Annotated in this window: 37 protein-coding genes and 1 pseudogene; 20 read left to right on the top strand and 18 right to left on the bottom strand. The window is 27.8% G+C overall.

Annotation, left to right across the window (positions count from 1 at the left end; genetic code table 11):
* Both KJQ99_RS01045 and KJQ99_RS01040 read left to right on the top strand, forming a co-directional pair.
* A partial coding sequence (locus KJQ99_RS01045) for a BspA family leucine-rich repeat surface protein (protein ID WP_214149748.1) occupies positions 1–956 on the top strand: 956 nt, incomplete at its 5' end.
* Positions 957–967: 11 nt separating this feature from the next.
* Positions 968–2,821 (top strand): BspA family leucine-rich repeat surface protein, encoded by a 1,854-nt coding sequence (locus KJQ99_RS01040; RefSeq protein ID WP_214149747.1) that lies wholly within the window; start codon positions 968–970, stop codon positions 2,819–2,821.
* Positions 2,822–2,987: 166 nt separating this feature from the next.
* Here KJQ99_RS01040 and KJQ99_RS01035 read toward each other — a convergent pair whose 3' ends face one another.
* The 4 genes from KJQ99_RS01035 to selA are packed head-to-tail and all read right to left on the bottom strand — an operon-like array spanning position 2,988 to position 5,115.
* Positions 2,988–3,179 (bottom strand): type II toxin-antitoxin system HicA family toxin, encoded by a 192-nt coding sequence (locus KJQ99_RS01035; RefSeq protein WP_214149746.1) that lies wholly within the window; start codon positions 3,177–3,179, stop codon positions 2,988–2,990.
* Entirely contained in the window at positions 3,172–3,387 is a 216-nt protein-coding gene (locus KJQ99_RS01030) for a type II toxin-antitoxin system HicB family antitoxin (RefSeq protein ID WP_214149745.1), read from the bottom strand. Before KJQ99_RS01030 ends, KJQ99_RS01035 begins: the two co-directional genes overlap by 8 nt.
* A 1-nt stretch (position 3,388) precedes the next feature.
* Positions 3,389–3,826 carry a thioredoxin-dependent thiol peroxidase gene (gene bcp, locus KJQ99_RS01025; protein WP_214120049.1) on the bottom strand — a complete coding sequence of 146 codons (438 nt, stop codon included), beginning with the start codon at positions 3,824–3,826 and terminating at the stop codon, positions 3,389–3,391.
* Between the two features lie 2 nt (positions 3,827–3,828).
* Positions 3,829–5,115 (bottom strand): L-seryl-tRNA(Sec) selenium transferase, encoded by a 1,287-nt coding sequence (gene selA / locus KJQ99_RS01020; RefSeq protein ID WP_214120050.1) that lies wholly within the window; start codon positions 5,113–5,115, stop codon positions 3,829–3,831.
* Positions 5,116–5,163: 48 nt separating this feature from the next.
* Between selA and KJQ99_RS01015 the strand changes: the two genes are divergently transcribed.
* Genes KJQ99_RS01015 through KJQ99_RS01005 form a run of 3 tightly spaced genes read left to right on the top strand, consistent with a single transcriptional unit; the run spans position 5,164 to position 7,924 of the window.
* Positions 5,164–6,774: a 4Fe-4S binding protein gene (locus tag KJQ99_RS01015; RefSeq protein WP_214149744.1), complete on the top strand. Its 1,611-nt coding sequence runs from the start codon at positions 5,164–5,166 to the stop codon at positions 6,772–6,774.
* Position 6,775: 1 nt separating this feature from the next.
* The gene (locus tag KJQ99_RS01010) at positions 6,776–7,459 is read left to right on the top strand and encodes a hypothetical protein (protein ID WP_214116703.1); all 684 of its coding nucleotides are present in this window, start codon (positions 6,776–6,778) and stop codon (positions 7,457–7,459) included.
* An 18-nt stretch (positions 7,460–7,477) separates the two neighbouring features.
* Complete coding sequence (locus KJQ99_RS01005) at positions 7,478–7,924, top strand: low molecular weight protein-tyrosine-phosphatase (RefSeq protein WP_214120053.1); 447 nt, start codon at positions 7,478–7,480, stop codon at positions 7,922–7,924.
* A gap of 14 nt (positions 7,925–7,938) precedes the next feature.
* On the opposite strand, the gene KJQ99_RS01000 is transcribed toward KJQ99_RS01005, so the two are convergent.
* The 3 genes from KJQ99_RS01000 to trpS are packed head-to-tail and all read right to left on the bottom strand — an operon-like array spanning position 7,939 to position 12,425.
* Positions 7,939–10,191: a tetratricopeptide repeat protein gene (locus KJQ99_RS01000; RefSeq protein WP_214120054.1), complete on the bottom strand. Its 2,253-nt coding sequence runs from the start codon at positions 10,189–10,191 to the stop codon at positions 7,939–7,941.
* 8 nt (positions 10,192–10,199) lie between these two features.
* The gene (gene serS, locus KJQ99_RS00995) at positions 10,200–11,447 is read right to left on the bottom strand and encodes a serine--tRNA ligase (RefSeq protein ID WP_214149743.1); all 1,248 of its coding nucleotides are present in this window, start codon (positions 11,445–11,447) and stop codon (positions 10,200–10,202) included.
* Between the two features lie 9 nt (positions 11,448–11,456).
* Complete coding sequence (trpS, locus tag KJQ99_RS00990; RefSeq protein ID WP_214149742.1) at positions 11,457–12,425, bottom strand: tryptophan--tRNA ligase; 969 nt, start codon at positions 12,423–12,425, stop codon at positions 11,457–11,459.
* 75 nt (positions 12,426–12,500) lie between these two features.
* On the opposite strand from trpS, the gene KJQ99_RS00985 reads away from it, so the two are divergent.
* The 15 genes and pseudogenes from KJQ99_RS00985 to KJQ99_RS00915 all read left to right on the top strand — a co-directional run bounded on the left by KJQ99_RS00985 (position 12,501) and on the right by KJQ99_RS00915 (position 32,175).
* A complete protein-coding gene (locus KJQ99_RS00985; protein ID WP_214116693.1) occupies positions 12,501–13,430 on the top strand; it encodes an NAD(P)-binding domain-containing protein in 930 nt (309 codons plus the stop codon).
* A 2-nt stretch (positions 13,431–13,432) separates the two neighbouring features.
* A complete protein-coding gene (locus KJQ99_RS00980; RefSeq protein ID WP_214116691.1) occupies positions 13,433–15,571 on the top strand; it encodes a coiled-coil domain-containing protein in 2,139 nt (712 codons plus the stop codon).
* Positions 15,568–16,251 carry a tRNA1(Val) (adenine(37)-N6)-methyltransferase gene (locus KJQ99_RS00975; protein WP_214149741.1) on the top strand — a complete coding sequence of 228 codons (684 nt, stop codon included), beginning with the start codon at positions 15,568–15,570 and terminating at the stop codon, positions 16,249–16,251. The genes KJQ99_RS00980 and KJQ99_RS00975 overlap by 4 nt, the downstream gene beginning before the upstream one ends.
* The gene (locus KJQ99_RS00970) at positions 16,238–16,603 is read left to right on the top strand and encodes a YkgJ family cysteine cluster protein (RefSeq protein ID WP_214149740.1); all 366 of its coding nucleotides are present in this window, start codon (positions 16,238–16,240) and stop codon (positions 16,601–16,603) included. The genes KJQ99_RS00975 and KJQ99_RS00970 overlap by 14 nt, the downstream gene beginning before the upstream one ends.
* Entirely contained in the window at positions 16,585–17,967 is a 1,383-nt protein-coding gene (locus KJQ99_RS00965; RefSeq protein ID WP_214149739.1) for a tetratricopeptide repeat protein, read from the top strand. The genes KJQ99_RS00970 and KJQ99_RS00965 overlap by 19 nt, the downstream gene beginning before the upstream one ends.
* A complete protein-coding gene (locus KJQ99_RS00960; RefSeq protein ID WP_214116683.1) occupies positions 17,955–18,425 on the top strand; it encodes a hypothetical protein in 471 nt (156 codons plus the stop codon). The genes KJQ99_RS00965 and KJQ99_RS00960 overlap by 13 nt, the downstream gene beginning before the upstream one ends.
* Positions 18,397–18,867, top strand: coding sequence for an HIT family protein (locus KJQ99_RS00955; RefSeq protein ID WP_214116681.1), 471 nt, complete (start codon positions 18,397–18,399; stop codon positions 18,865–18,867). The genes KJQ99_RS00960 and KJQ99_RS00955 overlap by 29 nt, the downstream gene beginning before the upstream one ends.
* Entirely contained in the window at positions 18,854–19,834 is a 981-nt protein-coding gene (gene mnmH, locus KJQ99_RS00950; RefSeq protein ID WP_214149738.1) for a tRNA 2-selenouridine(34) synthase MnmH, read from the top strand. Before KJQ99_RS00955 ends, mnmH begins: the two co-directional genes overlap by 14 nt.
* A 22-nt stretch (positions 19,835–19,856) precedes the next feature.
* Entirely contained in the window at positions 19,857–21,128 is a 1,272-nt protein-coding gene (locus tag KJQ99_RS00945; RefSeq protein WP_214149737.1) for a DUF262 domain-containing protein, read from the top strand.
* Positions 21,129–21,132: 4 nt separating this feature from the next.
* Entirely contained in the window at positions 21,133–23,148 is a 2,016-nt protein-coding gene (locus KJQ99_RS00940) for a DUF262 domain-containing protein (protein WP_214149736.1), read from the top strand.
* A 103-nt stretch (positions 23,149–23,251) separates the two neighbouring features.
* Complete coding sequence (locus KJQ99_RS00935; protein WP_214149735.1) at positions 23,252–24,430, top strand: BspA family leucine-rich repeat surface protein; 1,179 nt, start codon at positions 23,252–23,254, stop codon at positions 24,428–24,430.
* 45 nt (positions 24,431–24,475) lie between these two features.
* On the top strand, positions 24,476–25,099 hold the full coding sequence (locus tag KJQ99_RS00930; RefSeq protein ID WP_214149734.1) for a hypothetical protein: 624 nt from the start codon (positions 24,476–24,478) through the stop codon (positions 25,097–25,099).
* A gap of 248 nt (positions 25,100–25,347) precedes the next feature.
* Positions 25,348–28,713: pseudogene (gene dnaE, locus KJQ99_RS00925) on the top strand (DNA polymerase III subunit alpha); the annotation flags it as partial.
* Between the two features lie 1,313 nt (positions 28,714–30,026).
* The gene (locus KJQ99_RS00920; RefSeq protein WP_214149733.1) at positions 30,027–30,794 is read left to right on the top strand and encodes a tetratricopeptide repeat protein; all 768 of its coding nucleotides are present in this window, start codon (positions 30,027–30,029) and stop codon (positions 30,792–30,794) included.
* 412 nt (positions 30,795–31,206) lie between these two features.
* Complete coding sequence (locus KJQ99_RS00915; RefSeq protein WP_214149732.1) at positions 31,207–32,175, top strand: NADP-dependent oxidoreductase; 969 nt, start codon at positions 31,207–31,209, stop codon at positions 32,173–32,175.
* Between the two features lie 67 nt (positions 32,176–32,242).
* On the opposite strand, the gene KJQ99_RS00910 is transcribed toward KJQ99_RS00915, so the two are convergent.
* The 11 genes from KJQ99_RS00910 to KJQ99_RS00860 form a co-directional block, all read right to left on the bottom strand.
* Positions 32,243–32,455, bottom strand: coding sequence for a hypothetical protein (locus KJQ99_RS00910; RefSeq protein ID WP_214116664.1), 213 nt, complete (start codon positions 32,453–32,455; stop codon positions 32,243–32,245).
* Positions 32,445–33,467, bottom strand: coding sequence for a DHH family phosphoesterase (locus KJQ99_RS00905; RefSeq protein WP_214149731.1), 1,023 nt, complete (start codon positions 33,465–33,467; stop codon positions 32,445–32,447). Before KJQ99_RS00905 ends, KJQ99_RS00910 begins: the two co-directional genes overlap by 11 nt.
* Positions 33,468–33,478: 11 nt before the next feature.
* Positions 33,479–35,656 carry a flagellar biosynthesis protein FlhA gene (flhA, locus tag KJQ99_RS00900; RefSeq protein ID WP_214116660.1) on the bottom strand — a complete coding sequence of 726 codons (2,178 nt, stop codon included), beginning with the start codon at positions 35,654–35,656 and terminating at the stop codon, positions 33,479–33,481.
* The gene (locus tag KJQ99_RS00895) at positions 35,656–36,054 is read right to left on the bottom strand and encodes an Rrf2 family transcriptional regulator (protein WP_214116657.1); all 399 of its coding nucleotides are present in this window, start codon (positions 36,052–36,054) and stop codon (positions 35,656–35,658) included. Before KJQ99_RS00895 ends, flhA begins: the two co-directional genes overlap by 1 nt.
* 158 nt (positions 36,055–36,212) lie before the next feature.
* Positions 36,213–39,377 carry a carbamoyl-phosphate synthase large subunit gene (gene carB / locus KJQ99_RS00890; protein ID WP_214116655.1) on the bottom strand — a complete coding sequence of 1,055 codons (3,165 nt, stop codon included), beginning with the start codon at positions 39,375–39,377 and terminating at the stop codon, positions 36,213–36,215.
* Between the two features lies 1 nt (position 39,378).
* Entirely contained in the window at positions 39,379–40,641 is a 1,263-nt protein-coding gene (locus tag KJQ99_RS00885) for a dihydroorotase (RefSeq protein WP_214149730.1), read from the bottom strand.
* Between the two features lies 1 nt (position 40,642).
* Positions 40,643–41,518 (bottom strand): aspartate carbamoyltransferase catalytic subunit, encoded by an 876-nt coding sequence (locus KJQ99_RS00880; protein ID WP_214120028.1) that lies wholly within the window; start codon positions 41,516–41,518, stop codon positions 40,643–40,645.
* Positions 41,519–41,695: 177 nt separating this feature from the next.
* On the bottom strand, positions 41,696–43,774 hold the full coding sequence (locus KJQ99_RS00875) for an RNA degradosome polyphosphate kinase (protein WP_214149729.1): 2,079 nt from the start codon (positions 43,772–43,774) through the stop codon (positions 41,696–41,698).
* Positions 43,775–43,783: 9 nt separating this feature from the next.
* Complete coding sequence (mnmA, locus tag KJQ99_RS00870; RefSeq protein ID WP_214149728.1) at positions 43,784–44,788, bottom strand: tRNA 2-thiouridine(34) synthase MnmA; 1,005 nt, start codon at positions 44,786–44,788, stop codon at positions 43,784–43,786.
* Complete coding sequence (mqnF, locus tag KJQ99_RS00865) at positions 44,785–45,966, bottom strand: aminofutalosine deaminase family hydrolase (protein WP_214149727.1); 1,182 nt, start codon at positions 45,964–45,966, stop codon at positions 44,785–44,787. Before mqnF ends, mnmA begins: the two co-directional genes overlap by 4 nt.
* A 131-nt stretch (positions 45,967–46,097) precedes the next feature.
* On the bottom strand, positions 46,098–46,760 hold the full coding sequence (locus KJQ99_RS00860; protein WP_214116644.1) for a Type 1 glutamine amidotransferase-like domain-containing protein: 663 nt from the start codon (positions 46,758–46,760) through the stop codon (positions 46,098–46,100).
* Positions 46,761–46,855 lie beyond the last annotated feature (95 nt).

The raw sequence follows: 46,855 nt of genomic DNA, 5'->3' as shown, positions 1-46,855 counted from the left end.
CACTATATTTTGATACTTCTAGCGTTACTAATATGAAAGAAATGTTTAAAAACTGCAAAGCATTTAATAAAAGCTTAAACCTAAACACAAGCAATGTTACTAATATGAAAGCTATGTTTAGTGGGTGCAATGCCTTTAATAGCGATATTAATTTTAATACGCATTGTGTTGTTGATATGTCAATGATGTTTGATAATTGCACTAATTTTAATAAAGTTCTTAACTTTAACACTATTAATGTTAAAAATATGAATGCTATGTTTTATAACTGCATTAATTTCAATCAAAGCCTTAATTTTGATACCAAAAACACTCTTAATATGAGCGAAATGTTTGCAGAATGTAAAAATTTCAATAGTTCATTAGATTTAAATACTGCTAATGTTAATAATATGAGTTATATGTTTTATAACTGCATTAATTTTAATCAAAGCCTTAACTTTAATACCGAGAATGTTTTTAAAATGAATGCTATGTTTTATAATTGTGTAAATTTTAATCAAAGCCTTGACTTTAATACCGAGAATGTTTTTGATATGAGTGAAATGCTTTATAACTGCATTAATTTTAATCAAGAAATCAATCTCAATAGCAAAAAAACGCACAATATGAGCTCAATGTTTTATAATTGTATTAATCTAAATAAGCCAATTAATCTTAAAACTTCAAATGTTATCAATATGAATAGAATGTTTTGTAATTGCTCTAATTTTAATCAAGAACTCACATTTGATACAAAGCTAGTAAAGGATATGTTTTATATGTTTAAAGACTGCGTTAGTCTTAATAAAACTTTTCATTTTAATTTAAATAAAATAGAAAAATTCAACGATAAAAATACTATGAAAATTAATTTAAAAACCTATATAAAAAATATGATTTTAAAAAATTGCCCTGCAATTATTGAAATTCCTAATTCAAATTCCACGAATTTAAATCAATCAAATCACAAATAAAAGGAGAATAAATGTCAAAAACAAATGAATTAAAATACAAGCCTAAAAATAAAAAAGAATTAAAGGCTTTAGTAAGTGATGAGAGTATAAATCTAGCTGATATTGATACGAGTTTGATAACTAATATGAGTGAGCTTTTTAAAGATAGTGAGCGAAAAGACTTTAGTGGCATAAATACTTGGGACACTTCTAGGGTAAAAAATATGTGCAGTATGTTTGAAAATTGTAAAAACTTCAATCAAGCTTTAGATTTTGATACTAGAAATGTAACTAATATGAGTTGGATGTTTCAATGGTGTGATAAATTTAATAAACCTTTAAATTTTAATACTAGTAAAGTAACTGATATGAGTGGGATGTTTGATAGATGTAAGAATTTTAATCAGCCTTTAGATTTTGATACTAGCAATGTAACTGATATGAGTTGGATGTTTTCTGGATGTGATAATTTTAATCAACCTTTAGATTTTGATACTAATAATGTAACTAATATGAGTGGGATGTTTTTTAGTTGTAAGAATTTTAATCAGCCTTTAGATTTTGATACTAGAAATGTAACTGATATGAGTGGGATGTTTTCTGGATGTAAGAATTTTAATCAAGCTTTAAACTTTGATACTAGAAATGTAACTGATATGAGTGGGATGTTTTCTAGATGTGATAATTTTAATCAACCTTTAAATTTTGATACTAGTAATGTAACTAATATGAGTGGGATGTTTTCTGGATGTGATAATTTTAATCAACCTTTAAATTTTGATACTAGTAATGTAACTAATATGAGTTGGATGTTTTATGAATGTAAGAATTTTAACCAAGCTTTAAACTTTGATACTAGAAATGTAACTAGTATAAGAGAGATGTTTTCTTTTTGCGAGAATTTTAATCAAACTTTAGATTTTGATACTAGAAATGTAACTGATATGAGTAGAATGTTTACTGGATGTGATAATTTTAATCAAGCTTTAAACTTTGATACTAGTAATGTAACTGATATGAGTTGGATGTTTAAATGGTGTGAGAAATTTAATAAACCTTTAAATTTTGATACTAGTAATGTAACTAATATGAGTGAAATGTTTTATAAATGTAAGAATTTTAACCAAGCTTTAGATTTTGATACTAGTAATGTAACTGATATGAGTTGGATGTTTTATGGTTGTGATAATTTTAATCAGCCTTTAGATTTTGATACTAGAAATGTAACTGATATGGGTTGGATGTTTAAATGGTGTGAGAAATTTAATAAACCTTTAAATTTTGATACTAGAAATGTAACTAATATGAGTTGGATGTTTGCTTGTTGTGATAATTTTAATCAGCCTTTAGATTTTGATACTAGTAATGTAACTAATATGCACCGAATGTTTTTTAATTGTATAAATTTTAATCAAGCTTTAAACTTTGATACTAGTAATGTAACTGATATGAGTGCGATGTTTTGTGGGTGTGAAAGTTTTAATCAAGCAATCAATTTTAACATTTCAAAAGCTAATATTTATGGGCTTATATTTAGATGTTATGCATATAAACAAGAAATTAATTTTGCTAACGATACACTAATAAAAAGCGTTTATAAACCTAAAACAAAAGAAGAATTAAAAGCCTTAGTAGATAATGAGAGTATAAATTTAGGAGAAATTGATACGAGTTTAATAACCGATATGAGTAGATTATTTTATAAATCAAAAAGAAAAAACTTTCAAGGAATAAACACTTGGAATATTACTAATGTAAAGGATATGAGCTATATGTTTTATAAATGTAAAGGCACTTATAAGATTAATTTTGCTATCTTTAGCGATGTTAATACCAAATATATGTTTGATCATAGCAACCTTGATGATTACATTATTAGGAATTAAATTCCTAATAAATCCTTATTAAGCCTTGCAGCAAAACCTGTTGCTTTGTGGTTTTTATACTCTATTCTTTAAAACTTCTTTTAAAATATTTGCTAAGCATTGTTATTTTAAAATCCCACTAATTAAACAAAATCTAATTTAATAATTTCATCTAAAGTATTAAAAATCATTTTATAAGCTCTAAAACTTGCTTTATTATTTTTGGGTGTAAGGTTTTGCCGCTATGAAAAGGTAAAACCATTCTTAAATTATCTTTATAATATATCTTATGGCTACCTTTTTGTCTATCAAAAATAAAGCCGTTTTCTAAAAGCAATTTTTCACATTCTTTAGCAGTAAGCACTGGTAATTCAGGCATATTTGCCAACTTGCAAAGGAACTATAGAAACAAAAGCATTTAAAAGCTTTAATCTCTCATCATCACTTAAGCTCTCTAAATATAATTCGCTTGCTTCTTTTATGTTTTCTAACGCTTCTTCGTAAGTATCGCCTTGCGAAACGCAGCCTTTTAGAGCAGGAACATAAGCATAATAACCATTCTCATCTTTTTCTATGATTGCATTCATTTTATTCTCCTAATAAATCCTTATTAAGTCTTGCGGCAAAACCTGTTGCTTTGTGATTTTTGTATTCTTTAATGATTTCGCCGTTTTCATCTAGGATAAAGCACGAACGAATAAGCCCTTCGTATTCTTTACCATAATTTTTCTTAATCCCCCAAGCACCAAATAGCTTAGCCACTTCTTTAAATTCATCGCTTAATAAAATCTGATTTAAGCCATATTCAGCTTTAAATTTCGCTAGTTTTTCACACTTATCAGGACTAATTCCAATCAGCACATATCCTGCATTAAGCAATTTATCAAAACTCTCACTTAATTCACAATTTTGCTTGGTACAACCTGGAGTGTAAGCTTTTGGATAGAAAAACACTATCACCTTTTTACCGCGAAAATCACTCAGATTAATCGCTACTTCATCTTGATTTAATAAAGTAAATTCCATATTTAATCCTTTAAAACTTCTTTTATAATATTTGCTAAGCATTCTAATTGATTAGGTAAAACGCTCCTTAAATCAATTATTATGCTATCTTTATCATAATTAGCCACTACGCCTTTATTTAAAAGTTCGTTTATCTTGCATTTATTAGCCTTAATTTTTAAAGCATAGCCACTTAGTAATTTTTCAGGCATTGAGCCACCCCCTACTAGGCTTTTGCTCTCTATGATTTCGCCAAAATTTATTAGCTCTTGCAAGGTTTTTGCTTTGTTTAAAACTTGAGATTTTGTATCATTTAATAAAGCTAAGCTTGGTAGATTTGCATAGTCTTTATTTAAATAATTTTTAACAGCTTTTGTAAGTATTAATAAGCTAGTTTTATTTAGCCTAAACATTCTTAAAAGCTGATTTTTGCGTAATTTTTCAATTAGTTCTTTTTTACCTAAAATAATTCCTGCTTGAGTGCTAGAAAACAATTTATCCCCACTAAATGAAACCAAGCTAATACCTTTAGATATTAGGCTTTTTACACTAGGTTCATCTTTTAAACTATCATTTATTAAATCCACATAGCCACTACCTAAATCATAATAAAATATTTTTTCATTTTTACAAGCTAAATCATTTAGGCTAATCGCATCTACTTCTTGGCTAAATCCACCGATATAAAAGTTTGATTTATGAGTTTTTAAAATCATTTTTGCATTGTTTAATTCAGCTTCATAATCGCTCATCTTAGTCTTGTTAGTAGTTCCTACTTCAATAAGCCTTGCTCCACTTTCACGCATCACATCGCTTACTCTAAATCCACCACCAATTTCTACTAGCTCGGCTCTACTTGTAATTACACCTTCGTTTTTGCCTAAAGTATTTAATACTAAAAACACAGCAGCAGCGTTATTATTTACCACAAGTGCATCTTCGCAACCAAAAAGCATTTTTAAATAAAATATGAGATTTTCATCTCTTTTACCCCTTGCATTGCTTTCTAAATCAAATTCTAAATTAATATTATTAGTATGAAAAGCCTTTAATTCATCATAATCACTCTCGCTCATTAAAGCACGACCAAGATTTGTATGAAGCACCACACCAGTAGCATTTATCAATGCTCTTGGCTCTTTTAATAGCCTTTTATTAATTCTTTCATTAAGCTCTTTGAGTATCATCTCGTAACTTTGCTCTTTATTAGTAGCTCTTAGTTCATTTATTAATTCTTTAGCCAAAAAGCTAACTAAAAAACTGGGTTTATCATTAAAGGCATTAATTAATTTTGATATTTGTGGTAGCATTTTAAAATCCTTAAATATTTTTTAAAATACTAGCAAGGAAAGGTAAAAATGAAAGAATTTGCATATTTAAAAAAGGCTGATTTTATAGATGATTTAGGCAAAAATATAGCCGTTATAAATAGCCCTACTAATGAGAAATTTCTAATAGCAAATGATAAGGCTTTAAATGCTTTAATCTATGCTCCTGAAATTGATTTTTATATAAAAAACTCAAGTGCTTTTAATAATGAAAAATTAGAAAAATTATATGAAGCAAGAGCTATTAATTATGATTATTCAAGTGAGATTAATTTATATGCGAATATTGATAAAAGAATTTGCATATTATTTGATGATAAAGATTTAAAAAATAAATTAATAGATAATGGTTATAAGGCTGTTTGTGTTAGTGAATTTGAGTTTGTTTATGGTGGGATTGGCTCACTTGTAGTAGTTACTAAAGAAGGCGAATTAGATTGTGATTTAGCTATTTCACAAACAAAACTAAACAATCACGCAGTATTAATAAATCATGAAAATATATTGCAAGATTTAAATTCTTTAACGGGTAAAATTAGCTTTACAAGAAAGATTGAGTTTAATTCAAGTTTATGCCAATTAGATGGGCGTAGGAGTGAGCATTGTGGTTGGTGCATTGAGGCCTGTCCTAGCGTGGCTTTAAGCACTGATGATAAAAAAATCATAATAAGCGAAATTGATTGTATTAATTGCGCAAAATGCGTAAGCGTATGTCCTACTAATGCACTTGAGTTTTGTGAGTTTAATAAAGATTGCATAAAAGAAATTAGCAAAATCTATGAAAACGAGCAAATAATAATAACTCAAAATTATGATAATGATTTTAATATAAAGCATTTTTTACCATTTAATATACCTTTTGATTTATTAGATGAATTAATACTTTTACATTTAATAAACACAAGTGGTAAAAGCATTGCAATAGTTGGAGATATTAGCGAATTTTTAGCCGAAAAAATCAACTTAGTAAATGATATTTGCAAGGCAATCACAGGAAAAATAGCCATATATGTAAATGCAAATTTAGATGAAATTCCAAATGAATTGATAAAAGAATTTAAATCAAGCGAAAGTAATTTTAGATTGAATAAAAGAGAGCTTTTTGGCTTAAAAATCTCTTCTATGTTAAATAATTTAGATAAAGGCGTAATCACTGCTAAAAATTATGCAAAAATTAGCATAAATGAAAGCACTTGCACCCTTTGTGCTTCTTGTGCTGGGGCTTGTAATACGAACGCAATTTTAGCTGATAGTAAAGAAAATGCTATTAAATTTAACGCATCATTATGCACAAGTTGTGGATATTGCATAAATTCTTGTGCTGAAAAAGATACTATTTTTATACAAAATGATATTTTAGAACTAAATCCGATTAGCTTTACTCATAAAACTTTAGCTAAAGATGAATTATTTGCTTGTATTGAGTGTGGTAAAGAATTTGCTACTAAAAAATCAATTGATAAAATAGCTGGTATTTTAGGGGCTGCTTTTAGCTCTGATGTTACGAAAAAATACTCGCTTTATTGCTGTGCTGATTGTAAGGCTAAGATAATGATGCTAAAACAAGCTCAAGTTTTTGATGATACAAATAGTTTTTTTGCACCACTTGAAGAAAAATTAAATAAATTTTTGAAAGGTTAAAATGAACGAAGAATTAAATATAACTAGGTCATATTTTTACGAATTTTGTGCTAGAGCAATTAGCTTTATGAATAATGATGATTTTAATACTTTAAGAGAACAAGCTAAGTTTTTTTATGATAATTTAGATGATTTAAAAGATGATTTTAAAGTAATTTTAGATACTGATTATGCAGCTTATAAAGATGAGCAAAATGCTGTTTTTTATGATTTTTCTTATGTAAATGTGCCTACTGATGCTAGTTTTTATGATGAAGGGCGTGATAATGGCAAAATGAGAATAATTGCAACAGGAATTTTAAAAAGAGCTAATTTAATCAAAAACGCAAATCTTAGCGATAATGAAGATAGTATGAATTTTTTATTTTATCTAGGTAGTGTTTTATGCAAAAATAATGATGAATTATGTCAGGAACTATTTTCAAGAATTATTAATGAAGTTGTAGATGAGTTTTGTGAAAAACTACAAACTCATAAAAACTCAAAAATATTTACTCATATTGCAAATATCATATCTTATTTAATACAAATTGAAAGGGCATTTTATAGTGTAAATGCACCTGCTAAAAAAGAATCGGTTGCAGATAAAGCATTGCAAAGAATACCTTATGAACCAAGACTTCCAACCGAGTTTTCAAAAATCAATATGAGTGAGCTAACTAGCTTTAAAGAAAATATAGAATAAGTTTTATAAAGGAATAAAATGAAGATAATGTTTGTATGTTTAGGCAATATTTGTCGCTCTCCTATGGCTGAGTTTATTATGAAAGACTTATGCAAAAATAAAGAATTTAAAATAACAAGTTCAGGAACAGCAGGTTATCACGATGGAGAAGATATGCATATAGGCACAAAAAAACTTTTAAAAAATAAAAATATTGAATGCGATAATTTCGTATCAAAAAAACTCACAAAAAAATTATGCCAAGAATATGATTTAATCCTTACTATGGACGAGAGTAATTATAAAGATGTTTTAAATAATTTTTATGAGTTTAAAGACAAAGTAAAACCAATATGTTCTTATTGTGATTTAGGATATAAAAATGTGCCTGACCCTTGGTATACAAATAATTTTGATGAAGTTTATATGATTTTAAATAATGCTTGCAAAAACATTTTAAAAGAAATTGAAAATAATAAGATTTAGCTAAAAACTAAATCTTATCTAAATATTTGAAATGTAAAAAACTCTGATTTATATTCATCATTCATTTTTTCATATTGTGATATAGCTGATTCATAATTTTTTGCTTCGTGATAAAGTAAAGCTAAAGCCAATCTTGATTCAAGATTGCTTGGGTTTTTTACACGAGATAGCTCAAGTAAAGCTATAGCTGAATTATTATGCCCTGCTCCAATAGCTGCAACACTAGCTAAAAATAAAATATCAGAATCTTCAATATGATAATCATCAATCAAACTATTATAAATTGCAAAACTCTCTTCAAATTCATTAGCATAAATATCTATATAAGCAAGTGCTTTTAAAGCTCCTATGTCTTCATTAGTTTTTAAATATTGCTTTAATTTTTCTCTTTCTTGTTGTAAAAGACCTGAAATCTGCATTAATTTTACATAGTTATACCCTACTATTTTAGCACCACCAAATAATGAGCGATAATCTAATTTTTTGTTAAGAAAATACATTTGAACATCTTTAGCATAGGCTTTTACATCTTTTTTATTGTTTTTTAAAGAAAAATATAAAATATTTGCAATTATGTCATTATCACTTAAGTCTATTAAAACTTTTGATTTATCTATCATCTTGTCATAATCATTTTGCATATAAAATCCAAGAATTTCTAAACTAATATTACTAATATTATTTGTATTAGTTTGGTTCAAAAAACCTTGCATATTTACATAATCTTTTTTCTTAATTGAAAGCAATGCTAAATAATAATTTCTATCTTTTTCATCTTCAACATAATTTAAATTATATTGTAAATCTTGCTCTAATTTCGTAGTATCATCATATAACAAATCCGAACAAAATAAAGCATAAATTCCTGCTCTTAAATCCTTAGGGTCTAAATGATAACTAGCTAAAAAGTGCTTTTTTGCTAAATCATATTTGCCTAAGAGTGCATATGCTAAACCTAAATCATATTGCAAAATACTATGCTGTGGATAAAGCTTTACTAATTCTTCTAATAACTCACTAGCACTCTTTATATCATAACTAAAAGCATAATTTAAAGCTTTTGTAATTTGTATATTTATCTTTGATAAAGTTTGACTATTTTTAAGATAATTTGAGCTTTTATCTAAATCATCTAAGTAAATATTAACATTTGCCTTATTTATCATCTTAGTCGCACTTGTCGCATCAAATACTTTAAAAGGCGAAAAATAAAATATCAAATCATATTTTTGTTGCTTTGAATCTATAAAGGTTTTTTCATAAGTATGTTGAGCGTAATTTATATCAAATATCCTATCATCTATGGTTGTTTTGACATTATAACTTGACTTAAGCCACTCTAAATCATTTTTCTCTAATTCTTTTAAAAACCTTGAAGCTTCTTGATATTCTGCTAATTTTATATCAACTAAAGCTAAAGCTAATTTTGTCTCTTTTGGTTTTATTCTTTTTTCAAGTGCATTTTTTAAATAAAATCTTGCTTTGTTATATTCAGCATTTCTTGCATAAAGTAATCCTAAAGATAAATTTTTATCATAAGAATCTTGTAAATTAATCTCTCTTATAGAATCAGAACTTTTATTAAATGAGCTTAATATTTTTGCTCTTAAATATCTTGCGTCGTTTTGATAAAGTGGATGGATTTGTTTATTTAATGCTTGTAAAGCTTCAGGATAAAATCCTTTATAAAAATTCACTAAACCCAAGTAATAATAATAAAGGCTTGAGTTTTTTTCGTTACTTAAATAAGAATATGCTAAATCTATATAATATTTAAATTCTTTATCTTTTTGTAATTTTAAAGCACAAACAGCAGCATTTAAAGCAGCCACCGTGTTATTTTCATTATTTTCTAAAGCCTTTTGAAAACTCTCTAAAGCTCCTTTATAGTTTGCTTGTTTCATTCTTGAAACTCCTAAATTATAATGCGAAAAACTCTCATTATATTTAGCTATATTTTCATATATTTTTAAAGCTTCACTTTTGTTTCCACTCTCATATAAAGCATTGGCTTTTGCCACCATTAAATCTAATTTTTGGCTTTTAAATTGTTGAATGCTTATTTTTGGTTCTATTAGCTCATTTTGCTCAACTTTAATTTCTTTTGACTTATCTTGAGTAAAAATTAAAAAAAGCAAAACTACCAATAAAATAATAATAAGTAAAGAAAGTCCAGCGATTAAAATTATACTTTTTTTGCTGAACTTACTTTGTTTTACTGGAAGAGTATTTCCTTCTTCAATAACAATTACTTGTTCTTCTGCCATACTTTATCTTACATATATTTTTGTAATACTTCAGGTATTGCTATTGTGCCATCTTCTCTTTGATAATTTTCCATAATAGCTACTAAAGTCCTACCTACTGCAAGGCTTGAACCATTTAGTGTATGAGCTAATTTGTTTTTACCATTTTCATCTTTATATCTTATTTTTGCGCGTCTTGCTTGAAAATCATAGCAATTACTAACAGAGCTAATTTCACGATATTTATTTTGTGCTGGTAGCCACACTTCTAAATCAACGGTTTTTCCTGCACTAAAGCCCAAATCCCCACTACAAAGCATTAAATGTCTATGAGCTAAACCTAAGCTTGTTAATAAATCACTTGCACAACTAAGCATATCTTCAAATACTTTATCGCTATCTTCTTGAGTGCTAATGCTTACAAGTTCAACTTTTCCGAATTGGTGTTGGCGGATAATTCCTTTTGTATCACGCCCTGCACTTCCTGCTTCTTTTCTAAAACAAGGTGAATAGCAAGTCATTTTAATAGGCAATTCATTTAAAGCTATAATTTCATCATTATATAGATTTGTTACACTAACTTCACTTGTAGGGATTAAATACAATTCTTCGCCATCAATTTTGAATAAATCATCTTTAAATTTAGGTAATTGTCCTGTGCCAAACATAGTATTAGCATTTACAATATAAGGAGTATTTACAAACTCAAATCCTCTTGAGCGGTTAAAATCTATCATATAATTATATAATGCTCTTTCAAGTCTTGCACCTTCACCGCGTAAAGCTACAAAACGACTTTTAGCAACTTTTACACCACGCTCAAAATCAAGCCAACCAAGTGCCACACCTAAATCATGATGGTCTTTTGGAGTGAAATTAAATGTTGGTGGAGTTAATACCTTTTTAATCTCTACATTTTCTTCTTCATCATTTCCAATAGGCACACAATCAGCTATTAAATTTGGAATACAAGCTGCAATTTCATTTAATTTAGCTTCACTTATGCTTACTTTTTCGTTTAATTCAGCTATTTTTTTCTTATTTTCATCTAAAGACTTTTTAAGCTCACTTATATCTTCTCCTGATTTTGCTTTAAGTCCCATTTCTTTTGAGAATTTGTTTTGAAAACTTTGAGCGTTTTCTAATTCTATTTTTAACGCTTTTGTATCATTGTAGCTATCTAATAAACTTTTTAAAACTCCATCATCTACTTTTTTTGCTTTTAATTTTTGATTAAAAACTTCATAATTTTCTTCAATTTTTCTTAAATCTATCATAATTTCTCCTTATAAACTTAAAGCTTTATAAACTTGTTGCATTTTATTTTGCGCTAATATACTAGCTTTTTTTGCACCATCGTTTAATATATCAGCAATTTCTTTACCTTGCAATAATCTTTCATACTCACTTCTAGCCTTGTCAAAATACTCCCAAATAACATCACATAAATACAATTTAAAATGCCCGTATCCTTCTCCACCTTTTTCATACCTTGAACGAAGACTTGCTAAATCATTTTCATCTAAAAATAATTCAGCAATTTTATATATATTACAATTTTTCCAATCCTTAGGCTCTTCAATAGGAGTGCTATCGCTTACTATTTTATTTACTTGTTTTTTAAGTTGTTTATAACTTGTGAAAATATCAATAGTATTGCCATAACTTTTACTCATTTTAGCACCATCTGTGCCTACTATTGTTTGAGTATTTTCATCAACTAATGCTTCAGGGATAGTAAATACATTTCCAAATTCATTATTAAATTTAATTGCAATATCTCTTGTGATTTCTAGGTGTTGAATTTGGTCTTTTCCAACAGGAACTAATGGTGCATCAAACAATAAAATATCAGCCGCCATTAAAACAGGATATGAAAATAAGCCGTGATTTGCACTAAGACCTTTTGCTATTTTATCCTTGTATGAATGTGCTCTTTCAAGTAATCCCATAGGAGTAAATTGCGATAGTATCCAATAAAGTTCTAAGACTTCTTTAACATCACTTTGTAAATAAAATATACTTTTATTTGGATTTAATCCTAAAGCTAAAAATGCAGCTGCTGCTTTGTTAATATTATCTTTAAAATTACTAGCTGTTTTTTTATCCTTTAAAATACTTGTCATAGCGTGATAATTTGCAATAAACATTATCATTTCATTATCATTTTGTCTTTTCATCATTGGAGCTATTGCTCCAAAATAATTGCCTATATGCAAATCCCCACTTGGCTGAAGTCCTGTAAAAATTCTCATTTGTTCTCCATATCTTTACTTGTAATTTAAAATTTATGCTTAATATAGAGCAAAAAAATTAATAAAGGAGCTTAAATGCTATATGATTTAGTAGTAATAGGTGCAGGTCCAGCGGGAATTGCAAGTGCTTATGAAGCACATAAAAATGGTTTAAAAAATGTTTTATTAATAGAAAAAGCAGCAGAGAATTGTCAAACTTTTAGAACTTATTATAAAGATGGAAAAAGAGTTGATAAAGTTTATAATAAAATTGATATTCCAAACTTAGGAAATATACCTTTTGAAGATGGAACAAAAGAAAGCTCATTAGAATTATTTACAAGCCTTTGCGATGGTTCTTTTGAAGTAATGTTTTCAAATGAAGTTGAGAAAATCAAGCAAGTTGATGGAAATTTAGTTGTATATTCAAGTAAAGGCGAATTTAAAACAAAAAATGCAGTAATTTCAATAGGTAGAATGGGAAAACCAAATAAACCAAGTTATAAACTACCTTCAAAATTGAGTAAAGTTATCAATTTTAACGCAAACGACGCTAAAGAAAATGAAAAAATCTTAGTAGTTGGTGGTGGTAATAGTGCTGTTGAATACGCTGTTGATTTAAGCAAAAAAGCAAATGTTACATTATGCTATAGAAGAGCTGAATTTAGTAGAATTAATGAAATAAATCATAAAAATGTATATGAAGCAAAACTTACTTTAAAATTAGCAACTGATATTAGCGAAGTAAATGAAGTAGATAACAAACCTGAAGTTACTTATACTAATGGTGAAAAAGAGATTTTTGATAGGATAATTTATGGAATTGGCGGCTCTACTCCAGTTGATTTTCTAACAAATAGTGGAATAGAAATTGATGATAAAGGCGTTCCTACTTTTGATACTAATATGCAAAGTAATGTTAAAAATATTTTCGTAGCAGGAGATATTGCTAGTAAAAATGGAGAAAGCATAATAACGGCTTTAAATCACGCTAAAAAAATTGCTGATTATATTATTAAGGGTTAAGCTTGGCTAAGAAGAATTTAACACTATATAGCTTAGGTGCTTGTGCTGTTATTTTAGGTGGAATTTATTTTGTAATTCCATCTAAAGACACAAAAACAAACCAAACACCAATAAAACCACAAGTAAAAATAGAGCAAAAACAACAAACAAAACAAGTGCAATTGCCAAAACTTGAAGAACAAAACTATAAGATATTAAATGATAGAATTGTAAAGCTTACAAAGCAAATAGAAAGCTTAAAAAATAGCAATACCAAAGCCAATGAAATAGAAAATCTATATCAAGAAATTGAAAAATTAAAAATACAAAACGAACAATTAGAAACTAAGAATAATGAATTAGTTCATCGTTTAAATAACGAAAGTTTATTAGTAAATGAAAATAGCAAAAACTCATATCAGCAAATGATAGATAAGCTAAATGAAGATTTAGCAAATTATAAAAGCGAAAACGATAGTTTAAAATTAAGCTTAAATGATAAAGAAAACGCTGTTAAAAATCTAAATTCTTTACTAGGAACTCTTAGTAATCAAAAACAAATGGACGAATTTGAACACGATAATTTAGCAAGAAAATTGCAAGATGAATTAGATAAAGCAAATGCAAAAATCATAGCAAATCAAAAAAATTATACAGATGTGGTTAAAGAAAATGATATTTTAAAACAAAGAGTAAAAAATCTAGGGAATTTAGAAAGTGTAAATGCTGAATTAAGTAAAGTAAATAATGAACTTAACTTAAAAAATCTTGAATTAAGTAAAGAAATAAAAGCAGCAAGCAAGCTAAATGATGAATTAAAAAGCAATAATAATTCTGATTTTGTAAAGCTTAATTTGGATAATAAAAATCTCCAAGCAAAATTAGATGATGCTAAAACTTCAATATTAAAATTAAATCAAGTTAAAAATGATTTAGAACAAAAATTAGATAATTTAAAAAATATTGAAAAACAAAGAGATGAATTAAAAAATGAAGTTTTTCAGGCAAAACTAGAACTTGAAAAATCTAAAAACGAACAAACTAAAGTGATTAAGGATTTAAGTGATAAAAGCCAAAATTCACTTGATAATCTTACAAAAGAGCTAAATAAAGTTAATGAATCTAATGCTAAGTTACAAGATAAAAATACAAAAAATGAAATAGCATTAAAAGATATGCAACTAAAAAATAAAGAACTAGAATTAGACTCAAAGAAAAAAGAAAAAGATTTAAGTGAAACAATAGCAAAACTTCAAAAAATTGATGAGCAATTAAAAGCAAGTAGTGCAAATAATATGGATTTAAAAACAAAATTAGATAATTTACAAAAAGAAAAAATAGAATTAACCACGCAATTAAATAAAATTAATAATGAGTTTTTAAACTATAAAAACGATAGCTTAAGTAATAAACAAAACGATGTTAAGGACTTAAATAATAAACTTTACGAAAGTTCAAAAGCTTATGATGAGCTAAATGTAAAATATATAGCTTTAAAAGAAGAATATGCGGCTAAAGAACTAGATAATAATAAAGCAAAACAAGAAAACAAAACACTTTTAGATGAAATTGAACAACTAAAATTAACTATTAGTAAGGATACAAATTCTGAAAGAGTTTTAGCCTTAGAAGAAGAAAAAGATAAGCTATTAAAACAACTAAATGAAATAAATATCAAAACTTTAAATAACTATAATCAAGAAAATAGCGAACTAATAGCAAAAAAAGAAAAAATTCAAGAATTAGAAAAAAAACTTGAATTAGCTCAAAAAGGAAGTTCGTTAAATACAAATAGTTTAAAACTACAAGATACTTTTGTTTGTGATGATATAAAATCAGGAGTAATTGGACTTAGTAAAACTTGCTCGCTTGAACTTGATAAATTCTTAGCAAAATATAATCAAAATTATTTATATGAGATAACTCCTATAATTGATGATAGTGGCTTTAAGAGTTTAAGTGCTATTGATGGAGTTCATATGGCTAGCAAAGAAGTGCAAAGATTAACTCGCTTAGCTAATTTTGGATTATCAAAAGATAGAACAAAAAGTGCTGCAAGTTATATAAAATCAAAAATTCCTAATGCACTAATTAGCTCAAGTTTAGAGCCTGAATACTCAAAAGACAATAAAAAAGGCTTTATTTTAAGAGTTTATAAATGATAATTTATCAATATAAAAACGGCTATCGCTACAATAGTGATAGCATAATTTTATATGATTTTATAAGTAAAGATAAGCTTAAAGGAATAGGACTTGATATTGGTGCTGGAAGTGGAATTTTAAGCCTATTATTAAGCGAAAATAAAAATATAAAAATAGATGCAATTGATATTCAAGAAGAAAATGTAAAATTATGCAAAGAAAATTATGAAAAAAATAATCTTGATTATAAAGTAATTTTAGGTGATATTAAAGATTATAAAGTTTATAATTATTATGATTTTATAATCTCTAATCCACCATTTTATTCTAAAATGCAAGCACAAAATAAGCATTTAAATATTTCAAGACATATTGATTTTTTGCCACTTGAAATATTGTTAAAAAGTGCTGATAAATTGTTAAAACCAAAAGGTTTTTTATATTTTTGTTATGATGCTAAAAAAATTGATTTAATATTTGAAACCTTAAAAAATACGAATTTAAAATGCGAAATAATAAGATTTATTCACACAAAAGCAGAAAAACCATCAAATTTAGTATTAATTAAAGCAAGAAAATTAAGCAAAAGTGATGTGCTGATTTTGCCACCTTTAATATGTAACGATAGCAATGGCACAACAAAAGAATTTAATTCAATTTATCAAAATATCAAGGTTCAAAGTTATGATTTACAATAAAGATTACTCATATTCATTTGATGAGAGTAAATGTAGTGAGTGTGGCGGTAAGTGTTGCACGGGTGAGAGTGGTTATATATTTTTAACTAGCGATGAAATTATCCAACTAGCTAAGATAAAAAATACAACTTTTAATGATTTTGTTGATAAATATTGCATTAAAGTAGGCGTTAGGTTTAGCCTAATTGAAAAGCCATATAACAATGGTTTTGCTTGTATATTTTTTGATGAAATTAATAAAAATTGTGGAGTATATGAAGCAAGACCTATGCAATGTAGAACATTTCCGTTTTGGGAATATTTTAAAAATAACCTAAAGGAGCTTAAAAAAGAATGTATTGGGGTAAATTAATACTAATCTTATTAGCTAGTATTACTTTTGCTGATAGTATTGATGATTTGCGTTTAAATGCAATGCTAAATGAAAATAATAATGCTAAATTATCTAGCGAATCATATTTAAAATTATATGATGAAACAAAATTAAAAGCTTATTTAGAAAATGGAATAAAACAAGGTTTTATTGCTAATTTAAATATGGATAAAGCAGTAAATACTTTAAGAGATATTGATAAAGATAATAATTTAATCAAAAAACTAGATATTGTTAAATTAGTAGAACAAAAAAATTATAAACAAGCAAAAAAAGAATATTACAAATTCATATCAAAAAACGAAGATTTTACACTAGCTAATGCTATGAGTAAGGAGCTGTTTAATCAAGGATTAAAAAAAGAAGCCTTACAAATATCTAAAGATTATTATAAAAAATATAGCAATTTATACTCATTATATTTATATATTGAAATGCTTATGGCTAACGAAAAATATAAAGATGTAATAAAACTAACAGAAGAATTTAATAAAACCGCAGAAGAAAATAATAAAGTAGATACAGAATTAGCTCCTTTTTTATTAATGCGTTTAAATGCTTTAAAAGCTCTTAATATGTGGGAGAAAACGATTAGATTAGACCCTAAAGGCTATTCAGAACAAATACTAAAATTATTTAAAGAAAAAGATTATAAAAATATCAAAGAATATACTAAATTAGTGCCTATAAATCCTGATTATTCATTGTTTTTGTTGTATAGATTAGAAGCACTTTATGAACTTAATAATTCTTCAGATATTAATGAGATTTTTAGCTTAGGAATGAAGCTTTATGAATTTACAAATAATAAAGATATTTTATACACAATAACTAAGAAATTATTGGAATTTAACAAGAAAAAAGAACTTTATGAAATAGCTAATTTAGATGATGAATTAGCTTATAAAGTATATTTTAATTTAAAAGAATATAAAAAACTTAGTGAATTTTTATATCAAAAAGCAATTAAAGAAAATAATAATAGTTATTTAATAGAATCATATATATACGAAATGCTAGATAATCCTAAAGAATTTGATTATTTCAAATTAGATGAATTAGTAGCTAAAGGTGGCGTTGCTCCTAATATGCTAAATATATATGCTTATACAATAATTGATGAAAAAATTGATATTGCAAAAGGTATAAAACTAATACAAAAAGCTTTAGAACAAGAACCTGATAATGCTTATTTTCTTGATACTTTAGCTTGGGGATATTATTTAATAAATGATTGTAAAAATGCACAAGAAACTATGCAAAAAGTATTACAAAACGAAGATGTTTTAAATGAAGATGAAATAAAACTGCATAATCAAAGGATAAATAAATGCAAGAATTAAGCAAAGAAATTCTAATAAAAAGTCTTGGATTTAATCTGTTTTATCCAAGAGATTTAAGCGAATTTAAAAATGAAATAATTAAATTTAGCTATGACTTAAATGATTTAAATGATGCTTTTATTACCAGTGATTTTGATGAGTTAGGTTATGCTAGGCGTTATGTTAAAAAGCATTTATTTTATTATTCAAAAAACTTAAGCGAAGATGAATTAATCAAAGCTAGTATTTACGGAGCTGATGGGATTGTTTTGGATAAAATTGCTAATAATGATTTATTAAATCTTGCAAAAAATTGTGGTTTTAGCTTAGGATTTTTAGCTAAAAATAATATAGATTTATTTAAAGCTACCATAAAACAATTTGATATTTTTATTGCTAACGATAAATTATTAAAAAATGTTCCAAATACTAAATATAAAGGAATTCTTAATGCAACACCTAAAAGCACCTTGGCGTGATAAATATTTTAAAGAAGATAGAAGTTTATGTCCTTTTTGCGAAGATAGTGAAGTGCTAGTTTATGAAGATGAGTTATGTAGGGTTTTAATGAATAAATATCCTTATTCTCCAGGACATATTCTAATAACTCCTAGAAAGCATGTTGAGTTTTTAAACGATTTAGATGAGATAACTTGGCTTAGAATGGCAAAAATAGCTAGATTTGCTGAAAATATTATGAGAACAACCTTGCACGCACAAGGAGTAAATATCGGACTTAATTTAGGCGATGCAGCAGGTGCTGGTATAGCAAAACACTTGCATTTACATGTCTTACCAAGATGGCATAAGGATACTAATTTTATAACCACTATTTGTGATACTAGAGTTATAGGGACTAGCCTAGATGAATTATATTTAAAGATAAAAGAGAGCTTTCAAAACTACAATGCAGCTAATTAGTGCTAAAGAATTTTTAAATATTAATAAAAATATTTTAATAGACGCAAGAAGTCCAAATGAATACAAAAAAGCACATTTAAAAAAAGCCTTAAACTTTTTTGCTTTAAATAACGAAGAGCATAAGTTAGTAGGGACAAAATATGCTACTAATAAATTTAACGCAAAATTATTAGGAGCTAGTTTTATTTGCAAAAACACAAGCATTCATCTTAAAAAAATACAAAATATAGCAAATCCACATAAAGATGAAATATATATTTATTGTGCTAGGGGCGGTCAGCGAAGTGGTGCGATAGGTCATATTTTAAGTGAGATTGGATTTAAAGTCTATAAATGCGAAGGTGGTTTTAAAGAACTTAGAAACGAGATGATTTCGTATCTTAATAGCTATCAAAATCCTAATTTTGTAAGCCTAGCAGGAAATACAGCTTGTGGTAAAACAAGGCTTTTAAAATTACTTGATAATAAAATAGATTTAGAAAAATTAGCCCATCATTTCGGCTCAACTTTTGGCTCTCGTGGGTTTTTACAACCTAGCCAACAACAATTTGATATAAATCTAATAAATGAATTAAAAGCATTAAAAGATGCAAAAGTATTCATAGAAGCAGAGAGCAAAAACATAGGAACTATAACTTTATTTAATAATTTTTACGAGCAAATGAATAGCGGTATTAAGGTGTTTTGCGAAGCTAGTTTGGATATTAGAGTGCAAAATTGTGTGAATGATTATCAAAACATTAGCCCAGAGTTTTTTTATTTTTGTATTGAGAGATTAAAGCCTTATTTAGGAAATGCCTTAGTTTATGAGCTAAGCACTGCTTATAATAATAAGGATTTAAAAAGTGTAGCAAAAATACTTTTAGTCAATTATTATGATAAGGTTTATAAAAAACCTAAGGAATTTGATTTATTATTAAATCTTGATGATTTAGAAAAAGCTAAAAACGAGTTAATGAAATTGTAATTTTATAATCTAAAGGATTTTTATGGATAATGTAAGCTCAAGCATATTAACTTTTAATGAATTAACCGAACTAAATCTTAGCATACCTGATTATCAACGCCCTTATGTATGGGAATTAAAACAAATAAAAATGCTTTTAAAAGATATTGAAAATACTAAAGATGGAGCCTTGCTAGGCTCTATTATTTTACACGAAATCAAGCGAGATGGTAAAACAATTTATGAAGTAATAGACGGACAGCAAAGACTAACTACGATTAAGCTTATTCTGATGGTGTTAAGTGAATATAAAATTGTTATGGAAAATCACAATGGATATAGTAACTACCTAAGTAATGTAAGCTTTTTTCATAAAATTTCTCAAGATAATATCAAGAATAATTATGAGTATATTAAAAACTATTTGAGCAACGAAGATAAAGCTAAAGATTTTTTAGAAAAGCTAGAAAATACTCAATTTATCATAGTAGCTACAACAAAAGCCGATGATGCTTTTATCTTTTTTGACAATACCAATTCAAAAGGCAAAAAGCTAGAAAATTACGACCTTATAAAAGCCTTTCATTTACAAGCCAAGCAAGAGCGTCATAAGGATTTGCAAAATGCTAATGCTAGATATTTTGAGAGCGTTATAAATGCCGATAAAGACAATATCAATAAATTTTTAAATCAAATACTAAATTTTACTAGGAAAACCATCAAGCAAGAGCATGAAAGAACCAAATGGTGGAGTGATGATTTGATATTTGATGAGTTTTGTAAGGAGAATTTATCAGGACAAAGTTCGTGTGATTATGGAATTATTAGCGATTTTGCAAATGGGGTTGAGTTTTTTGAATATTTTAGAAAATTTTATGAAATGCTAAAAATCATAAAACAAACAGATTTTTATCAAAAGCTAAATTACTTAGACGGGACAGGATATTTACAAAACGCATTATGTATGTGTATGGTGGTGTTTATGGATAGGTTTAAGAGTGGTAATTTTGATAAGATGATGAGATTTGCTACAAGGATTATTTATACAAATAGACTTGTTGGTAAAAGTGTGCGATGGGAAAGCACGATGGGTAGTAGCGAAAAAATCATAAGAGCTATATTTGTAAACAATTACGAGAGTAAGATTTATGAAAGTCTTGATGAGATAGCTAGGGAGTGTTATGCGTATGAGCAAGAAAAGATCGCAGAAAATCAAATCGATGGTGGAAAGCGTAAAGACTATAAAGAGCTATGTAAAGATTATTTAAATGAAGAATTTAAAAAATATGGGATTTTAGGTCATTATGTAGGATAATAAAATGAAACAATATAAAGAAACAACTTCGCAGATTTGTAGTTTAGGTGAAATTTTATCAAATAATGAATTTAATAAAATATTTATAATTCCGCCTTATCAAAGGCTTTATGCTTGGAAAGATGAGCAAATAAAAGCTCTTTTAGATGATTTTAGAAATTATATGAATGATAACGACAAAACTCATTTTATAGGTAATATAGTAGTAGCTAACAACGAAGGTAATTTTGAGCTTGTAGATGGACAACAAAGACTTAGCACGATATTTTTCTTATGTGTGTATATGTGTTTTAAAAATAATAAAATGCAAGAAGCAAAAGGAGATTTTGAAAAAGCTTATAAATTTGCTTTTGTTCAAAAAGGTAAAGAAGAAAAATGCAGAATTCATATGCCTATTAGAGAAGATGATGAAAATGCTATTTGGGATTATGATTTTGAAAAAACAAATGCAAATATTAAATTAGCTTTTGATTATTTTAATGAGTATTTTGAAGATAATGAACTAGAAAGTTTTTGTAATTTTATCTTTACTAATGTTAAGTTTAATCTAGTGATTTTAGGCGATCAAGTGGAGCTAAATAAATATTTTGTAAGAATGAATAATACAGGCGTTCAGCTTGATGGCACAGATATTTTAAAGGCAAGGTTATTAGAAAAAATACATAGTGATGAGAAAACACAAGATGAAGTTACAAAATACGCTAGGATATTTGATGAATGTTCGCAGATGAATTATTTTTCAGATTTTGGTTTTGTAAATAATAGTAAAGACCCTAATACAACTCAGCCAACTATTGAAAATATAATCAAAAATAAAGAAAAATTACAAAATTATTCAAACAATGATAAAGATAGAGCTGAGTTTGAAAGCATTATTGATTTCCCTACCTTTGTTTTACATGTTTTTAAGATTTTATCAAGACAAGAATCAACTATTTTTAAAACAGATATAAAAATATCAATAAAAAAAGATAAATTCCTTGAAAACACTTGGGATTGTTTAGAATTTAATAATAATTGTGGAGCAATAATAGCAATAAAAATAATAAGAGCATTAAAAAATTATAGAATTATCTTTGATACCTTTGTAATAAAAAGAAAAGCCGATGATGAAGAAAATGAATATAAATTATGGAATAGATTTAGAAAGTATGATGACAAAAACGATGATTGGCATGAAGTTGATATTACTACTGAATTAAAACTAATCCAAAACTATCTAAGAGTAGCAAGGCGTGGGGATAATATCAACTACCACCACTTTTTAACACATTATTTAGAATTTTGTAAAAATAAAATCATAGAAGAGCAAAAAGAAATAACTAATGAAAATTGTTTGGAAATATTAAAAAACAATGCTGACAAACTTAAAGACTACCTAAAAAATATTGATGACTTTTTGGCAATCAAACAATTTAATATGGCAAATGATACTTTAAACAATAAACCAAATTTAATTGATGAAATTAATGCAATAAATTTTGGTGATACAATTTCAATAAAAGATGATTTAAGTAATATAAATGAAGATAAATTTAGTTTTTTAAACTATAACAATCGTGGAAATTATAAAGTAAATCTTACTTACTGGTTTCATCGTTTGGAATATTATTTATTAATTGGTAATTATCACACAGATCAAGAATTCGGAGCAAATTTTAAAAGTAGCTTTGAAAGTTATAAAAGTGGCTATTATTTTAGAAATATTAATTCAGTAGAGCATATCTTAGCCCAGCATGAAGAAAATCAAAATAATAATAAATTAGATGATAAGAGTGATATAGATTTATTTGGTAATTTAGCACTTATTAGCTCTAGTGAGAATTCTAGCCTAAATAATCAAGGATATGAAAAGAAAAAAATAGATTTTAAAAATAATAAAATTAAAAGTTTAAAATTGTTTGATGTATTTGAAAATCAAATATATAAAGATGGTGATAAAAGCCAATGGTTATCGCAACAAATTAAAAAACACCAAGAAAAAATGTTGGGAGTTTTACAAAATTCTTTTATTTGTTAAAAGAATTTGAATTAAAAATTTGACTTAAATTTGTTAAAAAATCACATATGGACATAATCAGGCACTTGATTATGATACAATCGCTAAAATCAAAGGAGTAAAAATGTTAAAATTAATAGAAAAGATATATGGTGATAAAATAACTTTAGCATATAGCGAAGAAGGTTTATTTATAGAAGAAAGCGTTGTTTTAAAGATTATTTACAATATATTATTCAAAGATGTCAAAGGCTGTGGTATTCACGAATATACCTTTTTTCAACTTTCTCAAATGTTAGAAAATATTAAATGCGGAATATTGAAAGCATATGATAATTACGACTCAATAAATGTAGAAAATGGTTGTATTATATATACAAATTTACCGCAAGACTGCAACTTTTATGAATATGTTGAAACGATGAATAATATATACAATAGACTAGAAGAAGGTGTAGTGTTTTTTGACCAAAACATAGAAGATGAGTTTAAAATATTTGTCTTAAGCCCTACAAAGCCTTTAATTAAAAGCAAAATTTCGAATAAAAACAATCTAAAACCAACTACAAAAGAAGAATTAAAAGAGCTAGTAAATGATGAAAGCATTTATCTAGGTGATATTGATACAAGTTTAATTACCGATATGAGTTGGCTTTTTTATGATTGTAAGCGAAGTGATTTTAGTGGGATTAACGAGTGGGACACTAGCAAAGTACTTAATATGAGTGGGATGTTTGCTCATTGTTATTATTTTAATGAAGAGCTTAGTTTTGATACTTCTAATGTAGTTGATATGAGTTTTATGTTTGCTGATAGTAATTTTAACAATAAACTTTCATTTAATACAAGTAATGTAAAGGATATGAAATTTATGTTTTTTATATGTGATTTTAATCAAAAACTTGATTTTGATACTTCTAATGTAAAAGATATGAGAGGTATGTTTGCAGGTTGCTCAAATTTTAATCAATTACTTAAGTTTAACACAAGCAATGTAGAAGACATGAGCGCTATGTTTTCTTCGTGTGAAATTTTTAATCAAAAGCTTGAAATTAATACTTCTAATGTAAAAGATATGAGTGATATGTTTAGAAATTGTTTCAATTTTAATCAAAAGATCGAATTTGATACAAAAAATGTAGAAAATATGGAAAATATGTTTTATTATTGTAAAAGTTTTAATCAAAAGATCGAATTTGATACTTCTAATGTAAAAGATATTGTAGATATGTTTAAAGAGTGTAAGAGCTTAGAGAAACTACCTAGATTTTATACAGATTACTTAGAAAATAAATGTGAATAGAATATAAAAACTAAATATTATATAGTATAAATCAAAGGATAATATATGAAAGTTTATGCACAATTTTTTAATGATAATGGCAACGAATTTAGATTAAATACATTACTATGTTTTGGGACAAGTAGCGAATTGATAGGTAGTATTGTTATGTTAAACCCTGGCTCTGCAACACCTAATGATAATGTGGCTGATTTAGAAAAAATTAGTAATTTTTATAAAGATAAAAAACAAATAGACTTAGGTAACTGGAAATTTTTTTCTCCAGATAGCACAATGAGACAGGTTGAAAAAATGTTTAATGGCTCGTATATAGGCAAACCAAAAGAACTAAATGGAGTTATTCAAATATTTAATTTATTTAATCTAAAAAATCAAAATTTAAATCAAGCTATATATGATTTAAACACGATTAAAAGTAGGTTTTTATTTAGCGATGATATTGATTTTTACAACAAAAGTGTTTATTTTGGTTTTAGTCAAGCGATTTTTCGTAATGATGTGTTGTATAATAAAGCAAAAGATATTTTTACAAAAACTTCAAAAAGTCTTAAATCTATTTATAGTGATAATTTTGATGATAATTCATTTTATCATCCAGGGTATATAAACAGAGCTTATAAACGGGAAAATATACGAAATTTATTAATAAAATTTAATAAAAGTATTTAATTATTCTTAAATTTGTTAAAAATAAAATTAAAAACTATATCAAGTAAGTTTATCTTATGTATTTTCTAATATTAATATAATATTAATTATTAATATAAGTTTACTTAAATAAAAATTGTTTTATATTATATGGTTTAAAAAATAAAAAATATATTTTAGAATTGTCTAAATTTTAATACAAATTTTAAATAGGAATTTGTGTTTAAAAAGTCTTTAGATAAAACGACTAAAATAGCCCTAAAGGATAAATTATGGATTTTACACATTTACATTTACATACAGAATATTCGCTTTTAGATGGCGCAAATAAAATTGATGAATTAGCAAAAAGATTAAAAGAGTTAAATTTCAAATCTTGTGCAATAACTGATCACGGGGTTATGTTTGGAGCAATTCATTTTTATAAAAGTATGAAAAAGCACGGAATTAAGCCTATTATTGGATTTGAAGGCTATTTGCACGATGATGATGATTTAAGCAGCACTGCAACCAATCGCCGTTGGCATATATGTTTATTTGCTAAAAATCAAAAAGGCTATGAAAACCTTATGTATCTTACTTCAAGAGCTCATATAGATGGTTTTTATTATCGCCCTAGAATTAATAAAAAATTATTAAAAGAATATAGCGAAGGTATAATTTGTAGCTCTGCTTGTCTTGCAGGTGAGATTAATTGGCATTTAAATGATAAAGAAGTTCGTCGCAATGGAAAAACAAATGCTGATATGGGTGCTAAAGGCTATGAAGGTGCAAAAGCAGCCGCACTTTGGTATAAAGAAGTTTTTGGAGATGATTTTTATCTTGAAATTATGAGAATGGGTATAAATTCTCAATTAAATATAGATACAAATATACTTAAATTAGGAAGAGAATTAGGTATAAAAGTAATAGCTACAAACGATTCACATTATACTTATAAAGATAGGGCTCAAGCTCAAAATATCTTTATGGCAATTAGCACAGGAGATATTGTAGGGGTTGATCCTGAAAGTGATGAAGCCAAAAAAGACAATGGCTTAAGACATACAATGAGTGAAATCTATGTAAAAAGCGCTGAAGAAATGCACGAATTATTCCTTGATGTGCCTGAAGTTGTGCAAAATACTCAAGAAATAGTTGATAAATGTAATTTAGAGCTAAACTTAGGAAACCCTACTCCGCCAAATTTTAAATTCGCTCTTGAATATGCTGAAAAAATCGGCTTAGAATTACCTAGTCAAGATATGTTTAGCTTTAGCAATGATGATGTATTGTTTGAAAGGCTTTGCTGGGACGGGCTTAATAAGCGTTTAGTATATATTGATGAGAGCAAACACGAAACCTATAAAGAGCGTTTAAGAACTGAAATCAACATTATTAAAAATATGCGTTTTAGTGGTTATATGCTAATCGTTCATGATTTTATAAAAGCTGCTAAGGATATGGGTATTCCTGTTGGACCTGGTAGGGGCTCTGCCGCAGGTTCATTGGTATCGTTTTGTTTAGAAATAACTGATTTAGACCCACTTCCTTATAATCTACTTTTTGAGCGTTTTTTAAATCCTGAGCGTGTATCTATGCCTGATATTGATGTGGATTTTTGTCAAAATAGGCGTGAAGAAGTAATTGATTATGTTGTAAAAAAATATGGTCGCTATAACGTAGCTCAAGTAATTACCTTTGGTAAATTACTTGCAAAAGGTGTTATTCGTGATGTTGCAAGGGTTTGTGATTTACGCATAAAAGATGCTGATACTTTAGCAAAATTAGTCCCTGATGAGCTAAAAATCACTCTAAAAGATGCTTACGAAAAAAACCCTGATATTAAGGCTTTCATTGAAGATTTAGACAATCGTGCAGAGTATAAAAATATAGTTTGCCACCCTGATGATGTAAGGGGCAAAAGCAAAATCGGAACTAGAGTTTGGGAGTATTCATTAGCACTTGAAGGACTTAATAGAAACGCAGGAATGCACGCTGCTGGAGTGGTGATTTCAAACGAAGAATTATGGAAAAAAACCCCATTGTTTAAACAACCAAAATCAGACGCATTAGTAACTCAATATATGAAAGATTATCTTGAAGATGTTGATTTGATTAAGTTTGACTTCTTAGGACTTAAAACTTTAACCGTTATTGATAATGCTATAAAACTCATTAAAAAACGCCATAATATAGATATAGACTGGAACAAAATTGATGTAAATGATAAAGGCGTTTATGATTTAATTCAAACAGGAAATACTCTTGGGATTTTCCAAATAGAAAGCTCGGGAATGCAGGATTTAAATGCTAGGCTTAAGCCAACTTGCTTTGAAGACTTAATCGCTGTTTTAGCACTTTATCGTCCAGGGCCACTTGATAGTGGAATGGTTGATGATTTTATAGATATTAAGCACGGAAGAAAACCAGCTGTATATGCTTTCCCTGAATTAAAGCCTATTTTAGAGCCAACTTATGGAGTTATTGTATATCAAGAGCAAGTTATGCAAGTAGTTCAAACCATTGGTGGATTTAGCTTAGGTGGAGCTGATTTGGTTCGTCGTGCTATGGGTAAGAAAAAGCTTGAAGAAATGGTAAAATTAAAAGGAGAATATCTAGAAGGTGCTATAAAACAAGGCTTTGATGAGAAAAAGGCTGATGATTTATGGGAGCTTATCTTAAAATTTGCTGAATACGGCTTTAACAAATCTCACTCAGCAGCCTATGCTCTAGTAGCCTTTCAGACTGCTTATCTTAAAAAATATTATGAAACAGAATTTATGGCAGCATTACTAACTAGCGAAGAAGGAAAAGTTGAAAAAATTGAAAAATATAAAGATGAGCTAGATAGATTAGGAATAGAGCTTTTACCACCTAATATAAACGATGGTACAAGGGAATTTAACGTTACTATAAAAGATGGAAAAGCTGCTATTGTCTATGGGCTTGGCTCAATTAAGAGCTTTGGAATTCCTAGTGCTGAAGGACTTGCAAAAGCTAGAGCAGATAAGCCATTTAGCGATATGAAAGACTTTATTGCAAGGGCTGATGCTGCTTATATGAATAAAAAAGGCTTAGAAGCTTTAGCTAAGACGGGTTGTTTTGAATGTATTGGGATTAATAGAAAAAGTGCTTTAAATGCAATTGATTATATTATTAATGAGTTTAAAGCAAAAAAAGAGCATGATAAAAGATTGCAAGAGAGTTTATTCTCTCAATTTGAAACAGAATATCATAGTAGTATTGATATTACAAACCAAGAAGAATTTAGCGTAGCAGAATTAGCCGAGTTTGATAAAGAATATTTAGGAATATATCTTGGCTCACACCCGCTAGATGAGTTTAAAAAAGAAATTAAATCAATTGAGCATTATAAAAGTAGTGATTTTGAGAATTTAGATGATGGGGAATATCAAGCATTTTGCTTAGGAATTATTGAAGAAGTTGATTTTAAACAAAGCAAAAGCGGTAAAAGCTATGCAAATATTAAAGCGCTTGATTATTATTCAAATTTTAATATTTTATGTTTTAACCCTGATTTAATAGATGTTTTAGCATCAAAATATAAAGCAATGAACCTAGCAGCTCAAGATGTAAAAACCAAAAAATCTCTTTACGCATTTATTTTAAATCTTAAAAGAGATAATGCAAAAAATACTTTATTTTTAAATAACTTAATAGAAGTAAATGCTAGTGAAATAGGTGTAAATACTGATGATAAAAATGCTCTTGGATATGAAGTGTTTAGCAAAAAGGGTGGTAAGAAAATTAAGGGCGATATTAAAAGATTTTCTCATCTAACTCAAAATATTGAATACTTAAAAAGTAGCGATTTTAACAAGGCTGATTATGGAGATTACAATGCTTTTTGCTTAGGAATAGTAACTGAAGCAGAATTTAAAGTAAGCAAAAAAAATAAAGCCTTTGCTAAGCTTAAAGTGGTTGATGAAGGTGGAGAATTTGATATTTTATGCTTTAATGATGAAGTGTATAAAAAGCTAGAAAATGAGTTTTTTAGTAAAGAAAAAGAAGAGAATTTATATGGATTTGAAGTTAGTTTAAGAGCTGATGAGAATGGAGTTGGGGTATTTATTGATGATTTTTTCTTAATTACTAACGAGCTTATAAAGGAGCCAAGTGAGAATAAAAACTCATTAGGTTATGTGGTATTTGAAAAAAGAATAGCAAAACCAAGAAGGCAATATTCTAAAGAAAATAAAGAAGAATTCACGCAAAACCCAAAAGCCTTTGAAGGAGAATTCATACAAATTGATTTATTAAATATCAGTGCAGAGATTTTGCAAGAAATCACAAGATTGATTAAAGAAAATTTAAGTCAAAATGTAAGTGCAAAAGAAATAGTTTTAGAATTTTTAGATGATTCTTGCGTGAATAAATATTCAAGAAGATTTGGTTTAAATAATGAAGCTATAGAGAAAATAAAGGAATTATCAAAAATTAGCTAAAAAATTGATATTTAAATTCTAGTGGATAAAGAATTTATAAAATAAATTATAAGACTTTATCCACTAAATAATCTTTTAATTTTATAACTAACTTAGATAAAAGTAAAAGAATTTAAAACATAGATTTTTAATAAGTCCTTATTAAGTATGAAATGCTAGTTAAGTAACACAAAATAAGTTTTATAAATTTTACAAAAGCTTTAGAATTAGGCTTTTGCTAGTATTTTTTAAAGTTAGATAAGACTTAAAGCTTTCAAAACTAAAATAGATTTTTCTTACAGGGTTTAAACTGATTAGCTAAGTGTAAGCTCTCATAAAGCAAACCAATTAGCTAAAACAAGTGTGCTTAAAACCATTGATTGTTATGATTTTTATAAAAAAGCAATACGCAAAAATACCTAAAAGAATACGAAAATCAAATTCTAAACAAAATAATAAATGCTTAAAATAATAATTAAAATAACAAATTAGTATAATTTACTTCCAAAAAAGGAGATATATTGAAAAAGCTATTGTGTTTTATACTTTTAAGCATTTGCATTATCGGTTGTTCTAAAACAAATATGCTAGAAAAAATCAAATGCGATCAAGATGATTACATTGCTTGTGTTCTCTTAGGCTCTAATTATAAAGATAATTATGGTTATCAAAAGGCTGCACAACTAGCTACAAAAGCTTGTAATGATGAAGATTTTGAAGCTTGCTATCATTTAGGAGTTTTATATGAAAACGCACAAGGAGTAGAGCAAGATTATACTAAAGCATTTAATCTTTATAAAAAATCTTGCGAAGGTGGGTTTATTTATAGTTGTAATAATTTAGCTGGTTTATATGTTAGCGGAAATGGCACAAAACAAGACTATGCAAAAGCAGTAAAGCTTTATACTAAAACTTGTAGTGATGAGTATGTTGTTAGCTGTTATAATTTGGGATTTTTATATAATGTTGGAGTGGGTGTAAAGCAAGATTATACAAAAGCAATTCAATTTTATACAAAAGCTTGTGATAAAAATTATGCGAGTGCTTGTAGTAATTTAGGAACTTTATACCAAAAAGGCGAAGGTGAAAAACAAGATTTTGTTAAGGCTGTAATATTCTATCATAAAGCTTGTGAGAAAAATAATGCAATAGGTTGTATCAATTTAGGGTTTATGTATTTTAAAGGACAAGGTATAAAACAAGATACTCAAATAGCTAAACATTTTTTCAATAAAGCTTGTGATTTAGGCAACAATATAGGTTGTGAGAATGCTATGCAACTTAAATAAATAGATTTAATTATTTTTAACTAAAAAATCTATATAAAAAATAGTGATTTAATGTAATTGCTATATATAAATTTAACTAAATAAGAATATTTTTGCTTAGTTAAAAATAAAATTAGCTTTATAAAAAGTGTGTTAAAAACACAAAAACATTTTTATTTGTAACGAGCATAAATAAATCAATTTTATTTTATGAAAAGCTTGGGTTTTACATAGAGCAAAAATAAGAGATTAAAAAACTTTTTTCAATTAAAAATGTCTAGATAATGCTACAAGATATAAATAGTGCTAAAGAAGAGTTTTCGTTTCTAGCAAATCTAAAGGTAGCTATAAAATGAAAGAATTTGTAATGCAAGATTTTAATGACTATGTATATATAATTGCATAAAAAAATAATTAAATTTAAAGGAAAATTATGAAAGCAGCAGTTTTAAATAATTTTAAAAGTGATTTAGAAATAAAAGAAATTGATATTCCAAAAATAACAGATGATGAAGTTTTAATTAAAGTAACTTATGCAGCCGTAAATCCACTAGATAATCTTATAAAAGATGGCGCACTAAATATAATAACTCCTTATAAATTACCACTAATTTTAGGCAATGAATTAGCAGGAGTTATAACTAGCATAGGTAAAAATGTAAAAGAATTTAAAGTTGGGGATAGAGTTTATGCAATGTGTGAAAAAGCATTTGCTGAATATGTAGCGATAAATCATAAGTATATAGCAAAAGTGCCTGAATATTTAAAAGATGATGAAGCAGCTTGCGTGCCACTAGCCTCTTTAACATTTTTACAAGCTATTAAATTAATGAATGCTAAAAATGAAAACTCAATATTTATTTCTGGAGCTAGTGGGAGTTTTGGAAATCTTGCTTTGCCACTTGCAAAAGAATTTAAAATATATGCTAGCGGAAATGCTAATTTTAAGCAAAAAGCCTTAGAATTAGGCGTTTGCGAGTATTTTACAAAAAGCGATGATTATACAAAAATTAAAGTAGATTTTGTAATAGATTGCATTGGTGGAAATGAAACTTTTAAGCAGTTTAAAATCCTAAATAAAGGCGGAAAGCTAGTATCTTTAAAGGGTATGCCTGATATGAAATTTGCTAAAAGCTTGAAGCTTTCAAAACTAAAGCAGATTTTATTTTATTTTGCAGGACTTAAGCTAAACAATGCAGCTAAAAAAGTAGGCTGTGAGTATCATTTTATGTTTGTTAATAAAAACGGCGAAGAGCTTAAGCAAATATCTTATATGCTAGATAATATAAAATACCGCCCATCAGTCGGTGAGATTTTTAGCCTAAATGATATAAACCAAGCTTTAAAAAGTGTAAAAAATAACAATAAAATCGGTAAGGTTTTGATTAATTTCAATAATTAGAATGCTTACAAAATATCTTTCTAATTTAAATTCTAAGAATTTAAATTAGACTAATTATATTTATATTTTAGTTAAAAAACTCAGGGTGTTTGTCTTTTAATAAAGCCATAGTTTCTAAAATAAGCTCAAAATCATCTTCACTCTTCGCTTCATCAATTAGCTCAAGATAAGTAAATGCAGCCTTTTCTAGACAATTTTTCTTAACTCCTGCATAATACAAAGCAGCTTTATGCATTAGAGCAATCTCATACATTAAATCTTCAATTTCTTCATTTTTCATTAAATTTCTCCAAATAAGTTTTAGTTTGTTCGTAAATCTTAGAATATACACTACTATCTTTATAACTTGTAAATATCCCGCCACTAGCATTTGCGTGACCGCCACCATTAAAAGCCGTTTTTGCAAATAAACTAACATCAATTTTATTATTAGCCCTAAGAGAGATTTTCTTGCCAGGATTAATTTCTAAAAAGAAATCATATTCAGGATTTTTGACTAAAAAATCATTTCCTATAACGCTAACATTTCCTATATCATAGACTAATAAGCCTTTTTTATCTTTATAATAAATCGTATAATCTTGCTTATTTTCGCTTAAAATCCTTACTAAATAATCGCTTATTAAATTACACAAAGTATCGTTTTTGTCATTTTTAAAAAACTCTTTTTTAATACTATGGGTTGCATCTTCTAAAGCAATATTCGGGTTTTCAAGATAAAAATATTCTCTAGCTTTGTTTAATAAAAAGAACATATAAGCGTGATTTTGCTTAGCAAACATAGTTCTATTTATCTCCTTACTACTAGCAATTATTTGCATTAAGATTTTGCCTAATTCAAAATATTTGCTATCACTTAGCCAAATATCAATGCTATTTATAATATCTACCATTAGGCTTAGCTCTTTATTTTCTCCAAAAATTTTACTAAAAAAATCATAAGTAATCTTAGTAGCACACCTTGAACTATCTAAAAAATACCAAGGATATTTTTCCATACAAGCTTTACCTGTTTGATGATGGTCAAGCAATAATAATTTTGCGTGATTTAGCCTTGAAACCCTAGAAGTAAATTCTTCGCAAACACTTTCAATAGGATTTACATCAGTTATTAAAATAAGAGCAAATTCATCAGGATTTGCTTCTACTTTTATCATAATTTCTTCAAATTTTTCTTCAATTTCTTTGCCATAATTAGAATTATAAAATTCACAATCCTTAAAATAATTAGCTACCACATATTGGCAACCATATCCATCTAAATCAGTGTGGCTTAGGTGATATATTTTCATTATTTTCCTTTCTAAATTGCTGCATCAACATTACCTATATTATCAAAATCAGCGTTATTTGCAATCTCGCTATAAGCAAGAACAACAACTTGTTTTAATCCAAATCTTTCACAAATCTCTTTTATCTTTCTTCTAAGGCTAGGTTCTACTAATAATATAAAAGTATTTGAATGCATATTATAATGCTCTTTTACTTTATCGCTAATTGCTGTATATAAAGCGTGGGTTTGCTCTGTATTTATTGCTAGGGTTGTTGTGCCGTTTTTATTAGTTACTAGCATTTCCAATAAACGCCTATTCACTTGCATTGATAGTGCATAAAATTGTAGTTTGTTATTATCATCTAAATACATATTAGTAATTACTCTATTAAGACTAGCTCTTACATGATCTGTTATTGTATCAATATCTTGAGTATAAGGCACTAAATCAGATATTGTTTCTAATATACTTATCATATCTTTTATTGGAATTTGCTCTTTTAATAATTCTTTTAATACCTTTTGTATAAGACCTATTGAAGTGATTTTCAATACTTCTTCAACCAACACACTTTGAGTAAGCTTTAATCTATCTAATAAAGAATTTACTTCTTGCCTAGTTAAAAGTTCGGCTGCGTGTTCTTTAACCAATTCACTTAAATGCGTGCTAATTACTGCACCAGGATGAACCACTACATAACCACTCATTGTAGCTTTATTTTTTTCACTTGGGTCAATCCAAATAGCTTTTGAACCAAAAGCAGGTTCTATTACTTCTATTCCTTCTATTTCATCGGTTTCATCAAAACCATTATCAATTGCTAAAAATTTATCAGGATATATAATATTTTTTGCAATTGAAATTCCTTTAATTCTAAAATCATATTCATTAGGGTCTAACTGAATATTATCAATTATTCTAATATCTTGCATTAAAAAACCTAGATTTTTAGCTATTGTTTGACGCATTGTTGGAATTCTATCTATTAAATCACTTTCAGCAACTTTTACTAAAGAATATCCGATTTGTAATTCAAGCATTTCAAGATTTAAGCTTTCTTCATTTTTCTTTTTACGCTCTGCTGCAATTTCAGCTTCACTTTTTCTAGGTGGTGTTGTGCTTTGAGCTGGTGCTGCTCCACTTGTATTTGGCTGTTGAGCTGCTCCTTTTTGCTTTGGTTTAGGACTTAATAAATCTTCATCTTTAGTCTTCATAAGTAAAAAGCCAAGCCCACCAAATACAAAAGCCATAAAACCTAGTGAAATAGTAGGAAGACCAGGAACTAAAGCAAATACGAACAAAATAAACCCAACTATAAATAAGGTTTTATAATCTCCAAATAATTGCTCTAAAGATTTTTCAGCAAATGGTTTTTCTTCTTTGCTTGCACGAGTAATAATTATAGCTGTTGCTGTTGAAGTGATTAATCCTGGGATTTGAGATACAAGACCATCTCCTATAGTTAAAATAGTATAACTAGAAGCAGCAGCATTTAATTCTAAATCGTGCTGAAACATACCTATTAAAAGTCCGCCAACTATATTAATAATAGTGATGATTATACCTGCAACTGCATCACCTTTAATAAATTTAGAAGAACCATCCATAGCTCCATAAAAGTTCGCTTCGCCTATTATTTCTTGACGCCTTTCTCTAGCTTGTTCTTCAGTAATAAGCCCTGCATTTAAATCAGCATCAATTGCCATTTGTTTTCCTGGCATTGCATCTAGCGTAAATCTAGCTTGAACTTCACTAACACGAGTTGAACCCTTTGTAACAACCATAAAATTAATTAATACTAAGATACAAAATACAACAACCCCTATTACATAATTTCCGCCTACAACAAATTCTCCAAAACTAGCAATTATATCACTAACCGCAGCAGGACCTTCATGCCCTTTGCTTAAAATCATTCTAGTGGTTGCGATATTAAGGCTTAGTCTAAAAAGAGTAATTATTAAAATTAATGTTGGAAAAGTAGTCAAATCAGTCGGTTTTGGAATATACATAGCTATTAAAATCATCAAAACCGATATAGCAATACTAAGTGCTAAGCAAAAATCAAGTATTCCAGATGGTAAAGGAACGATAATAATTGCTAAAATAGCAACTATTAAACCTACCATAGAAAGACTTTTAAATTTTACAAGTGGCTCTAAATAAGGAGCTACTAGGCTTAGCATAGTATTTTTTTGTTTTGCCATTATTTTAAAATCTGCTCTAAGGTAATATCAGTTAAAAAAGAATTTATTTTATCTTGTAAGTTGGTAATTATAGGATATATTTTACAAGTATCGTGCCTATTACTAGGACACTTATCATCTCCTGTGCATTCAAAAACTAAAGGCTCTTTTTTTTCAGCAGATATTATGACATCTTTTATATTTATTAAATTTGGTTCTTTTGCCAGAATAAAACCACCATTAATACCTTTATAAGATTTTAAAATATGCGCTCTTGCTAAATTTTGTAATATTTTTGCTAAAAAGCTTCTTGGTATATTTAATTCACTTGCTAAAGTATCTACATCTATTGGACTTTTATGTTTTGCAATGTAAATTAAACTAATTAAAGCATATTCACTAGCTCTTGTAAATAACATTGTTTTCCTTAAAATATTTTTATTTAAATCTTAACTTTTTTTATTTAATACATAGACTAAGCAATAATCATTCTTGATTAGGAGTTTAAAAAATATTTATTTTATACTAAAATTAAAAAGGAATTTAAACTCAAAAAATGAGTTTAAATTCTTAAAAATTATAAAGAATACACGCTTAATGATATTTCTTCTAAAGCCTTTAAATAAGCTTTTGCAATATCAAGATTTGTAAAGCTTGCAACCTTACTCTCACTTGCTGCGCGTCTTATTTTAAATCCATCACTAAGGCTATTTTTTGCATCTCTTGGGGTATTAATTACTAATGTAATTTCTCCATTAACAATTTTTGAAATTATGTCGTCTTCATCGCCTAATTTATTAACACTAATTGCATTAATTCCGTGATTATTAAAATAAATTGCTGTATTTTTAGTAGCTAAGATTTTATAACCTAAGTTCATAAATCCACGAGCAAGCTCAAGTGAATCAGCCTTATTTTTATCATCAATACTAAATAATACTCCGCCAAATTCTTCTATCCTAACGCCACTTGCAACAAGACCTTTATAAAGTGCTTTGTTTGCACTTGTGCTAGTTCCCATAACTTCTCCAGTGCTTTTCATCTCAGGCCCTAAAACTGTATCCACTAAAGATAATTTTGAGAAGCTAAATACAGGAACTTTTACATAATACATTCCTTGTATTTCTTCAAATTCTTTGGTAATTCCTTGCTCTTTTAAGCTTATTCCTAAAGCAGCTTTTAAAGCTATATTTGCTAGGTTTTTATTAATTACTTTACTTAAAAACGGCAATGTTCTTGAAGCTCTTGGATTTACTTCTAATACATAAAGTTTATTTTCAAAATATACAAATTGTATGTTTAAAAGTCCTTTGATTTTTAAAGCAAGTGCAAGTTTTTTAGTGTAATTAATAATTTCTTCTTTTACCTCATCACTTATACTAACGCTAGGAGTTATTGCTGTGCTATCTCCACTATGCACACCTGCTCTTTCAATATGCTCTAAAATACTTGGTATATAAACATTTTCTCCATCACAAATAGCATCTACTTCAAGCTCTTTTCCGCATAAATATTTATCAATTAATATAGGTTTATCAAGGCTTACTTCTGTTGCTTCTTGCATATATTTTTTAAGTTCTTCATCGTTAAATACAACTTGCATAGCTCTACCACCTAAAACAAACGATGGACGAACTAATACAGGATAGCCTATTAAATTAGCATTTTTGATAGCTTCATCAACACTAATTGCAGTAATTCCTTTAGGCTGATTTAAGCCTAAATCACTCATTAATTTTTCAAATAATTTTCTATCTTCAGCAGTATTTATGCTATCTAAACTTGTGCCTAAAATCTTAACTCCATTTGCTTCTAAAAACTCAGCTAAATTAATAGCAGTTTGACCACCAAAACTAACAATTACTCCTAAAGGTTTTTCAATATTAATAATTTCTAAAACTTCTTCATTGCTTAAAGGCTCAAAATAAAGCTTATTAGCTACGCTATAATCAGTTGATAATGTTTCAGGATTGTTATTAATTATTATTGCTTCATAGCCCATTTCTTTAATAGCCCAAATAGCATGCACGCTAGAATAATCAAACTCAATTCCTTGACCAATTCTAATAGGACCACTTCCTAAAACTATTATTTTTTGCTTATTGCTAATTTCATTTGTGTCTTTAAATTCTTTATTATAAGTTGAATAAAAACTTGGAATTAGATTTTTATAATCCATCGGCTGAACGCATTTATAAATAGGTCTTATATTATTTTTAGCTCTTAGTTCATACACTTCTTTTTGCTTGCATTCCCAACGATGTGCGATAATTTTATCAGCTAGTCCTATTTGCTTAGCTTTTGTAAGTGCTTGAATATCAAATTTTTTCTCTTTTAATTCGTGTTCTGTATCAATGATTTGCTTAAATGTGTCTATAAATAATCTTTGCATTTTAGTAAGATTCATAATCTCATCAACACTAATTCCACGCCTTAAAGCTTCTCCTATGAAAAATATTCTTTCATCTCCAGCTTTAATTAAACGCTTTTTGATTTTTTCATCTGTGTATGTTTCGCCGTTTTTAAGACCTAGATGACAAATTCCATATTCAAGTGATTTAATAGCTTTTAAAATACTTTCAGCTAGGCTAGTTCCTAAGCCCATTACTTCACCCGTTGCTTTCATTTGAGTGCCTAAATAACGATTAGCATCTTTAAACTTATCAAATGCAAATCTAGGAGCTTTAGTAACTATATAATCAAGATTTGGTTTATACTCAAGATAGCTTAAGCCACTTGCTTCATTTTTAATCTCATCTAAAGTTTTGCCTATTGCGATTTTTGCTGCGATTTTTGCTATAGGAAATGAAGTTGCTTTACTAGCTAAAGCACTTGAGCGTGAAACTCTAGGATTTACTTCAATAATAAAATATTCTTTTGTAATTGGGTTTAAAGCTATTTGAACATTACAACCACCTTCAATTTTTAATGCTCTTATTAATTTAATAGCAACATCTATCATTTGTTGTTTGATTTTTGGCTCAAGTGTTTGAGTTGGTGCAACAACCAATGAATCACCTGTATGAATTCCAACAGGGTCAATATTTTCCATATCGCAAATTAATATAGCATTATCAGCTCTATCTCTTATAACTTCATATTCAAGTTCTATAAATCCTGCTATTGATTTTTCAATTAAACATTGTCTAGTAGGAGAATAAATTAAGCCTTCGCTAGCTATTTTTTTAAGTTCAGCTTCATTTTCACAAATTCCGCCGCCAGTTCCACCCATAGTAAATGCTGGACGAACAACAACAGGATAACCACATTCATTAGCAAAAGAAATTGCACTCTTTGTATTATTTACAATAACACTTGGTGGAACAGGTTCATTTAATTCATTCATTAATGCTCTAAATAATTCTCTATCTTCAGCCTTATTAATAGTATCTAAGCTAGAACCTAATACTTTTATATTATATTCTTTTAAAATCCCTGCTTTATCTAATTCTATTGCCATATTTAAAGCAACTTGTCCGCCTAAGGTAGCCAATATTGCATCAGGGCGAGTTTTTTTAATAACCTTTGTTACAAATTCTAAAGTAATTGGCTCTATATAAATCTCATCAGCAATATTTTTATCAGTCATAATAGTAGCTGGGTTTGAATTGATTAATATTACATATTTACCTTCTTCTTTAAGCGATAAACAAGCTTGAGTTCCTGCATAATCAAACTCTGCTGCTTGACCAATTATAATAGGACCACTTCCTATAACTAAAATTTTATTTACATCTTGCATTTTATTCTCCTTTAAAAATAATTTTTCCATCACAAATTGTAAGCTCTACTTTTGAGCTTAATACACTTCCTAAATAAGGCGTATTCTTGCCTAAACTAACGATTTCATCTTCTTTTAATTCCCAAGTTTTATCTAAATCAATTACCACAATATCAGCTATCGAACCAACTTTAAGCTCCCCTGCATTTTCTAAATTAAATATTTTTTTAGGATTAGTGCTAAAAGCGTTTAGAATTGTCTCAAGTTTTACTAAATTAGTTTTTACTAATTTTGTATAAAGCAATGAAAACGCAAACTCACTTCCTATAATTCCAAAATAAGCCTTATTAAATCCACCTTGCTTTTCGTCTTTTGAATGTGGTGCATGGTCTGTTGCTATTACTTCAATTATGCCTTCATTTAAAGCATTTATTAAATAATCTCTATCAGCTTTGCTTCTTAAAGGTGGATTCATCTTCCACATTCCATTATCTTCTTTAATATCTTCATCACAAGAAATTAAATGATGTGGAGTTACTTCACAACTTATATTTACTCCAAGTTTTTTGCCAAACTCAACCATCGCAACACTTTCTTTAGCACTTATATGGCATACATGATAATTTGAATTGCATTCTTTACAAAGCAGCATATCTCTTGCAACTTGCACGCTCTCGCTTGAACTTGAAATTCCTTTAATTCCTAATTTTTTAGACTGAACTCCATCGTGCATATGACCGCCTTCAACTAGGTCTAAATCTTCGCAATGTGCAATTACATATTTATTTAATTTCGCACATTCTTTCATTGCATCTTTCATAATTTTTGCATTTGCAACACCTCTTCCATCATCGCTAAACGCAAAAACAAAAGGAGCTAATTGGCTAAAATTAACTAAGCTTTGACCTTTTTCTTCCATAGTAATAGCTCCATAAGGAAGAACTTTCATACAAGAATCTTTTTGAATTAAATCTAATTCAAGTTTTAAATTCTCTAAAGTATCAGGCACAGGTTTTAGATTTGGCATAGCACAAGCTGTAGTAATTCCACCTTTTGCATTCGCCATTGAGCCTGTTTTTATGCTCTCTTTGTGTGAATATCCTGGCTCTCTTAAATGCTGATGAATATCAACAAAACCCGCACTAACAAGCTTACCTTTAACATCAATTATTTCTCCACTATAATCAATATTAGGAGCTATTTTTACTATTTTTTTACCTTCAATTAAAATATCAGTTTTAACAAATTTATTATCTATAAATGCATTACAATTTTTAAGAAGCATTTTAAATCCTTTCATATACATAATCAAGTATTGCCATTCTAGCAAATACACCATTACTCATTTGGGTAAAAATCTTTGATTTTTCACATTCAACCAAACAACTATCAATCTCTACTCCACGATTAATTGGGGCTGGGTGCATTATGATTGCATCATTTTTTAATCTTTTATAATTATTAGTTGTAAGTGCAAAAGATTTTCTATATTTTTCTAAATCTAATTCGTTTTTATCGTGTCTTTCGTGTTGAATGCGTAAAAGCATACAAACATCAACCTCATCTATAATTTCATCTAATTTATAGTATTCATTATAAGAATTATCTTGATAAATAGGAGGTGCAGCTAAAAATACTTTAGCTCCAAGTCTTTCAAGCGCATCTTTGTTTGATTTTGCTACACGAGAATTTTTTATATCTCCAACTATTGCTATTTTTAAACCATTAAAAGTATTAAAATGCTCATAAATCGTTACTAAATCAAGCAAACATTGAGATGGGTGTGCTCCACTTCCATCACCTGCATTAACCACTTTAGCATTAAGTCCTACTAAATCATCAAAATAATTATTTTGTTTATGTCTAATTACTAAAACGCTAGTTCCAAGGCTTTCAAAAGTCTTGCAAGTATCATATAAACTCTCGCCTTTATTTACACTTGAACTACTAGCAGAAAAATTAAGCACTCTAAAGCCAAGCTTAAGCTCAGCAACTTCAAAACTTGTCCTTGTTCTTGTAGAATCTTCAAAAAATAAATTAGCTATGATTTGATTTTCATAATTTTTAAAAAAGCCATCGTGTTGTTTGTAATACAAAGCTTTTTTTATAAGCGTATAAAAATCATCATTGCTAAGATTTTTAGTTGTTAAATAATCACGCATTGTCCTTCTCCCACGAGAGTAAGGCCTAACCGCCATTAGAAAACAATTTTAAATAAAGGGGATTGTATAAGTGAAGTTCAAAAAAATCTGTCAATAATAATATTTTAAACTTAAAATAAAATTAATTTTTATAAATTTTAGTAAAATATATTTTAGGAATTTAAATTCCTAAAATATTTAATTCTCTCTAAAGAATTTTTGTGCCATTTGATTGGCTTTTGCTTTATCACGACCTTTTTTAAAGCTTTTATAAATTCCACTTACATAGTTTTCAAAAGTTTCTTGAGAATCAAGAGCTTTTTCATCTTTTTCTATCTTGGTATAAATACCATTCTCATCAAGCGTGTAAGCTAATTGATTATCACTTAATTGAAGTCTTAAAATCTCTGCTAATTTAGCGTGCAAACTCTCATTTAATATAGGTGTCATTAGTTCAAGCCTACGCTCAAGATTTCTTGGCATCATATCAGCACTGCTTATATAATATTGTGGAGTTGCGTGTTTAAAATAAAAAATCCTAGCGTGTTCAAGATATTTTCCAACTATACTTCTTACTCTTATATTTTCGCTAAAGCCTTTAAGATTTGGTTTAAGACAACAAATCCCACGAACTATTAAATCAATGCTTACACCTTTGTTTGACGCTTCATAAAGTGCTTTTATAATGTCTTCATCAACAAGCGAGTTCATCTTCATTATAATTTCACCCTTTTTACCTGCTAGGCTTTCAGTTTTTATCATTTTTAAAATCTGCTCTTTTATCTGAAACGGGCTCATTGATAGAGTTTTTAAGCGTTTATTTTTGCAATAGCCTGTAAGTATGTTAAAAAACGCTGTAATATCAGTATTTGCTATATCAAAATTAGATGTAAAAAAGCTAATATCAGTATATACTTTAGCAGTTGCTGCGTTATAATTACCCGTGCCTAAATGTGCGTAGAATTTAAGCGTACCATCGTCTAATTGGCGAATTACTTGAGTAATTTTTGCATGCACTTTAAACCCTGCTATTCCATATACTACATGAGCTCCTGCGTTTTCTAATTCTTTTGCCCAATAAAGGTTATTTTCTTCATCAAAACGAGCCTTTAATTCAACCATAACCGTAACTTGCTTTCCATCATTAGCGGCGTCCATTAAAGCCTTAATAATTTGCGAGTTTTTTTCTAAGCGATATAGGGTCATTCTAATTGATATTACTTTTGAATCCTTACTAGCTTCTTTGATAAAACTTGCAACTGGGTCAAAACTCTCATAAGGCTGATAACATAAAATATCTTGCTTATCAATTACTTCAAATACACTTACATTCTCATCAAATGGTGGCAAAATCTTAGGCACATAAGAAGCATTACATAAATGACTTAATTGCTTATTATTTACAATTTGTAGCATTGATGATAGGGCTAATGGGGTTTTGTATTCGTAAATATCTTTATTAAATACTTTTAAATGTATGCTTAAAAAGTTTTTAATCTCTTCACTAGCACCACTTTCAATTTGAATTCTAACATAAGCACCTTTTCTTCTAAGTTTTAAGCCTTGCTCAAGTAGCATCATAAAATCATCTGCTTCTTCTTCCTCAATTATAATATCAGCATTTCTAGTTACTCTAAAAGCTGCACTTTCTACCATAGTAAAACCTGGAAAAATATCTTCTAAATGCTCTTTTACCACGCTTTCAATAGGAACGAAAAGCCCCCTATCAGCTTCAAAAAATCTAGGCAATACTCTAGGAATTCTAACCATAGCGAATTTATCGTGCTTTTCATCTTCGCTTTTTAACTTAACAGCTAGTGAGAAAGATAGGTTATTAAGTGGTGGAAATGGGTGCGTTGAATCTACTGCAATAGGAACAATTACTGGCATTATGGTGCTAAAGAAATATTCTTTAGCTTTGCCTTTTTGATTTCTTGTTAAATCATTATAAGTTTTAAGCTCCACACCCACTTTTGCTAATTCGCTCATTATAGAAAAATAATTTTGTTCTAAAGTGTCTTTTTCTGCGTGTAAATATTCACGAATAGCGTTTAATTGCTCTAATGGTGGTAGTTCATTTTGTGGCACTACTCCTGCTGCAAAAAGTTGCTTAAGTCCAGCAACTCTAATCATATAAAACTCATCTAAATTCGTGCAATATATACTAATAAATCTTAATTTTTCTAATAAAGGTATTTTTTTATTGCACTGATCAAGCACCCTTGAATTAAACTTAAGCCACGATAATTCTCTATTAAAAACCAATTCCTTCTTCATTAATTATCCTTAATTTATAAAACCACTTGCTACTACTAAATCACCTTGATAAAATACTGCTAATTGTCCTTTTGCTAAAGCATATACGCTTTCTTCTAATAAAACCTTTTTTTCATTTTTTAGCAATTTACAAGGCACTTCTTTAGTGTTATATCTGATTTTTACCTTACAATCAATCTCATCAAAATCACAAAAAGCATTTACATTTTTTAATTGAAATTCTTTTACAAATAATTCTTCTTTTGAACCTACTATTATTACATTTTCTTTCGCATCAATTTCTAATACATAATGTGGAGTTAATGCACCTTTTACACTAAAACCACGCCTTTTACCGATAGTATAATGCATATAGCCTTCGTGTTCTCCTACAACTTCACCCTTAGTATTTTTTACTAAGCCTTTTTGATTAACTTTTACATAATCTTTTAAAATATCGGTGTAATTTGTGGTTACAAAACATATTTCAGAGCTTTCTTTTTGTTCGCTGATTGATTTTAACATAGGGATTTTTAGTGCTTGTTCTTTTATGTCTTTTTTAAATTTATCCCCTAGTGGAAAAAGCACATCATTTAAGCTTTCTTTATTTACATTTGCTAGAAAATATGTTTGGTCTTTGCTTAAATCTACGGCTTTTTTAAGCATATTGTTTTCTATTTGAGCGTAATGTCCTGTCGCTAACTTTGCATTTTTACTTTTAGCATAGTCTAATAATGCTCCTAGTTTTATTTTTTGATTGCATAAAGCACAAGGATTTGGAGTAAGTCCATCTTCATAAGTCTTAATAAATGGATTAAAAACTGCTTTGCTAAATTCATCAGTAAAATCAATAATATCATAAGAAATTCCTAAAAAATCAGCCACTCTTTGTCCATTTTCTATATTTTTTTCGTGATAGTTTAAACGATTGTGTAATTTCATATAAACACCACTTACATTAAAGCCTTTTTCTTTAAGCATAAGAGCTGTATAAGAGCTATCAACCCCACCACTCATTGCTAAAACTACATTCATATAATTTCCTTTCCATCTAAATACATATTTTTTATTTTATTCGTTCTTAAAATTATTTGAGCTAATACATTATCCTTATCATAGCCAAAATCATCTAGTAAGATAAAATCTGCCTTAGCACCATTACTTAAAGGCTTTAAGCCATTTAAAAATAAATGAGAATTATCAAAACAAGCCGCCTTATAAATTATGTAAGCTAATTCGTTTAATTCAAATTCATTATGAGTAAATATAAAAGCTCTTAGCTCATCAAACATATTTAAACTATTATTTGAGCTAAGCCCATCTGTGCCTATGCTAAAATTTAAATCATTTGCTAAAAGATTTTTAAGTTTAATTGCACGAGAGCCTAAAAATCTATTTGATTTAGGACAAGTCGTAATTATATGATGAGATTTAAAAATACTAAAATCATCAACATAATTACAATGAGTAAAAATAGCTCTTAAATCATCAAATCCACTTAAAAAATCCTTAGTAATTAAACTAGGATTAAATCTAGCTAAATAATTGCTTAAAGCGTTACTTTTGCCTTGCAAATACTCCTTTTCATAAGCACTTTCTAAAAAATGTGTGCTGATTAATAAATCATTTTTCTTAGCAAAATTAAGTGCGTATTCATAAGTCTTATCGCAAATTGAATAAGGACTATGCAATGATATATGATTATTAAGGTTTGAAAATCTTGAAAATCTCTCTTCAAAACTCTTAATATTGTTTTTTAAAGTTTCATCATTAGCACCTAAAATCTCGTGAAAAATAATGCTTTTTATCTTGCTATTTGATAGGATTTCTAGGTTTGCTCCAAAACTTGAAATTTCGCCTAGATACCCTACCCCGCTTTGCATTAGAATTTCAATTTGTCTATTAATTTCTTTACTTAATAAATCTTTATTTATCGCTTCACGATTTTTGATAATGCTCTCAAGCCATTTTGCAAAATCTCCATAATAAAGCTTAGATAGACAAAACTCTAAATGTGAATGCAAATTGCACAATACTGGGCTTAAAATATATTCGCTTTTATCAATTATTTGAGCGTTTTTGTATTCACTTAAAGCCTTGTTAAAATCACATATTTTAATAATCTCTTCATCAAATACTAAAGCTTTATTAGTTTGTAAAAATTCATCTTGGCTAAAGTCTAAAATAGCCTTAGTTTTCATAATTTTAATCATTTTTTTCCTTTATGAAATATTACGAAACTTTTTTTAATAAATGTTGTTAAAAATAGCAAATCGGATAATAAAAATCCTTTTTAGATAAAAATTTAATCCATAATTTAAATTCTTTTGATTAAAAATATGTATTAAAGCTTGATAAAATCACCAATTTTAAAGTATTGCTCATAATATTCAGATAATTTTAAAACCCCTTCATTACCCATTACTAAGGCACTATCATTATGAATTTTAAGAGCAGAACCATATGGCAGAGCAAAAACAGAAGAATTTTGATTTAGCTTAAAATATTCATAAAGCTTCATTGAATATTCCCTATCTTGAGGGATATATTCAGTGATTATTTGGTATTTTAAAATACCTAAAGCTTGCAAATTACTAGGATACAATATAGGTAAATCATTACAAGTTTTAATATCTTCTGATAATACACTAGCCCCAGCACCCCAACCAGCATAGGTTATAGAATTTTCTATTTTATCTTTTAAAATATCTAATAAATTTAGCTTTTGTAATCTATGCAAAAGAACAAATAAATTACCGCCACTTACTAATATCCCATCACTATCATTTAATATATTAATAGGGTCATTGTGTATAGAAACTATTTTTGAGTTTATTTTATTTTTAAGAGTTTTTTCGTATTCATCAAATCCATCAATTACTTGAGCATAAGGAACTAGAGCTATTTGTTTAGTTTTAGCAAAAAAATCATTTAATATACTAGCACACCAATCAAAAGAATCTAAGTTTTTATATCTATCACTGCTTAATAATAAAATATTTCTCATACTATTTTCCTTTTAAAACTCATATCTATAATTAATCATACTTGTATAATTTAAACTATCATAAAAATTATGATTTGAATTTTGCTTATCATAAA

Origin of the sequence: Campylobacter sp. 2018MI13 (assembly GCF_018501135.1) — a bacterium.
Classification (GTDB): Bacteria; Campylobacterota; Campylobacteria; order Campylobacterales; family Campylobacteraceae; genus Campylobacter_E.
This window is presented reverse-complemented; position numbering and strand designations above follow the sequence as displayed.

What these genes read in the sequence shown, in the direction of transcription:
- KJQ99_RS00935 (WP_214149735.1), top strand. Translation starts at nt 23,252, where the DNA reads ATGTTAAAATTAATAGAAAAGATATATGGTGATAAAATAACTTTAGCA.
- serS (WP_214149743.1), bottom strand. Translation starts at nt 11,447, where the DNA reads ATGATAGATTTAAGAAAAATTGAAGAAAATTATGAAGTTTTTAATCAA.
- KJQ99_RS00860 (WP_214116644.1), bottom strand. Translation starts at nt 46,760, where the DNA reads ATGAGAAATATTTTATTATTAAGCAGTGATAGATATAAAAACTTAGAT.
- KJQ99_RS01005 (WP_214120053.1), top strand. Translation starts at nt 7,478, where the DNA reads ATGAAGATAATGTTTGTATGTTTAGGCAATATTTGTCGCTCTCCTATG.
- KJQ99_RS00945 (WP_214149737.1), top strand. Translation starts at nt 19,857, where the DNA reads ATGGATAATGTAAGCTCAAGCATATTAACTTTTAATGAATTAACCGAA.
- mqnF (WP_214149727.1), bottom strand. Translation starts at nt 45,966, where the DNA reads ATGATTAAAATTATGAAAACTAAGGCTATTTTAGACTTTAGCCAAGAT.
- KJQ99_RS00975 (WP_214149741.1), top strand. Translation starts at nt 15,568, where the DNA reads ATGATAATTTATCAATATAAAAACGGCTATCGCTACAATAGTGATAGC.
- mnmH (WP_214149738.1), top strand. Translation starts at nt 18,854, where the DNA reads ATGCAGCTAATTAGTGCTAAAGAATTTTTAAATATTAATAAAAATATT.
- KJQ99_RS01000 (WP_214120054.1), bottom strand. Translation starts at nt 10,191, where the DNA reads ATGGCAGAAGAACAAGTAATTGTTATTGAAGAAGGAAATACTCTTCCA.
- selA (WP_214120050.1), bottom strand. Translation starts at nt 5,115, where the DNA reads ATGCTACCACAAATATCAAAATTAATTAATGCCTTTAATGATAAACCC.
- KJQ99_RS01015 (WP_214149744.1), top strand. Translation starts at nt 5,164, where the DNA reads ATGAAAGAATTTGCATATTTAAAAAAGGCTGATTTTATAGATGATTTA.
- KJQ99_RS00875 (WP_214149729.1), bottom strand. Translation starts at nt 43,774, where the DNA reads ATGAAGAAGGAATTGGTTTTTAATAGAGAATTATCGTGGCTTAAGTTT.
- KJQ99_RS00970 (WP_214149740.1), top strand. Translation starts at nt 16,238, where the DNA reads ATGATTTACAATAAAGATTACTCATATTCATTTGATGAGAGTAAATGT.
- KJQ99_RS00910 (WP_214116664.1), bottom strand. Translation starts at nt 32,455, where the DNA reads ATGAAAAATGAAGAAATTGAAGATTTAATGTATGAGATTGCTCTAATG.
- KJQ99_RS00915 (WP_214149732.1), top strand. Translation starts at nt 31,207, where the DNA reads ATGAAAGCAGCAGTTTTAAATAATTTTAAAAGTGATTTAGAAATAAAA.
- KJQ99_RS00940 (WP_214149736.1), top strand. Translation starts at nt 21,133, where the DNA reads ATGAAACAATATAAAGAAACAACTTCGCAGATTTGTAGTTTAGGTGAA.
- bcp (WP_214120049.1), bottom strand. Translation starts at nt 3,826, where the DNA reads ATGGAATTTACTTTATTAAATCAAGATGAAGTAGCGATTAATCTGAGT.
- KJQ99_RS00985 (WP_214116693.1), top strand. Translation starts at nt 12,501, where the DNA reads ATGCTATATGATTTAGTAGTAATAGGTGCAGGTCCAGCGGGAATTGCA.
- KJQ99_RS00895 (WP_214116657.1), bottom strand. Translation starts at nt 36,054, where the DNA reads ATGTTATTTACAAGAGCTAGTGAATATGCTTTAATTAGTTTAATTTAC.
- KJQ99_RS00885 (WP_214149730.1), bottom strand. Translation starts at nt 40,641, where the DNA reads ATGCTTCTTAAAAATTGTAATGCATTTATAGATAATAAATTTGTTAAA.
- KJQ99_RS00905 (WP_214149731.1), bottom strand. Translation starts at nt 33,467, where the DNA reads ATGAAAATATATCACCTAAGCCACACTGATTTAGATGGATATGGTTGC.
- KJQ99_RS00880 (WP_214120028.1), bottom strand. Translation starts at nt 41,518, where the DNA reads ATGCGTGATTATTTAACAACTAAAAATCTTAGCAATGATGATTTTTAT.
- KJQ99_RS00930 (WP_214149734.1), top strand. Translation starts at nt 24,476, where the DNA reads ATGAAAGTTTATGCACAATTTTTTAATGATAATGGCAACGAATTTAGA.
- KJQ99_RS01035 (WP_214149746.1), bottom strand. Translation starts at nt 3,179, where the DNA reads ATGCCTGAATTACCAGTGCTTACTGCTAAAGAATGTGAAAAATTGCTT.
- flhA (WP_214116660.1), bottom strand. Translation starts at nt 35,656, where the DNA reads ATGGCAAAACAAAAAAATACTATGCTAAGCCTAGTAGCTCCTTATTTA.
- KJQ99_RS00955 (WP_214116681.1), top strand. Translation starts at nt 18,397, where the DNA reads ATGCAACACCTAAAAGCACCTTGGCGTGATAAATATTTTAAAGAAGAT.
- KJQ99_RS00965 (WP_214149739.1), top strand. Translation starts at nt 16,585, where the DNA reads ATGTATTGGGGTAAATTAATACTAATCTTATTAGCTAGTATTACTTTT.
- carB (WP_214116655.1), bottom strand. Translation starts at nt 39,377, where the DNA reads ATGCAAGATGTAAATAAAATTTTAGTTATAGGAAGTGGTCCTATTATA.
- KJQ99_RS01030 (WP_214149745.1), bottom strand. Translation starts at nt 3,387, where the DNA reads ATGAATGCAATCATAGAAAAAGATGAGAATGGTTATTATGCTTATGTT.
- KJQ99_RS00960 (WP_214116683.1), top strand. Translation starts at nt 17,955, where the DNA reads ATGCAAGAATTAAGCAAAGAAATTCTAATAAAAAGTCTTGGATTTAAT.
- trpS (WP_214149742.1), bottom strand. Translation starts at nt 12,425, where the DNA reads ATGAGAATTTTTACAGGACTTCAGCCAAGTGGGGATTTGCATATAGGC.
- KJQ99_RS01010 (WP_214116703.1), top strand. Translation starts at nt 6,776, where the DNA reads ATGAACGAAGAATTAAATATAACTAGGTCATATTTTTACGAATTTTGT.
- KJQ99_RS01040 (WP_214149747.1), top strand. Translation starts at nt 968, where the DNA reads ATGTCAAAAACAAATGAATTAAAATACAAGCCTAAAAATAAAAAAGAA.
- mnmA (WP_214149728.1), bottom strand. Translation starts at nt 44,788, where the DNA reads ATGAATGTAGTTTTAGCAATGAGTGGTGGGGTTGATAGCTCTTATACA.